Annotated in this window: 47 protein-coding genes and 2 pseudogenes (1 of these 49 cut by a window edge); 32 read left to right on the top strand and 17 right to left on the bottom strand. The window is 68.0% G+C overall.

Annotated elements, in window-relative coordinates:
* Positions 1-824: pseudogene (gene glcF, locus AC3WLY_RS03940) on the bottom strand (glycolate oxidase subunit GlcF) (its annotated part extends 79 nt beyond the left edge of the window); the annotation flags it as partial.
* Here glcF and AC3WLY_RS03945 point away from each other — a divergent pair.
* The 3 genes and pseudogenes from AC3WLY_RS03945 to AC3WLY_RS03955 all read left to right on the top strand — a co-directional run.
* Positions 811-1191: pseudogene (locus AC3WLY_RS03945) on the top strand (DUF6306 domain-containing protein); the annotation flags it as partial. The pseudogenes glcF and AC3WLY_RS03945 sit on opposite strands and share 14 nt — an antisense overlap.
* 354 nt (positions 1192-1545) lie before the next feature.
* Positions 1546-2307, top strand: a complete 762-nt coding sequence (locus AC3WLY_RS03950) for a hypothetical protein (protein WP_492309119.1) — start codon at positions 1546-1548, stop codon at positions 2305-2307.
* 61 nt (positions 2308-2368) lie between these two features.
* Positions 2369-2752 (top strand): ATP-dependent protease, encoded by a 384-nt coding sequence (locus tag AC3WLY_RS03955; RefSeq protein ID WP_492309152.1) that lies wholly within the window; start codon positions 2369-2371, stop codon positions 2750-2752.
* A 302-nt stretch (positions 2753-3054) separates the two neighbouring features.
* Here the strand turns inward: AC3WLY_RS03955 and AC3WLY_RS03960 are convergent, their stop codons facing one another.
* From AC3WLY_RS03960 to AC3WLY_RS03980, 5 genes are all read right to left on the bottom strand, one after another.
* On the bottom strand, positions 3055-3906 hold the full coding sequence (locus AC3WLY_RS03960) for a carbohydrate ABC transporter permease (RefSeq protein ID WP_072439912.1): 852 nt from the start codon (positions 3904-3906) through the stop codon (positions 3055-3057).
* A gap of 17 nt (positions 3907-3923) precedes the next feature.
* Positions 3924-4868 (bottom strand): carbohydrate ABC transporter permease, encoded by a 945-nt coding sequence (locus tag AC3WLY_RS03965; RefSeq protein ID WP_174419589.1) that lies wholly within the window; start codon positions 4866-4868, stop codon positions 3924-3926.
* Positions 4869-4922: 54 nt separating this feature from the next.
* Positions 4923-6182 carry an ABC transporter substrate-binding protein gene (locus AC3WLY_RS03970; protein WP_492309118.1) on the bottom strand — a complete coding sequence of 420 codons (1260 nt, stop codon included), beginning with the start codon at positions 6180-6182 and terminating at the stop codon, positions 4923-4925.
* Positions 6183-6245: 63 nt separating this feature from the next.
* Entirely contained in the window at positions 6246-8231 is a 1986-nt protein-coding gene (locus tag AC3WLY_RS03975; RefSeq protein WP_310136784.1) for a beta-galactosidase, read from the bottom strand.
* 9 nt (positions 8232-8240) lie between these two features.
* Entirely contained in the window at positions 8241-9389 is a 1149-nt protein-coding gene (locus tag AC3WLY_RS03980; protein ID WP_492309117.1) for an ABC transporter ATP-binding protein, read from the bottom strand.
* 189 nt (positions 9390-9578) lie between these two features.
* Here AC3WLY_RS03980 and AC3WLY_RS03985 point away from each other — a divergent pair, with 189 nt between their 5' ends.
* Positions 9579-10613 carry a LacI family DNA-binding transcriptional regulator gene (locus AC3WLY_RS03985; protein ID WP_492309116.1) on the top strand — a complete coding sequence of 345 codons (1035 nt, stop codon included), beginning with the start codon at positions 9579-9581 and terminating at the stop codon, positions 10611-10613.
* A gap of 105 nt (positions 10614-10718) precedes the next feature.
* Here AC3WLY_RS03985 and AC3WLY_RS03990 read toward each other — a convergent pair whose 3' ends face one another.
* Positions 10719-11360: a GntR family transcriptional regulator gene (locus AC3WLY_RS03990; RefSeq protein WP_492309115.1), complete on the bottom strand. Its 642-nt coding sequence runs from the start codon at positions 11358-11360 to the stop codon at positions 10719-10721.
* Between the two features lie 135 nt (positions 11361-11495).
* On the opposite strand from AC3WLY_RS03990, the gene AC3WLY_RS03995 reads away from it, so the two are divergent.
* Complete coding sequence (locus AC3WLY_RS03995) at positions 11496-11972, top strand: OsmC family protein (RefSeq protein WP_310136781.1); 477 nt, start codon at positions 11496-11498, stop codon at positions 11970-11972.
* A 117-nt stretch (positions 11973-12089) separates the two neighbouring features.
* On the opposite strand, the gene AC3WLY_RS04000 is transcribed toward AC3WLY_RS03995, so the two are convergent.
* Positions 12090-13040 (bottom strand): LysR substrate-binding domain-containing protein, encoded by a 951-nt coding sequence (locus AC3WLY_RS04000; protein ID WP_492309114.1) that lies wholly within the window; start codon positions 13038-13040, stop codon positions 12090-12092.
* A 114-nt stretch (positions 13041-13154) separates the two neighbouring features.
* Here AC3WLY_RS04000 and AC3WLY_RS04005 point away from each other — a divergent pair, with 114 nt between their 5' ends.
* From AC3WLY_RS04005 to AC3WLY_RS04040, 8 genes are all read left to right on the top strand, one after another.
* Entirely contained in the window at positions 13155-14906 is a 1752-nt protein-coding gene (locus AC3WLY_RS04005; protein ID WP_034181546.1) for an IlvD/Edd family dehydratase, read from the top strand.
* A gap of 79 nt (positions 14907-14985) precedes the next feature.
* A complete protein-coding gene (locus tag AC3WLY_RS04010) occupies positions 14986-16347 on the top strand; it encodes an MFS transporter (RefSeq protein WP_175959905.1) in 1362 nt (453 codons plus the stop codon).
* 50 nt (positions 16348-16397) lie between these two features.
* Positions 16398-17327 (top strand): dihydrodipicolinate synthase family protein, encoded by a 930-nt coding sequence (locus AC3WLY_RS04015; RefSeq protein WP_492309113.1) that lies wholly within the window; start codon positions 16398-16400, stop codon positions 17325-17327.
* A gap of 25 nt (positions 17328-17352) precedes the next feature.
* Positions 17353-18282, top strand: coding sequence for a Gfo/Idh/MocA family protein (locus tag AC3WLY_RS04020; protein WP_492309112.1), 930 nt, complete (start codon positions 17353-17355; stop codon positions 18280-18282).
* Positions 18283-18355: 73 nt separating this feature from the next.
* The gene (locus tag AC3WLY_RS04025) at positions 18356-19369 is read left to right on the top strand and encodes an arabinose ABC transporter substrate-binding protein (protein ID WP_175959908.1); all 1014 of its coding nucleotides are present in this window, start codon (positions 18356-18358) and stop codon (positions 19367-19369) included.
* Between the two features lie 20 nt (positions 19370-19389).
* The gene (gene araG, locus AC3WLY_RS04030) at positions 19390-20937 is read left to right on the top strand and encodes an L-arabinose ABC transporter ATP-binding protein AraG (RefSeq protein ID WP_310136775.1); all 1548 of its coding nucleotides are present in this window, start codon (positions 19390-19392) and stop codon (positions 20935-20937) included.
* Positions 20938-20968: 31 nt separating this feature from the next.
* On the top strand, positions 20969-21988 hold the full coding sequence (gene araH / locus AC3WLY_RS04035; RefSeq protein WP_175959910.1) for an L-arabinose ABC transporter permease AraH: 1020 nt from the start codon (positions 20969-20971) through the stop codon (positions 21986-21988).
* 45 nt (positions 21989-22033) lie between these two features.
* Positions 22034-22936 carry an SMP-30/gluconolactonase/LRE family protein gene (locus AC3WLY_RS04040; protein ID WP_425133139.1) on the top strand — a complete coding sequence of 301 codons (903 nt, stop codon included), beginning with the start codon at positions 22034-22036 and terminating at the stop codon, positions 22934-22936.
* Between the two features lie 94 nt (positions 22937-23030).
* Here the strand turns inward: AC3WLY_RS04040 and AC3WLY_RS04045 are convergent, their stop codons facing one another.
* Positions 23031-23924: an amidohydrolase family protein gene (locus tag AC3WLY_RS04045; RefSeq protein ID WP_492309111.1), complete on the bottom strand. Its 894-nt coding sequence runs from the start codon at positions 23922-23924 to the stop codon at positions 23031-23033.
* Positions 23925-24094: 170 nt separating this feature from the next.
* On the opposite strand from AC3WLY_RS04045, the gene AC3WLY_RS04050 reads away from it, so the two are divergent.
* From AC3WLY_RS04050 to AC3WLY_RS04080, 7 genes are all read left to right on the top strand, one after another.
* Positions 24095-24922, top strand: coding sequence for a p-hydroxycinnamoyl CoA hydratase/lyase (locus AC3WLY_RS04050; protein WP_072439949.1), 828 nt, complete (start codon positions 24095-24097; stop codon positions 24920-24922).
* Positions 24923-24964: 42 nt separating this feature from the next.
* On the top strand, positions 24965-26416 hold the full coding sequence (locus AC3WLY_RS04055; protein WP_492309110.1) for an aldehyde dehydrogenase: 1452 nt from the start codon (positions 24965-24967) through the stop codon (positions 26414-26416).
* Between the two features lie 91 nt (positions 26417-26507).
* On the top strand, positions 26508-28406 hold the full coding sequence (locus tag AC3WLY_RS04060; RefSeq protein ID WP_492309109.1) for a feruloyl-CoA synthase: 1899 nt from the start codon (positions 26508-26510) through the stop codon (positions 28404-28406).
* A gap of 229 nt (positions 28407-28635) precedes the next feature.
* Positions 28636-29130, top strand: a complete 495-nt coding sequence (locus AC3WLY_RS04065) for a MarR family winged helix-turn-helix transcriptional regulator (protein ID WP_175959915.1) — start codon at positions 28636-28638, stop codon at positions 29128-29130.
* A 286-nt stretch (positions 29131-29416) separates the two neighbouring features.
* A complete protein-coding gene (gene mhpT / locus AC3WLY_RS04070; RefSeq protein ID WP_175959916.1) occupies positions 29417-30622 on the top strand; it encodes a 3-(3-hydroxy-phenyl)propionate transporter MhpT in 1206 nt (401 codons plus the stop codon).
* Positions 30623-30689: 67 nt separating this feature from the next.
* Positions 30690-31829 (top strand): porin, encoded by a 1140-nt coding sequence (locus tag AC3WLY_RS04075; RefSeq protein WP_492309108.1) that lies wholly within the window; start codon positions 30690-30692, stop codon positions 31827-31829.
* 28 nt (positions 31830-31857) lie between these two features.
* A complete protein-coding gene (locus AC3WLY_RS04080; RefSeq protein WP_492309107.1) occupies positions 31858-33579 on the top strand; it encodes a tannase/feruloyl esterase family alpha/beta hydrolase in 1722 nt (573 codons plus the stop codon).
* A gap of 63 nt (positions 33580-33642) precedes the next feature.
* On the opposite strand, the gene AC3WLY_RS04085 is transcribed toward AC3WLY_RS04080, so the two are convergent.
* Entirely contained in the window at positions 33643-34119 is a 477-nt protein-coding gene (locus AC3WLY_RS04085) for an Lrp/AsnC family transcriptional regulator (RefSeq protein ID WP_492309106.1), read from the bottom strand.
* Between the two features lie 180 nt (positions 34120-34299).
* On the opposite strand from AC3WLY_RS04085, the gene AC3WLY_RS04090 reads away from it, so the two are divergent.
* Positions 34300-35532 carry a diaminopropionate ammonia-lyase gene (locus AC3WLY_RS04090; RefSeq protein WP_492309105.1) on the top strand — a complete coding sequence of 411 codons (1233 nt, stop codon included), beginning with the start codon at positions 34300-34302 and terminating at the stop codon, positions 35530-35532.
* A 29-nt stretch (positions 35533-35561) separates the two neighbouring features.
* Complete coding sequence (locus AC3WLY_RS04095; RefSeq protein WP_492309104.1) at positions 35562-36746, top strand: M20 aminoacylase family protein; 1185 nt, start codon at positions 35562-35564, stop codon at positions 36744-36746.
* A 58-nt stretch (positions 36747-36804) separates the two neighbouring features.
* On the opposite strand, the gene AC3WLY_RS04100 is transcribed toward AC3WLY_RS04095, so the two are convergent.
* Positions 36805-38163, bottom strand: coding sequence for an aspartate aminotransferase family protein (locus AC3WLY_RS04100; protein ID WP_492332640.1), 1359 nt, complete (start codon positions 38161-38163; stop codon positions 36805-36807).
* Positions 38164-38675: 512 nt separating this feature from the next.
* Here AC3WLY_RS04100 and AC3WLY_RS04105 point away from each other — a divergent pair.
* Together AC3WLY_RS04105 and AC3WLY_RS04110 are read left to right on the top strand one after the other, a co-directional pair.
* Positions 38676-39254: a CS1 type fimbrial major subunit gene (locus AC3WLY_RS04105; protein ID WP_492309103.1), complete on the top strand. Its 579-nt coding sequence runs from the start codon at positions 38676-38678 to the stop codon at positions 39252-39254.
* A gap of 252 nt (positions 39255-39506) precedes the next feature.
* Positions 39507-41507: a glycoside hydrolase family 28 protein gene (locus AC3WLY_RS04110; RefSeq protein ID WP_492309102.1), complete on the top strand. Its 2001-nt coding sequence runs from the start codon at positions 39507-39509 to the stop codon at positions 41505-41507.
* A 72-nt stretch (positions 41508-41579) separates the two neighbouring features.
* Here the strand turns inward: AC3WLY_RS04110 and AC3WLY_RS04115 are convergent, their stop codons facing one another.
* Together AC3WLY_RS04115 and AC3WLY_RS04120 are read right to left on the bottom strand one after the other, a co-directional pair.
* A complete protein-coding gene (locus AC3WLY_RS04115; RefSeq protein ID WP_175959925.1) occupies positions 41580-42089 on the bottom strand; it encodes a GNAT family N-acetyltransferase in 510 nt (169 codons plus the stop codon).
* Positions 42090-42514: 425 nt separating this feature from the next.
* Positions 42515-43144, bottom strand: coding sequence for an outer membrane lipoprotein (locus AC3WLY_RS04120; RefSeq protein ID WP_310136752.1), 630 nt, complete (start codon positions 43142-43144; stop codon positions 42515-42517).
* A gap of 536 nt (positions 43145-43680) precedes the next feature.
* Here AC3WLY_RS04120 and AC3WLY_RS04125 point away from each other — a divergent pair.
* The 3 genes from AC3WLY_RS04125 (at position 43681) to AC3WLY_RS04135 (ending at position 46675) form a co-directional block, all read left to right on the top strand.
* Positions 43681-44880 carry an amidohydrolase family protein gene (locus tag AC3WLY_RS04125; protein ID WP_492309101.1) on the top strand — a complete coding sequence of 400 codons (1200 nt, stop codon included), beginning with the start codon at positions 43681-43683 and terminating at the stop codon, positions 44878-44880.
* An 80-nt stretch (positions 44881-44960) separates the two neighbouring features.
* The gene (locus AC3WLY_RS04130; RefSeq protein WP_492309100.1) at positions 44961-46145 is read left to right on the top strand and encodes an amidohydrolase family protein; all 1185 of its coding nucleotides are present in this window, start codon (positions 44961-44963) and stop codon (positions 46143-46145) included.
* A 56-nt stretch (positions 46146-46201) separates the two neighbouring features.
* Positions 46202-46675, top strand: coding sequence for a nuclear transport factor 2 family protein (locus tag AC3WLY_RS04135; RefSeq protein WP_492309099.1), 474 nt, complete (start codon positions 46202-46204; stop codon positions 46673-46675).
* 54 nt (positions 46676-46729) lie between these two features.
* Here AC3WLY_RS04135 and AC3WLY_RS04140 read toward each other — a convergent pair whose 3' ends face one another.
* Entirely contained in the window at positions 46730-47590 is an 861-nt protein-coding gene (locus AC3WLY_RS04140; RefSeq protein ID WP_492309098.1) for a LysR family transcriptional regulator, read from the bottom strand.
* A 655-nt stretch (positions 47591-48245) separates the two neighbouring features.
* Here AC3WLY_RS04140 and AC3WLY_RS04145 point away from each other — a divergent pair.
* On the top strand, positions 48246-49031 hold the full coding sequence (locus AC3WLY_RS04145) for an ABC transporter substrate-binding protein (RefSeq protein WP_425132299.1): 786 nt from the start codon (positions 48246-48248) through the stop codon (positions 49029-49031).
* A gap of 45 nt (positions 49032-49076) precedes the next feature.
* On the top strand, positions 49077-49925 hold the full coding sequence (locus AC3WLY_RS04150; protein WP_492310899.1) for a phytanoyl-CoA dioxygenase family protein: 849 nt from the start codon (positions 49077-49079) through the stop codon (positions 49923-49925).
* A 92-nt stretch (positions 49926-50017) separates the two neighbouring features.
* Here AC3WLY_RS04150 and hutC read toward each other — a convergent pair whose 3' ends face one another.
* Together hutC and AC3WLY_RS04160 are read right to left on the bottom strand one after the other, a co-directional pair.
* Entirely contained in the window at positions 50018-50755 is a 738-nt protein-coding gene (gene hutC, locus AC3WLY_RS04155) for a histidine utilization transcriptional repressor HutC (protein WP_034181575.1), read from the bottom strand.
* Between the two features lie 31 nt (positions 50756-50786).
* On the bottom strand, positions 50787-51329 hold the full coding sequence (locus tag AC3WLY_RS04160; RefSeq protein WP_021158662.1) for a helix-turn-helix domain-containing protein: 543 nt from the start codon (positions 51327-51329) through the stop codon (positions 50787-50789).
* Between the two features lie 133 nt (positions 51330-51462).
* Here AC3WLY_RS04160 and AC3WLY_RS04165 point away from each other — a divergent pair, with 133 nt between their 5' ends.
* From AC3WLY_RS04165 to AC3WLY_RS04175, 3 genes are read left to right on the top strand one after another with little or no spacing between them, the layout of a single operon-like run.
* Entirely contained in the window at positions 51463-52245 is a 783-nt protein-coding gene (locus AC3WLY_RS04165; protein WP_492310891.1) for an aldolase, read from the top strand.
* A 50-nt stretch (positions 52246-52295) separates the two neighbouring features.
* Positions 52296-53192 (top strand): dihydrodipicolinate synthase family protein, encoded by an 897-nt coding sequence (locus AC3WLY_RS04170; RefSeq protein WP_492310892.1) that lies wholly within the window; start codon positions 52296-52298, stop codon positions 53190-53192.
* Entirely contained in the window at positions 53189-53893 is a 705-nt protein-coding gene (locus AC3WLY_RS04175) for an MOSC domain-containing protein (RefSeq protein ID WP_492310893.1), read from the top strand. Before AC3WLY_RS04170 ends, AC3WLY_RS04175 begins: the two co-directional genes overlap by 4 nt.
* Before the next feature lie 25 nt (positions 53894-53918).
* Here the strand turns inward: AC3WLY_RS04175 and AC3WLY_RS04180 are convergent, their stop codons facing one another.
* Positions 53919-54683 (bottom strand): SDR family oxidoreductase, encoded by a 765-nt coding sequence (locus AC3WLY_RS04180; RefSeq protein WP_492310894.1) that lies wholly within the window; start codon positions 54681-54683, stop codon positions 53919-53921.
* Positions 54684-55106 lie beyond the last annotated feature (423 nt).

Raw genomic sequence — 55106 nt, forward strand, 5'->3', positions numbered from 1 at the left:
CAGCCGACGTTGGCCGTGACAATCAGGTCCGGCCGCACGGCTTCCAGCGCGTCGAGCTTGTTGTCGCGCAGTTGCGTCGCGAGTGCGGGCTGCGTCAGCGAATACGTGCCGGCCGAGCCGCAGCACAGGTGGCCGTCGGCGACATTCGTCAGATCGAAGCCGAGCCGCGTCAGGATGCTTTCGACCGCGCCGCCGAGGCACTGCGCGTGCTGCAGCGTGCACGGGCAGTGGATCGCGACGCGGCGTGGCGTCGCATCGGCCAGCGCGTCGAGCGGCTCGGCCGCGATCACCTCGGCGAGATCGCGCGCGAGCGCGCTGACGCGGCGCGCCTTCTCTGCATAGACGGGGTCGGAGCGCAGCAGGTCGCCGTATTCCTTGACGAACGCGCCGCAGCCGCTCGCCGTCAGCACGATCGCTTCCGCGCCGGCTTCGATCGCGGGCCACCATGCGTCGATGTTGCGGCGTGCGCGGGCGAGGCCCGCGTCCTGTGCGTTCAGGTGATATTCGGTCGCGCCGCAGCAGCCGGCCTCGCGCGCCGGGCTCACGCTGATGCCGAGCCGGTCGAGCACGCGCGCGGCGGCTGCATTGGTGTTCGGCGACAGCGCGGGCTGCACGCAGCCTTCGAGCATCAGCACGCGCCGCGCGTGACGCACGGCCGGGCGCGGCGCGGCCGCGGGCACGGCGGCCGGGATCTTGTCCTGCAGCGCGCCGGGCAGCAGCGGGCGCAGTGCGCGGCCGGCCTTCAATAACGCGGCGAACGTCGCCGGGCGCGGCACCACGTGACGCAGCCCCGCGCGCAGCAGGCGCTCGCGCGCGGGCGCGCGTGTCGCTTCCGAGACGGCGGCCGACATCGGCGACGACCCCGAGCTTCACCGGCTGATCGTGCATATCCGTCAGGACGAAGCGCACTGGTGCAGCGTGCTCGTCGACGCGATCCGGTCGCTCGATGCGGTCCCGACGCGCGCGACCGGCGCGTTCTACGAAAAGGCAATGGCGATCGACGATCTGGCGGCGCGCATGGCGTTCCTGAACCGCTGCCAGCGCTGGGTCGTCCGCAAGCTGCAGACACTGCTGCCGACGCTCGCGGATCCGGATATTCATCACGCGCTGTCGTTGATGCTGGTTGCGCACGAGAAGAACATCGGCGCTTTGGATGCGCGGTTGCGCGATGGAGGATCGGGCCGCGTGTAGTGGCAGCCGCACGAAGACAGGTGTTTCGCGGAATTGCGGGGAACGCGGGGCAAAGGGTCGGCGGCTGTCCGAGCTTTGGAATTCGAGTGCCCGCTTCGGAGGAGGCTGTGAGATGGTTCAGGGATGGCTATGGCCGATCGCGTCTTGAGGTAATCGGCCAGAAGCAGTCAGTGACTGTCGCCGGCCAGGCAATCGCGGAATCGCGGAGATCGGCTATTGGAGTAACGCCCTTACGCTTCTTCGTCCTCCTCGTACTTGGTCCGCTGGCCCCGTTCAAGCTTTTTCCCGAAGATCCGTTAACGAGTGCGTCTTGTAAATACTTAGCCAACGAACAGGCGTGGAGATTGGACGCACATGTTACTGAACAAGAGAAGCTTCGCCGCTTTGATGCTCCTGATTTCTATCTCGGGCCATGCAAGCGATACGACGTCCGAAGTCAATAGTGAACAACTGGGTGCGGTTAAAACCGTGACGGTGGTCTATCCGGGTAAGGCGGTTTACATCGCATTCGGACCGTCCGGCCCCATTCACATCCCGGTTCCCATTCCAGGTGCTGGCATAGTCGGAGCGCTCGCAACAGGAGCCGTCGCGGGCGCTGTCAACGCCGGGCTCAGCAAGAACGACAACGGCTCGCCGACATCACTCAATGACCTTGTCACGGCCAAATTGGGTGATACGGGGCTTAATCGGCACTTCACCGACAGTATCGAAACGGTCCTGCGAAACCATGGCTTCACCGTAAAAGAGGTTGATGCGTCATCGCCAGGCCTCCCCACGATCAAACCGGACGGCCACCTCGTCTTGCACGCAAGCGGCTCGCCCTATCAAGGGAGCGATGCGGTTTTGTTCATTCGCGTCGGAACAGGTTATGTAACGCCCGGCCGTTATCACGCGTATACACGCAGAGTGATCGGCGACATTGTCATGTTCAAGAGCGACACATACGATGCCATTCTCCGTCAACATGTCAGTTGGAAGCAGTCTGACGACCCATACAGCTATTCGTCGATCGACGCGCTGGAAGGCGATCTTCAACATGCAATCGATGGACTCAACGAAGGCCTGATGGCACAGGTTGATCCGTTCAACAAGTTGTTCGACCCGCTTCAGCGCTAAAGAACATCGACGCGTTCGCACAAGATAAAATTGATGTGCGATGACCAACTTGATGGATGGAATGACGACTACATTCGACGAGGCGACAACGGCGGCGATCGCCGCGTTTGCCCAATTGGATTTCTACACCGCTGTGCAAGCGATGCGAGCCGAGGCCGATTACGATCACGAACGAGACCAGTGGATTTCGCGCTATATCGATGAGCACGGCGGCGGCGAGGACGATGCAGCATACGACGCCTTGCACGCGCAGGCCCAGGCAACCCCGGAATACACTCAGTTCGTCGATGCGGTACGCCGGGACATCCTGGAATACTTTGGCGTGATCGACGATCAACTGGACTGCATGATCCTGCTGCGCAATGACGACAGCGATGAGCTTTGGGCGGAAGTCAACCGGCGGCGGAGCGCACTGGGAACCGGTGAAGTGCGCGGGGATCTCTGACCATTGCTTGCCTTTTGGGGACTCAAGCCGTGCTGGGTGCGGGGCTCGAGTCAGGTCAGTCACGCGGTGCGCCGGGCTCTCGGTTGTTGCAACCGATCCAATCAAGCGGGGACAAGCTTTCGGATCTTCGGAACGAGTGAGCGTTGTCCCTTGAAAGCCGCTTATATGTCGCGCTGGGTCGACCGGCCGCAACGGGTCGTTCAGCGTCACCCATCGAAATCCACGCTGCATGAAAAAAGCCCGCCGAAGCGGGCAACCTCACGATGCGGAGGAGGAGATGCGTGAGCGCGGGCGGCGCGCGTTCAGCCTTTCGTCGCGCCGAACGTGAGCCCTGCGACGAAATGCTTCTGCATCGCGAAGAACATCGCGACGGAAGGCAACGCGGCAAGAATCGAGCCGGCCGACACGAGGTTCCACGACGTCGTCCATTGCCCCTTCAGCGCGGCGACGCCCGCGGTGATCGGCGCGGCTTCGTCGCCTTGCGTGAGGCACAGCGCCCAGAAGTAGTCGTTCCACACGAACGTGAACACGAGGATCGCAAGCGCCGCGAGCGCGGGCCGGATCAGCGGCAGCACGATCCGCCAGAACACCGTCCATTCGCCCGCGCCCTCGATGCGCGCGGCCTCGATCAGCTCGAACGGCAACTGCTTGATGAAGTTGCGCAGGAACAGCGTGCAGAAGCCGGTCTGGAACGCGACGTGGAACAGGATCAGCGCTTCGACGGTGTTGAACACGCCGAGCCGGAGCGACAGGTCGCGCACCGGGATCATCAGCACCTGCACCGGCACGAAGTTGCCGGCGACGAACGTGCCGAACAGCGCGGTATTGCCGCGAAACCGGTAGGTCGCGAGCGCGAAGCCGGCCATCGCCGCGAGCGCGATCGAGCCGAGCACGGACGGCACGGTGATCTGCACGCTGTTCCAGAAGTAATGCAGCATCGGCGACGTCGTCAGCGCGTCGCGATAGTTCTCGACCATCGCGAAGTGCCGCGGCCAGCCCCAGTAGTGTCCTTCGACCAGTTCCTCGGTCGAGCGCACCGACGTGACGAACACCGCGATCATCGGCAGCAGCCAGATCAGCAGCGCGACGGGCAGCGACAGCTTGTACAGCCGGCGCGAGACGGGCTTCCATTGGGCAACGGGAGTCGGAAACATGATGGCCACCGGTCAGGTTATTGCTCGTTGCGCAGCATGCGGCGCAACTGGAACACGATGTAGACGAGCATGATCGCGAACAGCACGACCGCGATCGACGCGGAATAACCGAGCCGGTAGTACTTGATCGCCTGGTCGTACATGTAATACGCGAGCACGGTCGAACTCTCGAACGGGCCGCCGCTCGTCATCACCGAGATCAGGTCGAAGCTGCGCAACGCGCCGATCACCGTGACGACGATCGCCATGAAGGTGGTCGGCCGCAGTTGCGGCAGCACGACGTGCCACAGCAGCGCGAAGCCGCGCGCGCCTTCCATCCGCGCCGCTTCGATCTGTTCCGGGTTGACCGACGTGAGGCCGGTCAGGTACAGGATCATGCAGTACGCCGTTTGCGGCCACAGCGCGGCGAATACGATGCCGAGCGTCGCGTAGCGCGCGTCGCCGAGCACCGGGATGCCGTGCCCGGCGAGCAGCGCGAGCAGCCCGAAGGTCGGATCGTAGAACCACGAGAAGATCAGGCCGACGACCACGCCGGACAGCACGAACGGCGCGAAGAACAGCGACTTCACGAGCCGGATGCCGCCGACCGCCTGATTGAGATACAGCGCGAGCGCGAGGCCGAGCGGCGGCGCGAGCATGAACAGCGCGAGCCAGATCACGTTGTTGCGCAGCGCGGTGTAGAACGTCGGCGCGTGCAGCAGTTCGACGTAGTTCGCGAGCCCGACGAAGCTGCGCTCGGTCATCCCGTCCCAGTTGTACAGGCTCAGCCACAGCGTCGACAGGATCGGCCAGATCACATAGACGGCAACCATTGCGCAGGCCGGTGCGAGAAAGAGCCACGCGGCGCGCCGTTGCCGCCGCACGGCAGGCGACGGGCGGCGCGCGGGCAGCGCGGCGGCGGATGCTCCGCGCGGCGGCGGCGCGGCGCCGGCGGGCGGGGTGGACGTGATCGGACTGGACACGGCAAGCCTCCTGTACTGACGCGGCGGCACAGGGCCGCCGGCTGGGTCACGCGGTCACTTCTTGTAGATCCGCTTGCGGGTCTGTTCGAGCTGCGCGAGCACGGTATCGAGCTGCGCGGGATTGGCCAGGAACTGCTGCATGCCCTTCATTCCTTCGTCGGCCATTTCCTTCGTCATGTCGCGGTCGTAGAACTGCGCGACGCCGCCCTTCGTGTCGGCGAGGATCCGGAAGCCGATGCGCGAGATCGGATCGGCCGGCTCGGGCGACTTGCTGTTGGCCGACAGCGAGCCGAGGCCCTCCGCAAGCTTCGCGCCCATCTCGGGTGTTTCGACGAAGGCGAGGAACGTGTGCGCGTCGGCCTTGTTCTTCGCCTTCGTCGGGATGTGCAGCGATTCGACCGGGCCGTCTTCGGCGGTCGGCACCTTCGGGTCGATGATCGGGAAGCGGTAGTAGCCCATTTCCTGTTTCACGTTCGGCGGGAAACCGGCGGCGATGAAGGTGCCCATCAGCATCATCGCGGCCTTGCCCTGGAACAGGAACGGCTGCGCGCCGTCGAGATCGTAGGACAGCGCGTTGTCGATGAAGTAGCCGGCATCGATCAGCGATTTCCACGTCGTGTAGACCTTCTTCACGCGCGGGTCGGTGTACGGCACGTCGCCGGCCATCAGCTGCTGGTGGAATGCGTTGCCGTTCACGCGCAGGTCGAGATAGTCGAACCAGCCGGCGAGCGTCCACGCGTCGCGGCCGCCGACCGCGACCGGCGTGATGCCGGCTGCCTTCAGCTTCTTGCATGCGTCGAGAAACTGGTCCCAGGTCTTCGGCTCGTCGGCGATGCCGACCTTGCGGAACAGGTCCTTGCGGTAGAACAGCCCCCACGAGTAATAGACGGTCGGCGCCGCGTACTGCTTGCCGTTATACGACGATGCGTCGCGCGTCGACGCGTACATCGCACCCCAGCCGTTTTTCGTCCAGTCGCCGCTCAGGTCCTCGAACAACCCGCGCTTCGCGTAGTACGCCATCCGCTCGCCCGCGTGCCAGTTCACGACGTCCGGCGCGACGGTCGTGAGCCACGCGGGGAGCTGCACCTTGTACGCTTCCTCGTCGACGAAGGTCGCCTTCACGTCGATGTCGGGATGCGCCTTGCGGAACGCGTCGAGCGTCGCCTGCCAGACCGCGCGCTGGCTGGCGCCCTTGAACGCGATGTTGATGGCCAGCGTGCCGGCGTTCGCCGGCGCGGCGGCACCGAACGAAGCGAACGCGATGGCGGCGGCCGCGGCGAGCCGGGCGGCGGCGCGAAGGGGGCGATGTGTCATGGTTGTCTCCATTCCTGTGTGTCGTTGTGCGTGACCGGCGCGTCGCGGCGCCGGTGGCGGGTGCTACGAACGGCTTCGATACACGGCGACGCCTTGCGGCTCGACCTGCGCGGCGCCGAGCACGAACGCGGACGGCGGCACCGCGTCGATCGTGTGCGGCGTGCTTCCATAGTTGAATACGTAGGTCAGGCCGCCGCGCCGGCTCACGCGCACGCCGTCGCCGAGCGGCGCGGGCGCGAGGCCCGCTTCGGCCGCGACATCGGCGAACAGCCGCGCGGTGGTCGCGTCGTCGAACAGCGCGGCCCAGTAGTGCAGCGCGCCATGCGACACGCAGGCCGGATGACCGTCGGCGAAGCGCGCGCGCACGACGCTGCGCGTATCGTCGTGCAGCTCGACGAAGTCGCGCCAGTGGCGCGCATCGCCCGCGAGCGGCGAGCCGTCGCGCAGCGTGCCGTCGATCCGTTCGGTCAGGTTCGGTCGCAGCGATTCGACGCGCCACACGCGGATCGGCAGGATCGACGCGAGCGGGCCGGGCGGCAGCGCCGGCGGAATCTGCAGGTCGACGGTCTTCGAGCCGGTGCGCGGCCCGAACACGACTTGCGCACCCGAGGCGGCGAGCCGCGCCGCGAAGTCGTCCGGCACGATCGGCAGCGGCGGCACGACCACGAGCCGGTAGCCGTCGAGCGGCGCATGCGCGGAGACCACGTCGACGTCGAGGCCGAGCGAGCGCAGCGCCGAGTAGTACTCGAATGCGAAACGCGGGTAGTGGAAATCGGCGCCTTGCGGCTGCACTTCGAACAGCCACTTCGCTTCGTAGTCGTAGATCAGCGCGACCGACGCGCGCACCGGAGCGTCCGCATCCGCGCCGGCGTCGTGCACCGCCGCGATCTCGCGCGCGACGCGTTGCGCCTCGCGGCCGCCTTCGTCGAGCTGGTCGTCCGGCGTGTGCAGGCCCGCATGCATCTGCTCCTGCGCGAACGGCGCCTGCCGCCAGCGGAAGTACGACACGCAGCCGGCGCCATGCGCGAACGCCTCCCAGCTCCACAGGCGCACCATGCCCGGCAGCGGCGCGGGGTTCCAATGCGCCCAGTTCACGGGCCCCGGCTGCTGCTCCATCACCCAGAACGGCAGCTTCGACATGCCGCGATATACGTCGTGATTGAACGACGCGAAATCGGGATGGCCGGTGCGCAGCCAGCGCGCCTTCACGTCGGGCGCGAACCATTGCTCCTCGAGCGCGCCGAGCGGATAGCTGTCCCACGTCGCGATGTCGAGGTCGCGTGCCACCTCGTAGTGATCGAACTCGGTGAACAACTGCATGAAGTTGTGCGCGACGGGCCGCCCCGGCGAGTGCGCGCGGATCACGTCGACCTGCATCCGGTGATAGCGTGCGACTTCGTCGGACGCGAAGCGCCGGTAGTCGAGGCGATGCGTCGGATGGGCCTCGGTCACGGTGCCGACGGGCGCATCGACTTCGTCGAAGTTGCGATACTCCATGCTCCAGAACACGGTGCCCCACGCGCGGTTCAGCGCGCCGATCGTGCCGTAGCGTGCCTTCAGCCATTCGCGAAAACGCACGAGCGCGGCCGGCGAGTAGCTGACGACGGTCTGGTGGCAACCCAGCTCGTTGTCGGTCTGCCAGTAGCGCACGGCCGGATGGCGGCCGTAGCGTTCGGCGACCGCGGTGCAGATCTGGCGCGACGCTTCGAGATAGGTCGGCGACGAGAAGTCGTAGTGGCGGCGCGAACCGAACGCGCGCGGCCGGCCGTCCGCGCCGATCGCGAGGATGTCGGGATGACGGTCGACCAGCCATTTCGGCGGCGTCGCGGTCGGCGTGCACATCACGATCTCGAGGCCTGCCGCGCCGAGCACGTCGACCGCGCGATCGAGCCAGCCCCAGTCGTATTCGCCCGGCGACGGCTCGATGCGGCTCCATGCGAACTCGGCGATCCGCACCTGCTCGATGCCGAGCGCTTTCATCCGGCGGGCGTCGTTCGCCCACATCGATTCCGGCCAGTGTTCCGGGTAGTAGCAGACTCCGAGGCGCATACGCGATCCTTAAGCGTAGTGATGGACGTGGACGTCGGCGCACGCGGGCACCGCGCGGCCGTCTTCGGTGAAGAGATGGCAGGCCGCGGCCGGCGCATGCACGGGCACGCGTTCGCCGCTGTGCACCTGTGCGTCGCCGGGCACCTTCGCGATCAGCGGCGCGCCGCCGGGCTGGTCGAGGTGCACGTAGGTCTGTTCGCCCAGGCGTTCGACGAGCGCGACGTCGCGCACCAGCGTCGTCGCGTCGTGCGCGGCGCCGAGCGTCAGGTGCTCGGGGCGAATGCCGAGCGTCACGGTTGCGCCGGCATCGAGCGCGGAGCCGTCGCGCGGCAGCGTGAAGGTTTCGCCGGAAGGCGCGACGGTGACGGTCGTGCGGCGGGCATCGGACGCAGTGACGACGGCCGGCAGGAAGTTCATGCGCGGCGAACCGATGAAGCCGGCGACGAAGCGGCTGGCCGGATGGTGGTAGAGGTCGAGCGGCGCGCCGACCTGCGCGATGCTGCCGTGCCGCGCGGTATCCGCGCCGGCGTGCAGCAGCACGATCCTGTCGGCGAGCGTCATCGCCTCGGTCTGGTCGTGCGTCACGTAGACGACGCTCGCGCGTTCGAACTGCCGGTGCAGCCGCGCGATCTCGATGCGGGTCTGGCCGCGCAGCGCCGCGTCGAGATTCGACAGCGGTTCGTCGAACAGGAATACGCCCGGCTCGCGCACGATCGCGCGGCCGATCGCGACGCGCTGCCGCTGGCCGCCCGACAGCGCCTTCGGCTTGCGCTCGAGCAGCGTGTCGAGCTGCAGGATGCGTGCGGCATCGCGCACCTTCCGGTCGATCTCGGCTTTCGGCACGCGCGCGAGCTTCAGCCCGAACGCCATGTTTTCATAGACCGTCATGTGCGGAAACAGCGCGTAGCTCTGGAACACCATCGCGACGCCGCGCTCGGCGGCCGGCACGTCGTCGACGCGGCGGCCGTCGATCGACAGCTCGCCCGCGCTCAGGTCCTCGAGCCCGGCAATCATGCGCAGCAGCGTCGACTTGCCGCATCCGGACGGCCCGAGGAACACGCAGAACTCGTGCGCGCCGATCTCCAGATCGACGTCGCGAATGACCGGCGCGTGATCGCCATAGGCTTTCTGCACGCGTCGCATCGAGATGCTCGCCATTGTCTCCGCTCCATGTTCTAATGCGCCGTCATGATTGCTTAAGCGCTTAATCATCGCGATCAAAAAAAGAGGCGATCCGATCGCGGCCGAGTCGCGCCCGATGGTCGGGCGGCAAGGTGTCCGGCGATAGTGCGCCGCTTCGGTGAGCGAAGCAAATACTGGATCGACGTCTCATATAGTGAGCAAACGATGGCGACACTGGATGAAGTTGCACGCCGCGCCGGCGTGACGGCCGCGACGGTATCGAACGTGCTGCGCGACCGCGGCCGGGTGGGCGAGGCCACGCGTGCGCGGGTGCTGGAAGCCGTGCAGGCGCTCGGGTATCGGCCGCATCTCGCCGCGCGGGCGCTGGCGGAAGGGCGCGCGCCGACGGTCGCGCTGATGGTATCGAGCATCGCGAACCCGTTTTATCCGGAGTTCGCGCTGGCGGTCGAGCGCGCGGTGCGCCGCAACGGGCAGTTCCTGATCGTCTGCAATACGAACGAAGATCCGTTGCAGGGGCGCGCGTACCTCGACCAGATCGCCGGCACGATTTCCGAAGGCATTCTCGTGACCAACGCGAACCTGCATCTGCCGGATCTGCTCGACGTGGCGCGGCGCGGCGTGCCGGTCGTGCTGTGCCTGTGGGAGCGGCCCGACGCGCCGCCCGACGGATTGCCGTGCGTGGCCATCGATTTCCGCGAGGCGGGGCGGATTGCGACGCGGCATCTGCTCGAACTCGGGCACGAGCGCATCGGCGTGATCGTCGGCGGGGCGGCGAGCGGCGTGCAGGCGGCGCGTTACGACGGTTTCGTCGACGTGATGCGCGAAGCGGGGCTCGACGCGTCGATCGTCGCGGCCGAGCACGATTCGATCGAAGGCGGCGTGCGCGCGGCGGGCCGGCTGCTCGACGCGCATCCACGGCTGACCGCGCTGGTCGCCACCAACGACCTGCCGGCGATCGGCGCAATGCATGCGGCGGCCGATCGCGGCAGGCGCGTGCCCGACGACCTGTCGATCGTCGGCATGACCGACATCCATCTGGCAAGCGACACGCGCCCCACGCTGACGACCGTCGCGATCCCGACCGCCGAGGCTGCCGGCCTCGCGGTCGAATTGCTCAACGCGCTGCGCGAGGCGGGCGGCCGCAGCGACGATGCGTCGCGCGTGCGGACCGCGTCGCTGCCGCGGCTGGTGGTGCGCGGTACGACTGGCCGCGTGCCGAGTGAGAGTGCGCCGCGGTAAATATCGCGCGTGGCGGCGCCGAGCGCTTTGGGTTTGCCGACGCAATCGGCGCGACCCGGCGCGCAGCCGCGTGCGGTGCGGAAAACGGCAAACGCGGCGCCGGCCTCAACCGCCTTCGACGAGCCGCATCACGATGCTTCTGGCCGATTCGAGATGCGCGACCGTCATCGAACGGGCGGCGCGCGCATTGCGCTCGCGGCACGCCTTCAGGATTTCGTCGTGCTCGACCTGGAACGACGGCGTATCCGCGAGCAGCGTTGCCTGCAGGCGCTCGTAGCGTTCGACCTGGCTGCGCAGCTCCCCGATCGTCTTCAACTGCCGCGCGTTGCCGCAGCACGAATACAGCAACGCGTGGAATTCGCGGTTCAGTTCCCCTTGCCGGCGCGGCACGGTCGCGTCGCCGAGCAGGCGATGAACGAGTTCGGCGCGCGCGAGCGTTTCGTCGTCGAGCCGCTTCACGCTCCGGTAGATCGCATCGCCTTCGAGCAGCGCGCGCAGATCGTAGATTTCCTGCACGTCCGACGCGCTCAGCATGCGCACGACGGCGCCGCGATTCCTGAAGATGTCCAGCAATCCTTCGCGTTCCAGACGCTGGATGGCCTCGCGCATCGGAATCCGGCTGATGCCGAACCGCTCGGCCAGGTCGCGCTCGACGAGCCGCTCGCCGGCTTCCAGCTCGCCGTTGACGATCATGTCCCGCAGCGATGCGGCCACCGCGTCCGCCGTGGAGTCGAGTTTGGCTTCCATGCCTGCGTGTTCCTCACTTCATTTTGGAATAATGGTATACCAAACGGAATTCCGGTGCCAAAATGGCGGCCATTGGCGGGCTTCATGAAATGAAGTCGAGCCCGGTGGAAGCAACCGACCTCAATGGAGAGCGAGATGGCATCTGGCGAACACAAGTACCGCGTCGCAGTGCAGTGGACGGGCAACCGCGGCACCGGCACGTCGGGGTATCGCGAGTATGGCCGCGATCATGTGATCCGTGCCGGTTCGAAGCCGGACATTCCCGGTTCGTCGGATGCGGCCTTCCGCGGCGACGCGTCGCGCTGGAACCCGGAAGACCTGCTGCTGGCGTCGGCATCGGCGTGCCACAAGCTCTGGTACCTGCATCTGTGCGCCGAGGCCGGTATCCGCGTGCTCGCGTATGTCGACAACGCGGAAGGGACGATGCTCGACAGCCCCGAGCACGGGCGCTTCACCGAAATCGTGCTGCGCCCGCACGTGACCATCCAGGCCGGCGACGATCGCGAGCGGGCGGAACGCCTGCATCACGATGCGCACGCGAAGTGCTATATCGCGAATTCGGTCAACTTCCCGATCCGCTGCGAACCGGCGATCGAGTTTGCAGCCGCGTGACGCGTCGGCAATGGAAATCCCGACGAAGCCTTGCCACGCCCCCGGCGACGCAAGCAGGGCGCCGCACTTCGTGCTCGAAGAAATCACCGTGAGCGGGCAACACACCTCGCCGCCGCGTCACAGCGCGACGCCGTAAACCTCGCGCGCAGCCGCGCGGATCGCGTCGGCCATCACCGTGACGGCCGGCGAATGCAGCCGGTCGGTGCGCGTGATGATCCCGAAATCGTCCATCCGGCAATCCATCTCCAGCGGCAGCACCGTGACGATCCCGTGCCGCGCGTAGTAGCGCGCGACGTCTTCGGCCAGCACCGCGATCATGTCGCTCTGTTCGAGCAGCTGCGTGATGAACAGCAGCGCGGACGTCTCGACCAGGTTCGCCGGCGGCGCGAGGCTCGCGCGCTGGAACACGAGTTCGAAGCGATGGCGCAGCACGCTGCCGGCCGGCGGCACGACCCACGCGGCGCGCTGCACGTCCGCGAGCGACAGCGGCGCCTGCGCGAGCAGCGGATGGCCGGGCCGCACGACCGCCGCCACCGTTTCGCCGATCAGCGGCTCGTAGCGCAGCCGCAGCTTGTCGTGTTCGGCGGAGAGCCGGCCGAGCACGATGTCGATCTTGTCCTGCGCGAGATGTTCGAGCAGCACGTTGCTGGTGTCGATCCCGACCGACACGTGCAGGCCCGCATGCGTGCCCTTCACGGCGGCGACGGCCGGCGGCACGAGCCGCAGGCCCGGCGACGTGATCGCGCCCACCGCCACGTGCCCGAGATGGCCGGCCTTCAGCGCGGCCAGTTCCTCGCGCGCCTGGTCGAGGCTGCCGAGCGCCGCGCGCGCGTGGCGGATCAGCGCGTCGCCGTACAGCGTCGGCCGCATCCCGCGCGGCAGGCGCTCGAACAGCACCGCGCCGATCGATTCCTCGAGTTCGCGCAGCAGCTTCGACGCGGCCGGCTGCGTCATGTTCAGCGCGGCCGCCGCGCGATGAATGCTGCCTTCGTCGGCGAGCGCGACGACCAGCAGGAGCTGGCGGGTTTTCAGGCGGCTGCGGTTTCCCCACGGGCTGGCGTCAGTCATCGTACGGGTTTATATCGATATCGGAATCGATATCGTAATCGCCTAAAACGTCATTAGCGAGTTATCAAAATTCTGCCTAGACTGCGCCGGTATCCCGTCACCACAGGACTGACGATGTCGGCAACAAAACCCAGGCTGCGCTCCACCCAATGGTTCGGCACGAATGACAAGAACGGCTTCATGTACCGGAGCTGGATGAAGAACCAGGGCATCCCCGATCACGAGTTCGACGGCCGGCCGGTCATCGGCATCTGCAACACGTGGTCCGAACTGACGCCGTGCAACGCGCACTTCCGCAAGCTCGCCGAGCACGTGAAGCGCGGGATCTCCGAAGCGGGCGGTTTCCCGGTCGAGTTCCCGGTGTTCTCGAACGGCGAATCGAACCTGCGGCCGTCGGCGATGCTCACGCGCAACCTCGCGTCGATGGACGTCGAGGAGGCTATTCGCGGCAACCCGATCGACGCGGTCGTGCTGCTCGCCGGCTGCGACAAGACGACGCCCGCGCTGCTGATGGGCGCGGCGAGCTGCGACGTGCCGGCGATCGTCGTGTCGGGCGGGCCGATGCTGAACGGCAAGCTGGAAGGCAAGAACATCGGTTCGGGCACGGCCGTGTGGCAGTTGCACGAGGCGCTGAAGGCCGGCGAGATCGACCTGCATCACTTCCTGTCGGCCGAAGCCGGCATGTCGCGCTCGGCCGGCACCTGCAACACGATGGGCACCGCATCGACGATGGCGTGCATGGCCGAGGCGCTTGGCGTCACGCTGCCGCACAACGCGGCGATTCCGGCCGTCGATTCGCGCCGCTATGTGCTCGCACACATGTCGGGCATCCGCATCGTCGAGATGGCGCTCGAAGGGCTCGTGCTGTCGAAGGTGCTGACGCGCGCCGCGTTCGAGAACGCGATCCGCGCGAACGCGGCGATCGGCGGCTCGACCAATGCGGTGATTCACCTGAAGGCGATCGCGGGCCGCATCGGCGTGCCGCTCGAACTCGAGGACTGGATGCGCATCGGCCGCGACACGCCGACGATCGTCGACCTGATGCCGTCGGGCCGCTTCCTGATGGAGGAGTTCTATTACGCGGGCGGGCTGCCGGCCGTGCTGCGCCGGCTCGGCGAAGGCGGGCTGCTGCCGAACCCGGACGCATTGACGGTGAACGGCAAGTCGCTGTGGGACAACGTGCGCGAAGCGCCGAACTACGACGACGAAGTGATCCGCCCGCTCGACCGGCCGCTGATCGCGGACGGCAGCATCCGCATCCTGCGCGGCAATCTCGCGCCGCGCGGCGCGGTGCTGAAGCCGTCGGCGGCGAGCCCCGAGCTGCTCAAGCATCGCGGCCGCGCGGTCGTGTTCGAGAACCTCGAACACTACAAGGCCACGATCAACGACGAAGCGCTCGACGTCGACGCGAGCTCCGTGCTCGTGCTGAAGAACTGCGGGCCGCGCGGTTATCCGGGCATGGCCGAGGTCGGCAACATGGGGCTGCCGCCGAAGCTGCTGCGCCAGGGCGTGAAGGACATGGTGCGGATTTCCGACGCGCGGATGAGCGGCACCGCGTACGGCACGGTCGTGCTGCACGTCGCGCCGGAGGCCGCCGCCGGCGGGCCGCTCGCGGCCGTGCGCAACGGCGACTGGATCGAGCTCGACTGCGAGGCCGGCACGCTGCATCTCGACATCACGGATGACGAACTGCAGCGCCGCCTGTCGGACGTCGATCCGACCGCGGCGCCGGGCGTGGCCGGCCAGCTCGGCAAGGGCGGCTACGCGCGGCTGTATATCGATCACGTGCTGCAGGCCGACGAGGGGTGCGACCTCGATTTCCTGGTCGGCACGCGCGGCGCGGACGTGCCGAGCCACTCGCATTGAGCGGCAGGCGCGAAACGAGGCACAGGTGAAGCAGGACAGACCGGCGACGACACCGGCGCAGCCCACCCATGGAGACACGATGACGACGACGCAGCACCCGTCCGCGACACCGGCCGCGGCTCAATCCGGCCCGTCGGCCGCCGTCGACGAACGGCAGTTGATGCGCACGCTCACGCGCAGGCTGGTGCCGTTTCTCGCGTTGATCTACGTGGTGGCCTATGTCGACCGCACGGTCGTCGGCTTCGCGAAGCTGCACATGAACGCGGCCGTGGGCCTCAGCGACGCGGCGTACGGGCTCGGCGCGGGCCTGTTCTTCATCGGCTATTTCCTGTGCGAGGTGCCGAGCAATCTCGCGCTCGGCCGCTTCGGCGCGCGCGTGTGGTTCGCGCGCATTCTCGCGACGTGGGGCGTGATCACGATGGCGATGGCGCTCGTGCAGGGGCCGGCCAGCTTCTATGCGTTGCGCTTCCTGCTCGGCGCGGCCGAAGCCGGCCTGTATCCGGGCATCCTGTATTTCCTCACGCAGTGGTTTCCGATGCGCGGCCGCGCGCGCGTGATCGGTCTGCTCGTGCTCGCGCAGCCGATCGCCGGCATCGTGACGGGGCCGCTCGCGGGTTGGCTGCTGTCGACGCACGGGCTGTTCGGGCTGTCGAACTGGCAGACGCTGTTCGTCGTCAGCGGCCTGCCGGCCGTGCTGCTCGTGTGGCCGACGCTGCGGCTGCTGCCCGAAGCGCCGGACCGCGCGCGCTGGCTGAACGATGACGAGCGGCGCTGGATCGCGCGCCAGCTCGCCGCCGATCGCGACACGTACCGCCCCGACGCGCACCGCAATCCGCTCGCCACGCTGGCCGACCGGCGCGTGCTGCTGCTCGCGGCGCTGTTCCTGCCGTTCCCGCTGTGCATCTACGGGCTGTCGCTGTGGCTGCCGACGATCATTCACGCGTTCGGCGCGGGCGACGCGGCCACCGGCCTGCTGTCCGCCGTGCCGTACCTGTTCGCGGTGATCGGGCTGCTGGTCGTGCCGCGTCATTCGGATCGCACGCGCGAACGCTACTGGCACATCGTCGTCGTGTCGGCCGCCGCGGCGCTGACGATGGCCGCGAGCGCATGGGTGCGGCAGCCCGCACTGCAGTTCCTGTTCATCTGCCTCACGGCGTTCTCGCTTTACTCGATCCAGGCCGTCGTATGGGCGCTGCCCGGCGAATTCCTGACCGGGACGAGCGCGGCGGTGGGCATCGCCGCGATCAATTCGCTCGCGAATCTCGGCGGTTATGTCGGGCCGTACGGCATCGGCCTGATCAAGCAGGCGACCGGCAGCCTCGCGGCCGGCCTGTATTTCCTCGCGGCGACGCTGCTGTTCGCGGTGCTGATCACGTTCGTGGTCCGCGCGACGCTGCGCGCGCCGCAGCCGGCCGCGGGCGCGCTCGCCCGCGAATCCTGAACGCCTTGTTTTCCGGCTGAACGCCGCTTCGACCGACGCAGGACCAGAACATGACATCGAGCAGCACGCCGCGCTATCGCGGCATCTTCCCCGTCGTCCCGACGACGTTTTCCGACACCGGCGAGCTCGACCTCGCGAGCCAGAAGCGCGCGGTCGATTTCATGATCGACGCGGGCTCGGACGGGCTGTGCATCCTCGCGAACTTCTCCGAGCAGTTCGCGATCACCGACGACGAGCGCGACGTGCTCACGCGCACGATCCTCGAACACGTGGCGGGCCGCGTGCCGGTGATCGTCACGACGTCGCACTACAGCACGCAGGTGTGCGCGGCGCGCAGCCTGCGCGCGCAGCAGCTCGGCGCGGCGATGGTGATGGCGATGCCGCCGTATCACGGCGCGACGTTCCGCGTGCCCGAGGCGCAGATCTTCGATTTCTATGCACGCGTGTCCGACGCGATCGAGATCCCGATCATGATCCAGGACGCGCCCGCGAGCGGCACCGCGCTGTCGGCGCCGTTCCTCGCGCGGATGGCGCGGGAGATCGAGCAGGTCGCGTACTTCAAGATCGAGACGCCCGGTGCGGCGAACAAGCTGCGCGAGCTGATCCGGCTCGGCGGCGATGCGGTCGAAGGGCCGTGGGACGGCGAGGAGGCGATCACGCTGCTCGCCGATCTCCATGCGGGCGCGACCGGCGCGATGACGGGCGGCGCGTATCCGGACGGCATCCGGCCGATCCTCGAAGCATGGCGCGAAGGGCGCCACGACGACGCGTACGCGCGCTACCAGGCGTGGCTGCCGCTGATCAATCACGAGAACCGCCAGTCCGGGATCCTCACCGCGAAGGCGCTGATGCGCGAAGGCGGCGTGATCGCGTGCGAGCGGCCGCGGCATCCGATGCCGGAACTGCATCCGGACACGCGCGCGGAACTGCTCGCGATCGCGCGCCGGCTCGATCCGCTCGTGCTGCGCTGGGCCCACTGAGCGATATGCGAAGGAGGAATGCACGATGAGCAAGCAGGTTTCGCTGGGCGTCGTCGGGATCGGCAAGATCGCGCGCGACCAGCATCTTCCGGCGATCGCCGCCGAACCGGGCTTCGCGCTGACCGCGTGCGCGAGCCGCCACGCGGAAGTTGCGGGCGTGCGCAACTATCAGGATCTCCGCGCGTTGCTGGCCGCCGAGCCTGAGCTCGACGCCGTGTCGCTGTGCGCGCCGCCGCAGGTGCGCTACGCGCAGGCGCGCGCGGCGCTCGAAGCCGGCAAGCACGTGATGCTCGAGAAGCCTCCGGGCGCGACGCTCGGCGAAGTGGCCGCGCTGGAGGCGCTCGCGCGCGAGCGCGGCCTCACGCTGTTCGCGACCTGGCATTCGCGCTGCGCGAGCGCGGTGGAACCCGCGCGCGCGTGGCTCGCGACGCGCACGATCCGCGCGGTGCAGGTGCGCTGGAAGGAGGACGTGCGGCGCTGGCATCCGGGGCAGCAGTGGATCTGGGAGCCCGGCGGCCTCGGCGTGTTCGATCCCGGCATCAACGCGCTGTCGATCGTCACGCGGATCCTGCCGCGCGAACTCGTGCTGCGCGAGGCGACGCTGTTCGTGCCGAGCGACGTGCAGACGCCGATCGCGGCCGAACTCGATTGCGCGGATACCGACGGCGTGCCCGTGCGCGCGGAATTCGACTGGCGGCACGGCCCGGTCGAGCAATGGGAGATCGCGGTCGATACGGCCGACGGCGTGCTCGCGATCAGCCGCGGCGGCGCGCAATTGTCGATCGACGGCGAGCCGGTCGAGATCGGCCCCGAGCGCGAGTATCCTGCGCTCTACGCGCAGTTCCGCGCGCTGATCGCGCGTGGCGAAAGCGACGTCGACGTGCGGCCGCTGCGGCTCGTCGCCGACGCGTTTCTGTTCGGCCGGCGCGTCCAGACCGACGCGTTCGGCCGCTGAACGTGCCGGCGCGCTTCGCCGCGACCGCGCACGACAAATGATGAAGACCCAAATCGATACCAGGAGACACCACATGACCCGCACGACTCACACGATTCGCCGACACACCCTGCGCGCGCTGCTGGCCGCGCTTTGCATCGCGCCGCTCGGCATGCAGGGCGCCGCGCGCGCCGACGCGCCGCTGAAGATCGGCTTCCTGGTGAAGATGCCCGAGCAGGCATGGTTCATCAACGAGCAGAACGCGGCGTCCGCGCTCGGCCAGAAGGAGAATTTCTCGGTCGTGAAGATCGGCACGCCCGACGGCGAGAAGGTGCTGGCCGCGATCGACAACCTCGGCTCGCAGGGCGCGCAGGGCTTCGTGATCTGCGCACCCGACGTGCGCCTCGGCCCGGCGATTGCCTCGCGCGCGAAACGCTACAACATGAAGTTCGTGACCGTCGACGACCAGCTCGTCGATTCGAGCGGCAAGCCGCTCGCGAACGTGCCGCACCTCGGGATGTCGGCGACCAAGATCGGCAACCAGGTCGGCCAGGCGATCGCCGACGAGATGAAGCGGCGCGGCTGGAAGCCCGAGGAAGTCGGCGCGCTGCGGGTCACGAACTACGAGCTGCCGACCGCGAAGCTGCGCACCGACGGCGCGACGCAGGCGCTGCTCGCGAACGGCTTCCGCAAGGAGAACATCTTCGACGCGCCGCAGAAGACGACCGACGACGAAGGCGGCTTCAGCGCGGCCGCGCCGGTGCTCGCGCGGCATCCGAACGTGAAGAAATGGGTGATCTACGCGTTGAACGAGGAAACCGTGCTCGGCGCGGTGCGCGCGACCGAGCAGCTGCACATCCCGGCGGCCGACGTGATCGGCGTCGGCATCAACGGCGCGGGCGAAGCGTTCGCCGAGTTCCAGAAGAAGGAGCCGACCGGCTTCTACGGGACGATCGCGGTCAGCTCGACGAACCACGGCAAGGACAGCACGCAGAACCTCGTCGACTGGATCCGCAACGGCAAGACGCCGGCGGCCGACACGCAGACGAGCGGCAAGCTGATGACGCGCGCGAACTGGCAGGCCGTGCGCGCCGAGCTCGGCATCTGAGCGCGCGGGGCGAAAACGCAATGACGATGCAGACGATGACGGCCGTGTCCCGCCACGACGACGCTGAAGCCGGCGCGGCCGCCGGCCCGCTGCTCGCGCTCGACGGCATCACGGTGACGTTCCCGGGCGTGCGCGCGCTCGACGCCGTGTCGCTGTCGGTACGCGCGGGCGAAGTGCACGGGCTGATGGGCGAGAACGGCGCGGGGAAATCGACGCTGCTGAAAGTGCTGTCCGGCGTGAACCAGCCGCAGGCCGGCACGCTGACGCTGAACGGCACGGTGCAGCGCTTCGCGTCGACGCGTGCCGCGCTCGAAGCCGGCATCGCGATCATCTACCAGGAGCTGCATCTGGTGCCCGAGCTGACGGTCGCCGAGAACCTGATGCTCGGGCAGTTGCCGAGCCGGCTCGGCGTGGTCGACGAGCGCGCGCTCGCCGCGCGTGCGCTCGATGCGCTGGAGCGGCTCGGCGAGCATATCGATCCGGGCATTCCGGTGAAGTATCTGTCGATCGGCCAGCGCCAGATGATCGAGATCGGCAAGGCACTGATGCGCGACGCGCGCGTGATCGCGTTCGACGAACCGACGAGCTCGCTGTCCGCGCGCGAGACCACGCAACTGTTCCGGATCATCCGCGCGCTGCGCGCGGAAGGCCGCGCGATCATCTACGTCACGCACCGGATGGAGGAAGTCTACGAACTGTGCGACCGCGTGACCGTGTTTCGCGACGGCCGCCGGATCGACACGTTCGATTCGGTCGCCGATCTCGATCGCGACCGGCTGATCGGCTGCATGGTCGGCCGCTCGATCGAGGACGTGTACGGCTACCGGCCGCGCGCGGCCGGCGACGTGCTGATCGAGGCAAAGGGGCTGGCGGGCCCCGGGCTGTCCGAGCCCGTGTCGTTCACCGCGCGACGCGGCGAGATCGTCGGCTTTTTCGGGCTCGTCGGCGCGGGCCGTTCGGAGCTGATGAAGCTGCTGTACGGCGCGGTGCGCCCGAGTGCCGGGCACGTCGAGCTGGGCGGGCGGCGCGTCGCGTTTGCCAGCCCGCGCGACGCGGTGCGCGCCGGCATCGCGCTGTGCCCGGAAGACCGCAAGCAGGAAGGCATCGTCGCGATCGCGTCGGTGGCCGACAACCTGAACATCAGCGCGCGCCGGCATTTCAGCCCGGCGCGCATGCTGCTCGACGCGCGGCGCGAGCGCGAGCTCGCGCAACGCTACATCGAGCGGCTCGCGATCAAGACCCGCGACGGCGACACGCCGATCGGCGCGCTGTCCGGCGGCAACCAGCAGAAGGTCGTGCTGGCACGCTGGCTGGCCGAGCGCATCGACGTGTTTTTGATGGACGAGCCGACGCGCGGCATCGACGTCGGCGCGCGCGCGGAAATCTACAACCTGTTCTACGAACTCGCGGAAGCGGGCCGCACGGTGATCCTCGTGTCGAGCGATCTGGCCGAAGTGATCGGCGTGTCGGACCGGATCATCGTGATGAAGGAAGGACGGATCGCGGGCGAAGTGGAGAAGGCGCAGGCGACGCCCGATGCGCTGATCAAGCTCGCGCTGCCGCGCTAGCGGCTTGCTGTTCAACCGGAATGCAAAAGATATGAGCCAGGCAATGCAACCCCAACGTACTTCCCCGTCCCCCGATGCCGCTGCCGCGCCCACGAGGGCGCGCGGCGGCGTGTGGCAGCTGATCAACCGCTCCGGCATCGTGATGGTGTTTCTCGTGCTGTTCGCGACGCTGTCGCTGACGGTGCCGGACTTCCTCACGCCGCGCAACATCCAGGGCCTGCTGCTGTCGGTCACGCTGATCGGCTCGATCGCGGTGACGATGATGTTCGTGCTCGCGCTCGGCGAGGTCGACCTGTCGGTCGCGTCGATCGTCGCGTTCTCGGGCGTCGTCGCGTCGACGCTGATCACCGCGACGCACAGCGTGCTGTTCGGCATCGTGGCCGGCGTGCTCGCGGGCGGCGCGGTCGGGCTCGTGAACGGCGTGCTGATCGCGCGCTACCGGATCAATTCGCTGATCGTCACGCTCGCGATGATGGAAGTCGTGCGCGGGCTCGCGTTCATCACGTCGAACGGCGACGCGGTGATGATCTCCGAGGAACGTTTCTTCGAACTCGGGTCCGGCTCGTTCCTCGGCATTTCGTATCCGATCTGGAGCAACATCATCGGCTTCGTCGTGTTCGGCTTCCTGCTGCGCAAGACGGTGTTCGGCAAGAACGTGCTCGCCGTCGGCGGCAACGGCGAGGCCGCGCTGCTCGCGGGGCTGCCGGTGATGCGCATCAAGATCACCGTGTTCGTGCTGCAGGGGCTCGTGACGGGCTTTGCCGGCGTGATGCTCGCGTCGCGGATGAGCCTCGGCGATCCGAAGACGTCGGTCGGCCTCGAACTCGGCGTGATCTCCGCGTGCGTGCTCGGCGGCGTGTCGCTGACGGGCGGCGTCGCGACGATTTCCGGCGTGCTGGTGGGCGTGCTGATCATGGGCTCCGTGCAGGATGCGATGAGCCTGCTGAACGTGCCGACGTTTTACCAATATCTGATACGCGGCGGAATTCTGTTGCTCGCGGTGCTGTTCGACCAGTATCGTCGCAACCAGCGGCGCGCGATGAAGATCTGACGAAAGCGCGGCCGCCCGCGAACACGACAGATATCGGGAGACGGCATGCAACAGACTCATCCGGCCGCGTCGGCGACGCTGCTGGCCGACAGCCGCAACACGCTCGGCGAAGGCGCGACGTGGTGCGATGCGACGCACGCGCTGTACTGGACGGACATCGAAGGCGCGCGGTTGTGGCGATGCCGCGCGGACGGTTCCGACCTCGCGCACTGGCCGATGCCCGAGCGGCTCGCGTGTTTCGCGCTGACCGACGATCCGGACGTGCTGCTCGTCGGGCTCGCGACGCATCTCGCGTTCTTCGACCTGCGCAGCGGTGCGTTCACGCGGATCGTCGACGTCGAATCCGACCTGCCGACGCGGCTGAACGATGGCCGCTGCGATCCTTTCGGCGCGTTCGTGTTCGGGATGAAGGACGAAGGTGGCGAGCCGCCGCGTGCGGTTGGTGGCTTCTACCGGCTCAATGCCGACCTCACGCTCGAACGGCTCGCGTTGCCGGCGGCGGCGATCGCGAACAGCATCGCGTTCTCGCCGGACGGTTCGAAGATGTATTTCTGCGATTCGCTGGTGCGCGAGATTTTCGTCTGCGATTACCGCGCGGGCGGCGACGTCGCGAACGTGCAGCCGTTCGCGCGCCTGACCGATGCGGACGGCGACCCGGACGGTTCGACGATCGATCGCGACGGCGGCCTGTGGAACGCGCAGTGGGGCGGCAGGCGGGTGGTGCGCTACGGGCCCGATGGCGTCGAGACGGAGCGCGTCGACGTGCCGACCGCGCAGCCGAGCTGCGCGGCGCTCGACGGCGAAGGCCGCCTGTACGTGACGAGCGCGCGCGCCGGGTTGAGCGACGACGCGCTGGCCAGCGACGCGCATGCGGGCGGCGTGTTCGTCGCGCAGACGCGGCATGCGGGGCTGCCGACCGCGCGGTTCATGCCGACGCGCGCAACCTGAGCGCCACGGTGCGGCCGGCGGCCGGCGGGCGCGGCATCGGCGCGTGACCGCGCCGGCCGCCGCGCCGCGATCGGCGCATTCACCACTCGGCGCGTCACTCGCGCGGCGCGTCGAGCCCCAACCCCAGCAACGCGACCGCGTTGCCCTTCAGGATCAGCGGGTGCACGTCGGGCCGGAACCCGGCGCCGTGGAAATCCTCCAGCCATCTATCCGGCCGTATCAGCGGAAAATCCGACGCGAACAGCACCTTGTGCCTGAGCAGCGTGTTCGCATACTTGACCAGCTCCGGCGAGAAATACTTCGGCGACCATCCCGACAGATCGATGTAGACGTTCGGCTTGTGCAGCGCGATCGACAGCGCCTGCTCCTGCCACGGCCACGACGGGTGCGCGATCACGATCTTCATGTCCGGAAAATCGGCCGCGACGTCGTCGAGGTGAATCGGTTCGGAGTACTTCAGACGCAGCCCGCCGCCGCCGCGCATGCCCGATCCCATCCCCGAATGACCGCTGTGGAACACGGCCGGCAGCCCGTGCTCGGCGATTACCTCGTAGATCGGATACGCGAGCCGGTCGTTCGGAAAGCATCCCTGCATCGTCGGGTGGAACTTGAAGCCCTTCACGCCGTGTTCTTCGATCAGTCGGCGTGCCTCGCGTGCGCCGAAGCGGCCCTTGTGCGGATCGATGCTCGCGAACGCGATCATGACGTCGGCATTGTCCTGCGCGAACTGCGCGATCTCCTCGTTCGGAATGCGGCGCCGGCCGATGTTCGTCTCGCAGTCGACGGTGAACATCACGAAGCCGATGCGGCGCTCGCGGTAATACGCGATCGTCTCCGGAATCGTCGGCCGGCGGCCCTGCTTCAGCACCGTGCCGAAGTACTTGTCGGCCGCGTCGTCGAATGCCTTCGCGAACAGGTCGGGCGGCTGGCAGCACGACACTTCGGCATGCACGTGCGTGTCGATGGCGATCAGGTTGCGGATGTCCAAGCGTGTCTCCTCATGTCGTGAAGCGCAGGCGCCGCGCGGCACGAAACCGTGTGTTCGCGCCCGTTTAGGGGTTTGTCCCGAGCCGCTTCCATTCTACTTTACATATCAGGCTACCTGATAGTAAATTGGCGTCGAGTCGCGCAGGGCGGCACTGTCATTGGAGAACGAAGATGAGTTACGAAGGTCGCTGGAAAACGGTGAAGGTCGCGGTCGAGGGCGGGATCGCGTGGGTCACGCTGAACCGTCCGGACAAGCGCAACGCGATGAGCCCGACGCTGAACATGGAGATGATCGACGTGCTGGAAGCGGTCGAGCTCGACGCCGAAGCGCAGGTGCTCGTGCTGACCGGCGAGGGCGACGCATGGACGGCCGGGATGGACCTGAAGGAGTATTTCCGTGAAGTGGACGCAGGCCCGGAGATCCTGCAGGAAAAGATCCGCCGCGACGCGAGCCGCTGGCAGTGGCAACTGCTGCGCATGTATTCGAAGCCGACGATCGCGATGGTCAACGGCTGGTGCTTCGGCGGCGGTTTCTCGCCGCTCGTCGCGTGCGATCTCGCGATCGCGGCCGACGAAGCCGTGTTCGGCCTGTCGGAGATCAACTGGGGCATCCCGCCGGGCAACCTCGTCAGCAAGGCGATGGCGGACACGGTCGGGCATCGCGAGGCGCTGTACTACATCATGACCGGCGATACCTTCACCGGGCCGCAGGCCGCGAAGATGGGGCTCGTCAACAAGAGCGTGCCGCGTGCGCAACTGCGCGACGAAGTGCTTGCACTCGCCGCGAAGCTGCTGGACAAGAATCCGGTCGTGATCCGCAATGCGAAGCACGGCTTCAAGCGCTGCCGCGAACTGACGTGGGAGCAGAACGAGGACTACCTGTACGCGAAGCTCGACCAGGCGAACTACCGCGATCCGGAAGGCGGCCGCGAGCAGGGCCTCAAGCAGTTCCTCGACGACAAGAGCATCAAGCCGGGCCTGCAGGCGTACAAGCGCTGACGCGCGACGCGGCACGCAACCGGACTGAGCGGAGACAGCGAAATGCACGAAGTGAGTTTGTTGATCGACGGCGTGTCGCGCGGCGCGTCGGATGGCGGCACGTTCGACCGGATCGATCCGGCGACCGGACAGGTGGCGTCGCGCGCCGCCGCGGCGACGCTCGCCGATGCGGATGCCGCGGTTGCGGCGGCCGCGCGCGCGTTTCCCGCGTGGGCGGCGCTCGCGCCGACCGAGCGCCGCCGGCGGCTGCTCGCGGCGGCCGACCGGATGGACGCGCGCGCCGGCGAATTCATCGAGACCGGCCGCGCGGAAACCGGCGCGATGGCGAACTGGTACGGCTTCAACGTGATGCTCGCGGCGAACATGCTGCGCGAGGCCGCCGCGATGACGACGCAGATCGACGGCGCGGTCATTCCGTCCGACGTGCCGGGCAACCTCGCGATGGCCGTGCGCCAGCCGTGCGGCGTCGTGCTCGGCATCGCGCCGTGGAACGCGCCGGTGATCCTCGCGACCCGCGCGCTCGCGATGCCGCTCGCGTGCGGCAACACGGTCGTGCTGAAGGCGTCCGAAGGCTGCCCGGGCGTGCACCGGCTGATCGGCAGCGTGCTGCACGACGCGGGGCTCGGCGATGGCGTCGTCAACGTGATCACGCATGCGCCGCAGGATGCACCGGCGATCGTCGAACGGCTGATCGCGAACCCGGCGGTGCGGCGCGTCAACTTTACCGGGTCGACGCGCGTCGGCCGGATCGTCGCGACGCTCGCCGCGCAGCACCTGAAGCCGGCGCTGCTCGAACTCGGCGGCAAGGCGCCGGTGCTCGTGCTCGACGACGCGGATCTCGATGCGGCGGTCGACGCGGTCGCGTTCGGCGCATTCTTCAACCAGGGCCAGATCTGCATGTCGACCGAGCGCGTGATCGTCGACCGGAACGTCGCCGATGCGTTCGTCGAGCGGCTCGTCGCGAAGGCGCGTACGCTGAAGGCCGGCAACCCGGCCGCACCGGGCGTCGTGCTCGGCACGCTGGAAAGCGCGGCGGCCGCGCAGCGCATCGCGGCGCTGGTCGCCGACGCGCGCGCACACGGCGCGGCGTTGCCGCTCGGCTGCGAAGTCGACGGCGCGGTGATGCAGCCGACGATCGTCGACGGCGTCACGCGCGACATGAAGCTCTATGCGGACGAATCGTTCGGGCCGGTCGTGACCGTGCAGCGCGTCGATGGCGACGAAGCGGCGCTGGCGGCCGCGAACGACAGCGAATACGGGCTGTCGGCCGCGGTGTTCAGCCGCGACATCGCGCGCGCGATGCAGGTCGCGAAACGGATCGAGTCGGGCATCTGCCATATCAACGGCCCGACCGTGCACGACGAGGCGCAGATGCCGTTCGGCGGCGTGAAGGCGAGCGGCTACGGCCGGTTCGGCAGCAAGGCGTCGATCGCCGAATTCACCGACCTGCGCTGGATCACCGTGCAGACCGCGCCGCGCCACTACCCGATCTGAGCGGGCCGCCGCGTCGCGGCAACGACAACGACACAATGAAGTTCCCGCCGCGCGCCGCCAGCGCGCCGGCGGAACCGACTGGAGACAGACCTTGGATGCGGATCCGACCCAACTGCACGGCATCGCCGCCGCGCAGCCGGCCCCCGCCGGCTACCGCCCCGTCGCGATCGGCGCGGCGCCGCCCGACATCGCGCAACGCGACGGTTGCTGGACCCTGCGTGCATCGACCGCGCTCGGCGCATATCCGCGCCGGCTGACCGACCGGCTCGTCAGCGGCGCGCAAGCGCACCCCGACCGCTGGCTCATCGCGCGGCGCGGTCCCGACGGCGCGTGGATCGGCATCAGCTATGCGCAGATGCTCGAACGCGCACGCGCGATCGGCCAGGCGCTGCTCGATCGCGGGCTGTCGGCCGAGCGGCCGGTCGCGATCCTGTCCGGCAACGATCTCGAACACCTGCAGGTCGCGTTCGGCGCGCTGTGGGCCGGCATTCCGTATGCGCCGCTGTCGCCCGCGTATTCGCTCGTGTCGAGCGACTACGGCAAGCTCCGTCACGCGCTGGCGCTGCTGACGCCGGGGCTCGTGTTTGCCGCCGACGGCGATGCGTTCCGCGCCGCGCTCGATGCGACGGTGCCGCCCGACGTCGAGCGAGTAGTCGTGTCGGCGGCGGACGGGATGCGCGGCGTCACGCGCCTCGCGTCGCTGCTCGACACCGCGCCGGGCAGCGTCGACGCCGCGCACGAGGCGATCACGGGCGATACGATCGCCAAGTTTCTCTTCACGTCCGGTTCGACGCGGCTGCCGAAGGCGGTGCCGACCACGCACCGGATGCTGTGCAGCAACCAGCAGATGCTGCTCGAAACGTTTCCGCAATTCGGCATCGAGCCGCCGGTGCTGGTCGACTGGCTGCCGTGGAATCACACGTTCGGCGGCAGCCACAACGTGGGGATCGCGCTGTACAACGGCGGCACGCTGTATATCGACGACGGCAAGCCGGTCGCCGGCAAGTTCGACGAGACGCTGCGCAACCTGCGCGAGATCGCGCCGACGGTGTACTTCAACGTGCCGAAAGGCTGGGAGGAACTGACCGCCGCGCTCGAAACGGACGCGGCGCTGCGCGCGACCTTCTTCTCGCGTGTGAAGATGTATTTCTTCGCGGGCGCGGGGCTGTCGCAGGCCGCGTGGGACCGGCTCGAACGCGTGACGCTCGCGCACTGCGGCGAGCGCATCCGGATCATGGCCGGCCTCGGGATGACCGAGGCCGCACCGTCGTGCATGTTCACCACCGGGCCGATGTCGGGCGCCGGCTACATCGGCCTGCCCGCGCCCGGCTGCGACGCGAAGCTGGTGCCGGTCGACGGCAAGCTCGAGGCGCGCTTTCGCGGGCCGAACGTGATGGCCGGCTACTGGCGCGCGGGCAGCGACGACGCGCGCGAGGTGTTCGACGAAGAAGGCTATTACCGCAGCGGCGATGCGGTGCGCTTCGTCGACCCGCAGCGTCCGGAGATCGGGCTGATGTTCGACGGCCGGATCGCCGAGGATTTCAAGCTGTCGTCGGGGACCTTCGTGAGCGTCGGGCCGATGCGCGCGCGGATCGTGTCGAACGGCGCGCCGTATGTGCAGGACGCGGTCGTGACCGGAATGAACCGCGACGGCGTCGGCGCGATGATCTTTCCGCGCATCGACGATTGCCGCCGCCTCGCGGGCGCGGGGCCGGACGCCGACGTGCGCGCCGTGCTGCAGGCGCCGGCCGTGCGCGCGTTTTTTGCGGACCTGCTGCAGCGGTTGAACCGCGACGCGACCGGCAGCGCGACGTTCATCACGCGGCTGTGCCTGCTCGACACGCCGCCGTCGCTCGATCTCGGCGAAATCACCGACAAGGGTTCGATCAACCAGCGTGCGGTGCTGACGCAGCGCGCGGCGCTGATCGAAGCGATGTATGCGCGCGACGCGGCCGATGCGGGCGTGATCGTTGCCGGCGCGGCGCGCTGATGTCGAGCGTCGTGCCGCACCGCCATGCGGCGGCGGTGCGGCACGCGGTCAGCACGACAGCGCGGCGGCGCGTTCCTGGTCGATCAGCGGGTAAACCCCGATCGAAACCGCCGAATCGGGTCCGTGTTGTATACAGTGCACCGGACGCCGCGATGCGGGCGATGCGAGCGTGCCCGCCATGCGGGCCGCGTGAGGTAAGATGGCCCGCGATCTTCCTCCCGACACCTTCATGAGTTCGACACCCGTCAAACCGGCCGGCGCGAAACGCGCTGCCCGTGCCACCGAGGCCAGGCCGCCCGTGCGTGCCCAGCAGCGGCTGACCTACCTGATCGGCAATCTCGATCGGCTGCTGCGCCGCCAGATGAGCGATGCGCTCGCACCGCTCGGCGTGACGCTCGCGCAATACACGGCGCTGTCGGTGCTCGAGGCGCGCGGCGCGCTGTCCAATGCGCAACTCGCGGTGCGCTCGTTCATCACGCCGCAATCCGCGAACGAGGTGATGGTCGCGATGGCGGCCCGCGGCTTCGTCACGCGCGAGGCCGATCCGAATCATGGCCGCGTGATCCTGCTGCGCCTGACCGACGAAGGTTCGGCGATCCTGCGCGAATGCGAGCGGGTGCTGCGGCCGCTCGAGCGCCGGATGCTCGGCGACGATCTCACCGCCGCCGACGCCGCGCAGGTCCAGCGCACGCTCGAACTGTTCGTGCGCAACCTGCGCGACTGAACCACACTTTCGTTTCATTCGCCGTTCCGCACGGCCTTGCCCGGCCGGCTTCCGCGCGCGTTGCGGGTTAACACCGGCACACCGCACACTTGAAATATCAGGTTACCTGTTATTAAATCATTCCGTCCTTCGATGGGATGACGGTCCGCACGACCGGCTGGTCGCGCGGATTTTATTTCGGACAATGAATCAGGCTACCTGATAATGTCTGACGCATGGTCCGATCACGACAAAGACACCGCGCATGCGTCCTGGCATGACGCGCAGTACAAGGTTTGGAGACGACATGGACACTTCCGTTGCCGAGAGGCCGGCCGTCGCGACGACGCTCGGTCTGTGTTTCGCGATCGCGCTGCTCGAGGGGCTCGACCTGCAGTCGGTCGGCGTCGCCGCGCCGCGCATGGCTCACGAGTTCGGGCTCACGGTTTCGCAGATGGGGCTCGCGTTCAGCGCCGGCACGTTCGGCCTGCTGCCGGGCGCGATGCTCGGCGGGTGGCTCGCCGACCGGATCGGCCGCAAGCACGTGCTGATCGCGTCGGTCTGCCTGTTCGGGCTGCTGTCGATCGCGACCGCGCACGTGTCGAGCTTCGCGATGCTGGTCGTCGTGCGTGCGCTGACCGGCCTCGGCCTCGGCGGCGCGATGCCGAACCTGATCGCGCTGTCGTCCGAAGCGGCCGACGCGCGCTCGCGCAGCAGCGCGGTCGCCGTGATGTACTGCGGCATTCCGTTCGGCGGCGTGATCGCGTCGTTGATCGGCGTGCTGCTGGCCGGCGACACCGAGTGGCGGCACATCTTCTACGTCGGCGGCATCGGGCCGCTGCTGCTCGCTCCGCTGCTGCTCGCGCTGCTGCCGGAATCGCGCGCGTTCCTCGACGTCAGCGCATCGGGCGCTGCGCGCCCGAGCGTCGCGCACACGCTGTTCGGCGGCGCACGCACGGGCACCACGCTCGCGCTCTGGCTCAGCTATTTCTGCACGCTGATCGTGCTGTATTTCCTGCTGAACTGGCTGCCGTCGCTGATGGCGGCGAAGGGGCTCGCGCGCAGCCAGGCCGGGATCGTGCAGATCTTCTTCAACATCGGCAGCGGCCTCGGCGTGCTCGGCATCGGCATGTCGATGGACCGGATGCGGCCGTCGCGGGTCGTCGGCGGCATGTACGCGGGGATCGTGCTGTCGCTTGCCGCGCTCGCGATCGCGCCCGGGCTCGTATGGCTGTCCGCCGCGGCGTTCGCGGCCGGGATGTTCGTCGTCGGCGGCCAGTCGGTGCTGTATGCGCTGGCCGCGATGTACTACCCGACCGCGATGCGCGGCACCGGTGTCGGCTCCGCGGTCGCGGTGGGCCGGCTCGGCTCCGTGGTCGGCCCGCTCGCGGCGGCCGAGCTGCTCGCGATGGGCCGCAGCGCGTCGGTCGTGATCGGCGCGAGCATCCCCGTCACGCTGGTCGCCGCCGTCGCGGCGCTGGTGCTGATCCGCAGGCCGCAGGCACACGACTGAGTTTGCTTACTTTCACCCACGAGCGCCGGCAGAGCGCGATATCGACGCAGGTCTGGAGACACCAACCATGAAGCACACCAAAGCCTTGCTGGCGGCCGGCGCATGCGCGCTGGCCTCGACCGGCGCGCACGCGCAATCGAGCGTGACGCTGTACGGGATCATCGACACCGGCGTCGAATACGTGTCGCACGCGAACGCGGCCGGCGACCACGTGGTGCGGATGCCGGGCGTGACCGGCGAGATGCCGTCGCGCTGGGGCCTGCGCGGCAGCGAGGATCTCGGCGGCGGCTACCAGGCCGTGTTCGTGCTCGAAAGCGGCTTCAACGTGCGCGGCGGCGATCTCGGTCAGGGCGGGCGGCTGTTCGGCCGGCAGGCGTTCGTCGGGCTGAAGGGCGGCTTCGGCACGCTCGCGTTCGGCCGCCAGTACACGATGACCTACCTCGCGCTGCAGGGCGCGGACATCATCGGTCCCGACATCTACGGGCTCGGCTCGTTCGACGCCTACGTGCCGAACGGCCGCGCCGACAACGCGGTGACCTACCTCGGCACGTATCGCGGCGTGACGCTCGGCGCCGCCTATTCGTTCGGCCGCGACGGCGCCGGCACCGGCAACTCGCCGGGGCAGGGCACGTGCGCGGGGCAGGTGCCGGGCCACGCGGTCGAGTGCCGCAACTGGTCGGCGATGCTCAAGTACGACAGCGCGTATTTCGGCGCGGCGGTGTCGTACGAGGAGCAGCGCGGCGGTACGGGCGCGGCCGCGAACTTCTTCGACGGCGTCGCGCCGGTCGCCTTCACGAGCAGCGCGGGCAAGGACGCGCGCGTGCACGTGAGCGCGTATGCGCAGGCGGCGGGCGCGCGGATCGGCGCGGGCTGGATCGGGCGGCGCATGTCGACCGGTTCGCCGGCCGCGCCCGGCGCGCATTCCGACCTGTTCTTCGTCGGTGCGTCGTATGCGGTCAAGCCGGACTTCATCGTCGACGGCGAAGGCTACCGGATCGTCAACAGCGCGCACGACACGCGCGCGACGATGGCGACGCTGCGCGCGACCTATCTGCTGACGAAGCGCACGTCGGTCTACGCGCAATCCTCGTATCTGTGGAACAGCGCGCACGCGCGCTACGCGGTCAGCGGCGGCGGCCCCGGCACGACGCCCGGCGCGGGGATGGGGCAACTCGGCGCGATGGTCGGCGTCAAGCACTTGTTCTGAACCGGCAACCTGACGAACGGGAGATATCTTGAACAGAAAATCTGCATTCCTCTGCATTGCACCGATCTCCGCGGCGATGCTTGCCGGTTGCGGCGCCGACGATTCGGTCAGCTCCGCGCCCACGCACCTGAGCGCCGCGACGCCGGCCGCGATGGCGCAGACCTGCGACGCGCTCGCCGCGAAGCTCGCGTATGCGAGCACGTCGTTCACGTCGGTTGCGACCGCGGCTGCCGGCGCGCTGACGGTGGCCGGCAAGCCGATCGCCGAGCACTGCGTGATCGAAGGCAAGATGAACGAGCGCGTGAGCACGGTCGACGGCAACACCTATGCGATCGGCTTCGAGATGCGCTTGCCGAAGGCGTGGAACGGCCGCTTCTTCTACCAGGCGAATGGCGGCCTCGACGGCAACGTCGTGACCGCGACCGGCGAGATCGGCGGCGGCGGGCCGCTGACCGATGCGCTGAACCAGGGCTTCGCGGTGATCAGCTCGGATTCCGGGCACAGCGGCGCGCAGAATCCGCTGTTCGGCCTCGATCCGCAGGCGCGGATCGACTACGGCTATGGCGCCGTCGATGCGCTGACGCCGATGGCCAAGCAGGTGATCCGTCTCGCCTACGGGAAGGCGCCCGACCGCAGCTACTTCGGCGGCTGCTCGAACGGCGGCCGTCACGCGATGGTCACGGCGGTGCGCAACCCGGCCGACTACGACGGCATCATCGCGGGCGATCCGGGCTTCCACTTGCCGAAGGCGGCGATCGGCGAGATGTACGGCGCGCAGCAGTTCGCGAAGATCGCGTCGGCGACCGGGGCGAACGGGCTACCGGATATCCGCAGCGGCTTCACCGACACGGAGCGCCGGTTCGTCGGCGCGAAGATCCTCGACAAATGCGATGCGCTCGACGGCGTAACCGACGGGATGGTGCAGGACGTCGCCGCGTGCCAGGCGCACTTCAGCGTCGAGACGGACGTCCCGACCTGCGCGAACGGCACGCGCACCGGCGCATGCCTGACGACCGCACAGAAAACCGCGCTCGAGAACGTATTCGCGGGTGCGCGCAACAGCGCGGGCACGGCGCTCTATGCGAGCTTTCCGTACGATCCGGGCGTGGCCGGCGGCGGCTGGGCCGCGTGGAAGCAATCAAATTCCATCACGCTCGATCCGGTCGCGATGGCGTTCACGTTCATGTCGCCGCCGAAAAGCGCCGCGACGCTTGCGAACCTGCCCGGTTTCGCGCTCGGCTTCGACATGGACAACGACGCGCCGGCGATCTTCGCGACCAGCGGCGTGTACGCGCAATCCGCGTGGTCGTTCATGACGCCGCCCGACGAGACGAACCTGTCCGCGCTGAAGTCGCGCGGCGCGAAGCTGCTCGTCTATCACGGCACGGGCGACCCGGTGTTCTCGTCCAACGACACGAGCGACTGGTACCAGCGGGTCGCGCAGGCGAACGGCGGCGATGCGTCGAGCTTCGCGCGCTACTATCCGGTGCCCGGGATGAACCACTGTGCAGGCGGGCCGGCGGCCGACCAGTTCGACATGCTGACGCCGCTCGTCGCGTGGGTCGAGCAGGGGCAGGCGCCGGCCGCGATCGTGGCTGCCGCGCGCGATGCGACGAACGCGGTGCCGAATGCGGATGTGCCCGCGTCGTGGGGCGCGGGACGCACGCGGCCGCTGTGCGCATATCCGCAGGTGGCGCGCTACAACGGCTCGGGTGACGTGAATTCGGCGGCGAGCTTCAGTTGCCGTTGACGTAGCCGTGGATGGGATGCGGCCGGCGCATGCAGTCGTGCGCCGGCCGTTTCGTTAGCGTACTCATTCGCCGGGTTCGACCGGCACCTCCAACCCCACCTTCACGCGGCTCATGCTCACCAGTGTCTTGAACCGCTTCACGTTGTTGTTCGCGAAGAACAGCTCGCGCGTGAGCGCGTTGTACTGATCCATGTTGCGCACGGCGAGGATCAGCACGAAATCCCATTCCCCCGTCACGTAGTAGCACTGCTGGATCTGCGGGCAGCGCTCGAAGGTCCGCTTCATCGCGTCGAGCAGGTCGATCTGCTCGCTTTCGACCTCGACGTTCACGATGATCGTCAGCGGATGATCGACCTTCTCCGGCGCGACGACGGCCGTATAGCGCGCGATCACGCCGTCTTCCGCGAGACGCTTCAAACGCCGGTTCACCGCCGCCGTCGACAGATTCACGCGTGCGCCGAGTTCGCTTTGCGGCGTCTGCGCGTCGCGCTGGATTTCCATCAGCAGCTTGCGATCGAACGCATCGAGTGGGGTCGTCATGATGGTGCGTGAAACCTCGAAAGAATGAGAAATTTTTGCGTTCAGGCGGCCAATTCGGCGATTTTATTGACCGGCATGCGCAATATTATTTTTCGGACCGACGGCGAACGCAACCCGCGCTTGCCCGATCCGAACCACCCGACGGACCGCCGGCGCGGTCCTGCTCCAGAGCCTTTCGCCATGCTGATCGCCAACCCCCGCGCATCGCGCGCCGCCTATCCCGACGCGCTGCGCCGCGTGATGAACATCGCGTCGGCCGACGAAAGCGGCGCGTGGCTGTCGCACTGGCCGCTCGTCGGCAACGCGCGTACGCCGCTGCGCGCGTTGCCGGACCTTGCCGCGCGGCTCGGCGTCGCGAGCGTCAGCGTGAAGGACGAGTCGTGCCGCTCGCCGCTCGGCAGCTTCAAGGCGCTCGGCGCGCCGATCGCGCTGGTGCGGCTCGTGAGGCGCCTGCGGCGCACCCGAGATCTCGATCCGCAAGGGCTGATCACCGGCCGCTACGCAGCGCAGCTGGCCGACCTGACGGTGATCAGCGCGACCGACGGCAATCACGGCCGTGCGCTGGCCGCCGCCGCGCGCGCGATCGGCTGCGGCTGCGTGATCGTGCTGCACGCGAATGTCGACGCCGAGCGCGAACGCGCGATCTCGGCATACGGCGCGCGGATCGTGCGCATCGCGGGGAACTACGACGAGTCGGTCGTATGCGCGGCGCAGCTTGCGCAGGCGAACGGCTGGTATGTCGTGTCGGATACGTCGTACGACGGCTACGAAGCGATTCCCCGCGACGTGATGCAGGGTTACGGCGTGATCGCCGCCGAGGCCGCCGCGCAGGCGGCGCAACACGACGGGCGGCCGTTCACGCACGTGTTGCTGCAGGGCGGTGTGGGCGGCCTTGCCGCGGGCGTGGCGAGCTACCTGTGGGAGCGCGATGGCGCGCGGCGGCCGCATTTCATCGTCGTCGAGCCGCGCGAGGCCGACTGCCTGTACCAGAGCGCGCTCGCGGGGCGCGCGGCGAAGGCGACCGGCAGCGTCGATTCGGTGATGGCCGGGCTCGCGTGCGGCGAGGCGTCGCCGCTCGCATGGGATTTCCTCGAGCTGTGCATCGACCATTTCATGCTGATCGACGATGAAGATGCCGTGCGCGCGATGCGCGGCCTCGCGGCCGGCAGCGAACGCGACGTGCCGCTCGTCGCCGGCGAATCGGGCGCGGCCGGCATTGCGGGGCTGGAAGCGCTGATGCGCGACCCTGCGCTCGCGCGGCAGGCGGGGCTCGACGCGAGCTCGCGCGTGCTGGCGATCAATACGGAAGGCGCGACGGCGCCGTCCGTGTACCGGCGCTGCGTCGGCGACACGGCCGACGCCGTGCTCGCGCGGCAGCGCGCCTGGCTGAACCGCGCGGCGGTAGCGGCCTGAACGACCAAACGACCGACGAGGCAAGCGCAATGGACACAATCGACGCAATGGAAGAAAGCACGCTGCAGGGGCGACTGAAGACCTGGCGCCGGCATCTGCACCAGCATCCGGAGACGGGTTTCGAAGAGGTGAACACGTCCGACTACGTCGCGCGCATCCTGACGACGCTCGGGCTCGACGTGCATCGCGGCATCGGCGGCACGGGGCTCGTCGCGAACCTGACGGTCGGCACCGGCACGCACGCGATCGGCATCCGCGCGGACATGGACGCGCTGAACATCGCCGAGCACGCGCCGGGACGCGAACACGCGTCGCGCACGCCCGGCAAGATGCATGCGTGCGGGCACGACGGCCACATGTCGATGGTGCTCGGCGCCGCGCAGTTGCTGGCCGAGCGCAAGGACTTCGACGGCACGGTGCGCTTCATCTTCCAGCCGGCCGAGGAGCATGGCCGCGGCGCGAAGGCGATGATGGCCGACGGGCTGTTCGAGCGCTTTCCGGTCGACGCGATCTTCGGCGCGCACAACATGCCGGGCATGCGCGCGGGCACGTTCTCGACGCGCGCGGGCGGCATCATGGCGAGCGAGGATAATTTCATGATCCGGATCGACGGGCGCGGCACGCATGCGGCGCGCCCGCACATGGGCATCGATCCGATCGTGATCGGCGCGCAGATCGTGCTCGCGCTGCAGACGATCGTGTCGCGCAATCTCGATCCGGGCCAGCAGGCCGTGATCTCGTGCACGGAGTTCATCACCGACGGGCTGCGCAACGTGCTGCCGTCGACCGTGACGATCAAGGGCGACACGCGCAGCTATTCGCGCGACGTGCAGGCGCTGCTCGAAACGAGAATGCGCGAGATCAGCGAAGGGATCTGCCGCACGCACGGCGCGACCTGCACGTTCGACTACACGCACGAGTTCGCGCCGACGGTGAATTCCCCGGAGTGGGTCGACACGGCCGTGCAGGCCGCCGCGCATATCGCAGGCGCCGGCGCGGTGAATGCCGACGTGCAGCCGATGATGATCTCCGAGGATTTCGGCGCGTTCCTGCAGGCCGTGCCCGGCAACTTCGTGTTCATCGGCAACGGCGACGCGGCCGATCGAGGCGGCGTGCCGCTGCATAACGCGACGTACGATTTCAACGACGAGATCCTGCCGGTCGGCGCGCGTTATTTCGCGGAGGTGGCGCGGCGGGCGTTGCGGGCTGCGTAGCGCACGGCGCGGTGGGTGCGCCGGCCGTGGCCGCTGCGCCGCACCGCGCGTCAGCCCATCACACCAGCTCGCCCAGGCACGCGTCGAACTGCGCGACGAGTGTGTCGACATCGTCGCGCGTCGTCTGCGGGCACACGAGCATCATGTTGTGGAACGGCGTGATCAGCACGCCGCGATTCAGCAGGTACAAGTGCACGATGTGTTCGAGCTCGCTGTCGAGTTGCGCGCCGGCAAGCGTGCCGTTGCGCGGCGGCACGGGCGCGAACTGGAATTCGGTACGTGCGCCGATGCGCGTCACGCACCACGGCAGCCCGTGTTTCGCGATCGCCTGTTCGAGCCCGGCGGCCAGCCGCGCGGCGAGTTCGAACATGTGCGCATACGCGGCGTCGGTCGCGACTTCGGCCAGCGTCGCGCGCATCGCATGCATCGCGAGCATGTTCGCGCTGAGCGTCGTGCCGATGCCCGAATGGCCGGGTGGCGCGTTCAGCTTCGCCTGCTTCGCGCGTTCCGCGAATTCGGCGCTGAAACCGTACACCGCGCACGGCACGCCGCCCGCGATCGGCTTGCCGACCACCAGCATGTCCGGTTCGAGATCGTGCGCGACCGCGTAGCCGCCCGGGCCGCTGCTGATCGTGTGCGTCTCGTCGATCACGAGCAGCGTGCCGTAGCGGCGCGTCAGTTCGCGCGCCGCATCCCAGAAGCCCGGATCGGGCAGCACCATGCCGATGTTCGTCATCGCGGGCTCGGCGAGCACGCATGCGACGTCGCCGTCCTTCAGCGCCGCTTCGAGCGCGTCCAGATCGTTGAATTCGACGACGCGCGTGTTCGCGAGCAGGTCGTACGACTGCCCGAGCAGGCTGTCGCGCTGCACGGGGCGGCCGTCGACGAGATCGACGAACACATCGTCGACCGTGCCGTGATAACAGCCATTGAATACAACAATCGTGTTGCGGCCGGTGGCCGCGCGCGCCCAGCGCAGCACGAAGCGGTTCGCGTCGCTCGCGCTCAGCGCGAACTGCCAGACCGGCAGCCGGAAGCGGCGCGCGAGCTCGCGCGCGACCCACGCGGCGTCCTCGCTCGGCAGCATCGTCGTGTAGCCGCGCGTGGCCTGCTCGACGAGCGCGCGTGCGACGGGTTCGGGCGCATGGCCGAACATCGCGCCTGTATCGCCGAGGCAGAAATCCACATAGCGATGGCCGTCGACGTCGGTGAAGGTCGCGCCGCGCGCTTCCTTCACGTACAGCGAGAACGGCGTCGACCAGTCCTGCATCCAGTGCAACGGCACGCCGAACAGCAGGTGCTCGGACGCTTCCGCGGACAGTGCGCGGGACGCCGGCATGGCTTCGGTGAACGCACGGCGCTCGCGATCGAACAGCGCGCGGGCGCGGATGAGGTCGACTCCGTGGCGGGAAGGCAAGTGGGGCTCCGGGGCAGTAAAGATGAGGAAACGATAGCGCGGGCGGCGGGGGGCTGAACAGGGGCGGAATTACCGAGGCGAACGGAAGCGCGACTATCCGTTGCGACTGACGATGACATTGCCGCGCCTGAAAGCAGGCGTTTTGCGCACGAGTGTTATTTGATTTGGAGATGGCGCTGGTGAATGGAAGTTGAAAAGAACCGTGAAGGTTTCCATGGATATTTATCCGGACTTTCGTGGCCTATCGTTATTGCACGCCGTGGCGCGAGGTGTTCGTCAGAGTCGGTCGTTGCTGGCTGACGGGGGAATCTGATACGCGGTTGAGAATGCATCCGGTCGACTCGATCGGTCGCGCATGCGGCTGGGCATTTCGAATTCCGCGGGGATTTGCTTGTTAATTTCGAGATAAGTGAATATCGGATTTTCCTGCAATGGCGGGATCGTGAGCTCGAAGCAGGCCGGTTTTTCGGCGATCGGATTTCAACCATCCATCCAGAATGCGGAGCAACATAATGAAGATCGGAAAACATCTTGCCGTACTCGCTGCGTGCGGCGCATTGACCGGCATTGCTCACGCAGGCCCTGTGTCGCCGCAAGCGGTCGTCAAGAAGATCACGCTGACTGCGCATATCGGCGACAGCCTGTTCGTGTCGAAGCCGGACAATTCCGCGTGGTACGACGTGGTCGAACTGAACGCGACGGACCGTGCGCGGCAGAACTTCGCCACGATGCTGCCAATCCGCGTGCGCACGACGAACCCCGATATCAACGTCACGCTGCTGCAGCCGCTGCGGCTGTCGAACGGTCGCGACGAGATGGCCAACGCGAAGGTCGTGCTGACGGGCAAGGCAGGCGACGCGGAAATCGCGTCCGGCGCGGTTCGCACGCTCACGCTGGTCAAGCCCGGTCACGACGGCTTTGACGGCTACGACGAAACGCGCAACCTGAAAGTCAGCGCCCATATGCCGGCCGTCAGTGGGGCAGCTTCGACCAACGGGAGTTACCACGGCGATCTGGTGCTGATGTTCGAACCGGCCGCTTCGGCCGGGCGTGAGCCGGCAACTGGTGGGGTAGCGGCGACTGGCGAGTAGGTCGTTGCCCCGGCGGCCGGGGCGTTTCAGTTGAAGTTTTTGCGCATAAACATACGACAACAGATCTCTAGCGACGCATTCTCTGATGTGAGTGGGCGCACACATCAAGGGCATTGGCTCGGTAAAAACAGGGTAAACGACAGATACGTGTGCGGCTTCGATCGCATTTAGACTGCGCGTTGTAGTACGACGACGTATAAATAGCGATCCGCCGTCCGGCGCGTCGATACCCCATACACTGAAGGAGTGCCCATGGCCGCAAACAGCCGCCGTTCGTCTTCGTCTGCCCGATCGCCGTCGTCGAAGCCGGTGTCGCGCCGCGCATTCATCGGCTGGAGCGGCGCGCTCGCCGGCGGCGCCGTGCTCGGCGGACCGCTCGCGGCGACCCGGGCGTTTGCGGGAGGCCACATGCCCACTGTGTCGGCGGTCGACCTCGTCTGGGGCGAGCATGGCGCGGCGGCGCGCATCGCCGCGTCGCTCGCGCACGTGTCGCGGCTCGCGCTGCGCGGGCGCGACTTCGACGTGACGCACTACGGCGCGCGCCCGTGCGCGACGGTCGCGCAAACGTCGCCGTACACGAACGTCGCGAAATCGCCGGTGAGCCCGGGTTCCGAACTGACGACCGCGCCCGGCGCGTTCGATTCGCGCCCGGCGTTTCTCGCGGCGATCGACGCGTGCCGTCGCGAAGGCGGCGGGCGCGTGGTCGTGCCGTCCGGCAACTGGTACTGCGCGGGGCCGATCGTGCTGCAGAGCAACGTCACGTTCCACCTGAGCGCGAACTGCACGATCTACTTCAGCCCGAACCCGGCCGACTACGCGAAGGACGGCCCGGTCGATTGCGGCGCGAACGGCCGGCTGTACTACAGCCGCTGGCAGGCGAACGATTGCCTGAACTACGGCGCGCCCGTCTACGCGCGCAACGCGACGAACATCGCGCTGACGGGCGAAGGCTCGACGTCGGTGCTCAACGGGCAGGCGATGACGCCGTTCTCCGGCAGCGGGGCCGGCAGCGTCTGCTGGTGGACCTACAAGGGCTCGTCGGGCGCGTACGGTGCAGGCGCGTCGGTGCCGAGCCAGGCCTATGCGAATCCGAACAACGTCGATCTGCGGATCGTCGCGCCCGCGATCCCCGACGCGCTCTACGCGCTGCTCACGTCGCCGGTCACGCCGTGGCGGCAGGACCAGAACTACCTGCCGGCGCTGTCCGAGGCCGGCGTGCCGGTCGAGAAGCGCATCTTCGGCCTCGGCCACTACCTGCGGCCGTGCGTGGTCGAATTCATCGGCTGCACGAACGTGCTGATGGCGAACTACCAGACGCAGAACACGCCGTTCTGGCAGCACCATCCGACCGCGAGCCGCAATGTCGTGATTCGCGGCGTGACGACCAATAGCATCGGCCCGAACAACGACGGTTTCGATCCGGACGCGTGCGCCGACGTGCTGTGCGAGGACTGCACGTTCAACACCGGCGACGACTGCATCGCGATCAAGTCCGGCAAGGATCGCGACACCGAATACGGGCCCGCGAAGCGGCACCTGATCCGCAACTGCACGATGAACAGCGGGCACGGCGGCATCACGCTCGGCAGCGAGATGGGCGGCGGCGTCGAGCAGATCTATGCGACCAACCTGTCGATGCTGAACGCGAACTGGCAGATCAACCCGCTGAACATCGCGATTCGCGTGAAGACCAACATGAATCGCGGCGGCTACGTGAAGGACTTCCACGTGAAGGGCGTCACGCTGCCGAACGGCGTGACGCTGAAGGGCGGCGGCTACGGCAGCGCACTGCTCGCGGGCAGCCCGGTCAACGCGAGCGTGCCGCTCGGCGTCGTCACGCCGTCGGCCGGCAACCCGTCGGCCGCGCAGGGCGGCATCGTCACGTTCGATTGCGATTACCAGCCCGCGAACGATGCGGTGCGCACGCGCGCGCCGGTCGTGCAGAACGTGACGATCTCGGACGTGAAGGCGAGCAACGTGACGCTGAACGGCGTGACCGCGTCGTGTTTCCAGGCGATCGTCGCGCAGGGGCCCGTTGCGTTCGACTACAACGGCACGCCGCTCGCGCCGGCCGTGCAGCCGATCTCCGGCGTGACGATCAGCAATTGCGACTTCGGCACGCCGGTCGCGTCGGGCATGCCGACGGTCACGTCGCCGGGGCCGATCTATGCGTTCAACGTGAGCGCGCTGACGCTGACGGACGTGACGATCGCCGGGCAGATCGTCAACACGACGATTACCGACAAGCGGTGACGTGGTGACGTGAGGTGAAGGGCGTTCGCGTGCGGCGGTCGATGCACGCGAACGCAAGCTTGACTGAACGCGTCAAGCCAGCGTCTTGACCATGTGATGTTCGTCGTAGAAACGGCCGTCGACGAACAGCGAGCGCGGTTCCGTGCCGAACCGGACGAACCCATGCGACGCATACAACCGCTCCGCGGTGCCGTTGACCTCGTTCACGCACAGCATCAGCTGCTTGCACTGCCACGCTTGCGCCGCATGCGCGGTCGCGCTTTCGAGCAGCGCTTGCGCGATGCCGCGCCCGCGATACGCGGGATCGACGAACACGCCCCAGATCGTTGCCTTGTGCGCGACCTTCGCGCGCGCATCGCGGCGCACGCCCGTGATGCCGACGAGCGTGTCGCCGTCGAACGCGCCGAACACGGCCTGCGCGTGCGTCGGCGTGATGCGCGCTGCGAATTCGCCGACCGGCACTTGCGATTCTTCGTCGAGCGTGGGCAGGAAAGACGTAGGCGCGGTGTCGACCGCGCGCAGGCGAAGGGTCTGGAAACGGGCGGCATCGGCCGCGTCGAGCAGGCGGGTCGTGATCGTCATCGAGAGGATTCCGGTGGCGGGGGCTGTGCATGCCGGCGCGGGTTGCCGCGGCCGCGCGATGCATCGTGCCTATGCTAATCGGAATCCGGATGACGTGTGGCGGCGTTCGATGCGTCGTGCATCCCGGCCGCGCCTTGGTCTCCAGATCGCGTCGCGCGGTTAACGCGCATCGCGTTCAGTGCGGAGCGCATATGATTGCGACGCGATTGAACCGTGCCGGCGAGCGGTGAAACTGCCGTGCGACGTGCCCCGGAGGCGGACGCGAATGTGGACGGACTGCGAAAGTACCGGCGGCGCGTCATGCGCGCCGCGTCGACACGAGAAGGATGAGGATGACGTAAAACAGGCGCGCCGTCGCGCCGCACCGGCACACGACATCGAGCGCACCGGATGCGCCCGCTCAGGTCAGGCGCACCGAATCGGCATCAATACCGCGACAACTGATTGCCGTTGATCTGCACGCGATCGCCCGGCCGCAGGTTGCCCGGCGACTGCACGTCGAACGAGCGCGTCGAGCCGTCGCTGACCTGCACGTCGATCCGGTAGCTGCTCGGCGGTTGCGCCGCGCCCATCTGCTGGCCGATCTGGTTGCCCGCGACCGCGCCGCCGAGCGCGCCGATCACGGTGGCCGCCTCGCGGCCGTGACCGCGGCCGACCTGGTTGCCGAGCACGCCGCCGATCAGCGCGCCGACGACGGTGCCGGCGACGCCCGACGGGCCGACCGAGCCGCTGACCGGCCGGATGTTCGCGACCGTGCCGTACTGCGTGCCGTAGCCGTTGCCATACTGATTGCCGTATTGCTGCTGATTGCCGTATTGATCATACGGCTGCGACCCGTATTGCGGCTGGTTGCCGTACTGGTCGTACGGCTGCTGCTGCACGTAGCCGGGTTGCGAATACGCGGGCTGCGCATAGCCAGGCGTTGCGTATTGCTGCTGCGGATAACCCGGCTGCGCGCCGTAATAGCCGGGCGCGACGCAGGCGGTCAGCGGAAGCGCCGCCACGGCGACGAGCGAGGCGAACAGAACGGTCTTCGTGGAAGGTATGCGCATCATGATGGTTCCTGCATCGGCAACGTGTTCGCCGACGGATTCCGGGACGGGTGGCGAACTCGGCGTGAGTATAAGGAATGGCCGGATGCGCGTCCGGTGCGGCCGGGTAACAACGTGTAAAGTCTGTTGCCGCGTAAATCGCGGCTTGTTCGGGGCGGTCTCGCAATGGCCGGCAAGGGCGGCGGCGCTCGTTCGGCAGCTTCGACGACGCGCATCGGTAGCGGTCCGGCGGAGTGTCTTTCGACGCAGTCGGCGCTTCGATGCAGGCGCCCGAAACCTCGGCTTCCGCGACGTCGCCTGACGGGCCAATGCAGGTCGTCTCCGACGAGATCGGACCCCGCCGCCGCACCTTGCCGGCGTGGCGTCTGCGCCGCCCATCGCGAAATCGAATGCGCGGCATCGCGACATTTAATTGGCCTCGGGCGGTGGCATCCGATATCGTGGCCGCATTCCCTGCCAACGGTCGCGCCGCGCCGGCTGCGGTGCCTTCCCCTGTCCGCGCCGGTGTCGCGCAGCGACCGCCCCACAGACTCCGAGCCATGACCGATCGTATCTTCATCAACGCCGTCGACGCCGGCGGACAGCCCATCAACCTCGTCGTCCGCGATGGCCGCTTTACCGCGATCGGTGCCGATTGCGCGGCCGCGCCCGGCGCACAGACGATCGACCTCGACGGCCGCGTCGTGCTGCCCGGCTTCGTCGATGGCCACATCCACCTCGACAAGAGCTTCGTCGGCGATCGCTGGGTACCGCACGAATCGGCCGGCTCGCTGCGCGAGCGGCTCGCGGTCGAAAAGCGCCAGCTCGCGGCCGCGCCGCCGATCGTCGAGCGCGCGAACGCGCTGATCGCGCAGGCCGCCGCGTTCGGCACGGTCGCGATGCGCAGCCACGTCGACGTCGACGCGACGACCGGCCTGTCGAACCTGCAGGCCGTGATGGCCGCGCGCGAGCAATGGCGCGGGATCGTCGACATCGAACTCGTCGCGTTTCCGCAGGCCGGCGTCGTGTCGTGCCCGGGCACCGCCGACATCCTCGACGCGGCCGTGCGCGAAGGTGCGGACGTGGTCGGCGGGATCGACCCGACGACGCTCGACGGCGACGCGGACGGCCAGCTCGACATCGTGTTCGGCATCGCCGAGAAGCGCGGCGCGAAGATCGACATCCACCTGCACGAGCCGGGCGAGACGGGCATCGCGCAACTGCTGCGGATCGCGGCGCGCACGCGCGCGGCGGGGCTCGGCGGGCGCGTGAACGTGAGCCATGCGTATGCGCTCGGCGAAGTAGGCTACGACGATGTTCAACGCACGGCGGCGGCCCTCGCCGAAGCCGGCGTGTCGATCCTGACGAATGCGCCGGGCGACTGCGCGTTTCCGCCGGTGTGGCAGTTGCGCGACGAGGGCGTGCACGTGTTCGCGGGCAACGACAACATCCGCGACGCGTGGTGGCCGTACGGCAACGGCGACATGCTGCAGCGCGCGATGATGGTCGGCTATCGGTCGGGCTTCTACACCGACGAAGCGCTCGGCATCGCGCTCGACATGGCGACGCACGCCGGCGCGCGCGTGATCGGCAAGGAGAACTACGGAATCGCGGTCGGCTGCGACGCGACGTTCGTCGCGGTGCGTGCGCCGAATGCGGCGGCGGCCGTCGCGGGCGTGCCGGCCGAGCGCTGGGTGTTCCGCCGCGGCGAAAGCGATACGGGCGCACCGTTCGCCCCCGCGCTGCGCTTCACGCGCTGACCGACCCGACCGCGGGAAGCGTGCACGTGCCGTGCCCGCTTCCCGCCCGCCTCGCACTGACCGACCACACCGGAACCGACATGACGAACCTGCTGATCCGCAATGTCCGCACGAGCGCCGACGCTGCGCTCGACATCCTGATCGAAGGCGATCGCATCGCGCGCGTCGGCCCGTCGCTCGACGCGCCTGCCGGCTGCGCGATCGAGGACGGCGCGGGCGCGCTCGCGCTGCCTGGCCTCGTCGAAGGCCACACGCACCTCGACAAGACGCACTGGGGGATGCCGTGGTATCGCAACCAGGTCGGGCCGCGCCTCGTCGACCGCATCGAGAACGAACGGCACTATCGCGCGACGAGCGGCCATGACGCGGGCGCCGCATCGCTCGCGCTGGCGCGCGCGTTCCTCGCGGCCGGCACGACGCGCATCCGCACGCACGTCGACGTCGATACCGAAGCCGGGCTGCGGCACCTGCACGGCGTGCTCGCGACGCGCGAGACGCTGCGCGGGCAGGTCGACATCCAGATCGTCGCGTTTCCGCAATCGGGCGTGCTCGAGCGGCCGGGCACCGACGCACTGCTGTCCGACGCGCTCGGCGCGGGCGCCGATCTGCTCGGCGGGCTCGACCCGTGCGCGATCGAAGGCGATCCGGTCGAGGCGGTGGGCGTGCTGTTCGCGATCGCCGAGCGCCACGGCCGCGGGCTCGATATCCACCTGCACGAGCGTGCGTCGATGGGCGCGTACTCGCTCGACCTGATCCTGCAGCGCACGGCCGCGCACGGCATGCACGGGAAGGTCGCGATCAGCCACGGGTTCTGTCTCGGCGATATCGCCGAACGCGAGCGCGATGCGTTGCTCGCGCGGATGGCCGAACTCGGCGTCGCGATCGTCACGACCGCGCCCGCGGCGGTGCCGGTGCCGCTGGTGGCCGCGTGCCGCGCGGCGGGCGTGACCGTCATCGGCGGCAACGACGGCGTGCGCGACACGTGGACGCCGTACGGCTCGCCCGACATGCTCGAGCGCGCGATGCTGATCGGCATGCGCAACGATTTCCGCCGCGACGACGCGCTCGAAGTCGCGCTCGACTGCGTGACGCACAGCGCCGCGCGCGGTTGCGGTTTCGCCGACTACGGGCTGCAGCCGGGCAGCCGTGCGGACGTCGTGCTCGTCGATGCGCTGACGTTCGCCGAGGCGGTCGTCGCGCGGCCGGTGCGGCGTCTCGTCGTGTCGTCGGGGAAGATCGTCGCGCGCAACGGCGCGCTGGTCTGAGCGTAGCGTCGCGCCGGTATGATCCGGTTTTCAGCCGGATTTCCCGGGAGACGACGATGCGACGCACGACAGCGGCACGGGCCGCACGATGGATGGCGGCGGCCCTGTTCGCCGTGACCGCCGCGCATGCGGTGGCGGCCGGCCCGAACGACGCGCAGCAGGAAGCCAATCGGCGGACGGTGCTCGCGTTCTACGAAAAAGGCCTGAACGAGAAAGACGCGGATGCCGCGCTCGCATATATCGGCGAGCGCTACGTGCAGCACAACCCGAACGCGGCCGACGGCCGCGACGGTTTCCGCAAGTTCGTCGCATTCCTGCGCGACAAATATCCGCAATCGCGTAGCGAGATCAAACGCTCGTTCGTCGACGGCGACTACGTGATCCTGCACGTGCACGCGGTGCGCGAACCCGGCACGCGCGGCAGCGCGATCATGGACATCTTCCGGTTGGAGAACGGCAAGATCGTCGAGCACTGGGACGTCAACCAGCCGGTGCCAGAACAGGGCGCGAACGGGAACACGATGTTCTGAGTTGTCCGGAGCGTGCAGCCCCTTCCTCGTTCCTGAACGAACCCCGCCGCGCGACTATTCCTCGTGCTCCAGCATCGCCGCGAGCGTCTTCGTCAGCTCGCTGACCATCGGGTCGGCTGTCGGCCGATGCAGGATGGCGATGTCCATGTGCTCGATCGGCGCGAAGCCCTGCTTCGCGGTCAGCACGGTGTGCTCGTCGGTCACCACGCGCGCCGGCAGCACGCTGATGCCGAGCCCGTCCGCGACGGCGGCCTGGATGCCGCTCAGGCTCGACGTCGTGAAGCTGATCCGCCAGCGGCGGCCGCGCTCCTCGATCGCCTTGATCATGTCGTCGCGATAGAGCCCGCGCGGCGGAAACACGACGACCGGCACCGGGTCGAGATCGATCGACGGATGCTTCGCGCTGTCGATCCAGCGCAGCTTCTCGGGCCAGCGCACGACGGCCTCGCGGCTGTCGCGCCGCTGCTTGATCAGTACGAGATCGAGCTCGCCGCGGTCGTATGCCGCGCTGACGTCGCGGCTCAGCCCGCACGTCACTTCGAGCTTGACCTGCGGATGCGTGCGATTGAACGCGGCGAGCGCATGGGTCGTGCGGCCCGCCGCGAAATCGTCGGGCACGCCCAGCCGGATCGTCAGCGCGACCGTCGCGCCCGACAGCGCTTCCTGCATCTCGTCGTTCAGCGCGAGCATGCGCCGCGCGTAGCTGAGCGCCGTCACGCCCGCATCGGTCGGCCGCACGTCGCGCGTGGCGCGGTCGAGCAGGCGGTGCCCGGCGATTTCCTCGAGCCGGCGCACCTTCTGGCTGACCGTCGACTGCGTCGAGTGCAGGCGCGCGGAGGCGGTCGTGAAGCTGCCGCAGTCGGCGACCATCACGAGCGCGCGCAGCAGGTCGAGGTCGAACAGGGGTCTATTCATTTATGCACTTTTGCGGATCCGAATATTTCATTTCCTAATGCGTGCGACGACTTTTAACATGGCCGGCCGCCGCGGACAATCGCGGTTTCGCCGGACCCCGCGGGGCGCCGCGTGGACGACTGACGCATCGCATCGGCCGCGCATCGGCGAGCGCGGCGGCGCGGGTATGGGGAGATCGAGCGGGTGCTGGTGGGGGCGGGGGCGCGGTAGGTTTTAGTGCGAGATGGCGTCGCGGCCGAGTTGTGGATTCATTGGCACCGATGCGGTATAGGACGCGTCGCCAATACTGGTCAAGCAGTGCCGGACAAGGCTTTGCTTCGCTTACCTGTATAGACATTGCCATCTCGTAGATATCCATAAAAACACACTCTGTGGCAGGCGTGCGTCGCGCAGGGTAAACACCAAAAAAACGCGAAAACCCCGCCAGTAAGCCGTATTTCAAGCGCCATCCCCTCCTTTTCGCCCCCGCCCGGCCTCACCCCGCCTCGTCCCCGCGTGTTCCCGCTTGCGCTCGAAAATTGAGCAGTCTAGACTGCATCGCAGTTTCAACGAAGTCCCCGTCTTTCGCGCACCGCACCGCGCCGGCATCCCGGCGCGGTGCCATCCACCGGACGCCGGCGGTCGCCTGCCGCGTCGAGACCTTCAAGGACACGTCATGAACCGCACTGCAAAGCTCCTCGTTACCGCGCTGGCGTTCGCGCCGCTCGTGTCGTTCGCGCAGGACACGTCGACGATCCGCTGGGGCATCGATCCCACGTATCCGCCGTTCGAGGCGAAGCAGCCCGACGGGTCGCTCGCCGGCTTCGACATCGACCTGCGCAATGCGATCTGCGAGGAACTGCGTGCGAAGTGCGTGTGGGTCGAGCAGGGCTTCGACGGGATGATTCCGGCGCTGCGCGCGCGCAAGTTCGACGTGATCATGTCCGCGATGACGGCCACCGACGAGCGGCTCAAGCAGATCGACTTCTCGAACAAGCTGTATGCGTCGCCGGCCGCGCTCGTCGCGCCGGTCGGCTCGAAACTGCTGCCGACCGCGGCGTCGCTCGCGGGCAAGCGCATCGGGATCGACCAGGGCACGACGCAGGAGGCGTACGCGAAGGCCGAATGGGCGACCAAGGGCGTGACGATCGTCTCGTACCAGAACCAGGACCAGGTGTACCAGGATCTCGTCAACGGCCGCCTCGACGCGACCTTCCAGGACAAGACGCAGGCCGGCTACTCGTTCCTGAAGACGCCGCGCGGCAAGGGCTACGCGTTCGCGGGCCCCGACGTGACCGACGCGCGCATCACCGGCTACGGCGTCGCGATGGGGCTGCGCAAGGGCGACGCCGACATGAAGAAGCGGCTGAACGACGCGATCGTTGCGATCCGCGCGAACGGCACATACCAGAAGATCGCCGCGAAATACTTCGACTTCGACATCTACGGCGCGAAGCCGTGAGCGCCGCACCGTGACCCCGTGATTCATTCAATCGACAGGCAAACCATGACGAGTATCCAGGACCGCGTCGCGCAAGCCGTGACGCCCGAACTGATCGCCGCGTTCCGCGAGGAAGGCGCGGTCTGCATCAAGGGCATCTTTTCGCCCGACGAAGTGGCCGCGCTCCGGGCCGGCATCGACGCGAATCTCGCGCAGCCGAGCGAGCGCGCGAAAGTCGCGAGCCGGCCCGACGATCCGGGCTGGTTCTTCGAGGATTTCTGCAACTGGCAGCGCAACGACGCATACCGCGACTTCATCGTGCGCTCGCCGGCGCCGTCGGTGGCTGCCGCGCTGATGGGCACGGAGCACGTGCGGCTGCATCACGACCACCTGCTCGTGAAGGAACCCGGCACGCGGCAGCGCACGCCGTGGCACCAGGACCAGCCGTACTACAACATCGAAGGCGACGACAACGTCAGCATGTGGATTCCGGTCGATCCGGTGCCGCTCGAATCGACGCTGGAATTCGTCGCGGGCTCGCATCGCGGGCCGTGGCTGATGCCGCGCACGTTCATGGACAAGGAGGCGAAGTGGTTCCCGGAAGGCAGCCTCGCGGACCTGCCCGACATCGAAGCCGATCGCGCGGCGTTCCCGATCCGCCACTGGGCGCTCGAGCCCGGAGACATGGTGTGTTTCCGGATGCTCACGCTGCATGCGTCGGGCGGCACGCAGAACCGCCGGCGAGCGTTCTCGATCCGCTTCGTCGGCGACGACATCCGTCACGCGCCGCGCCGCTGGAAAACGTCGCCCGATTTCCCCGGGCTCGCGGCGCAACTGCCCGACGGCGCGCCGCTCGAACACCCGCTGTTTCCGGTCGTGTGGTCGCGCGGCGCGGGGCAAGTCGGCGCGATCTGACCGGCGCATGCAACGAGCGCGGCGGCCGTTTCCTGACGAAACGGCCGCCGCGCGTTTTTGTGCGTGTCGGCGTGTCTGCGTGTGACGAAGGTTCAGGTCGGGTGGCGCCCGGCGCCCGGCTTGAAGCGCGAGCCGAGCCGGTAGCGGTTGCCCGGGTGCAGGAAGTGCACGAACGTGACGGGCAGCCCGTCCGTCCAGGTGCGGCGCGTGAGCGTGAGGCACGGCTCGTCGGCGCGCATGTCGAGCAGTCGTGCTTGTTCGCCGGTCGGCAACGATGCGTCGACGACGTGCTCGATTTCCAGTTCGTAGTGCGACACGTTGTTGTACAGGTACTCGGACGGCGGCTCGACCTGGAAATCCTGGTCGATGAAACCGGGCGCGGCGGCCGGGTTCACGTAGCGATCCTCGAGCTGGATCGGGCGGCCGTTTTCCTCGTGCACGCACACCACATGAAAGACCGGCGTGTTGACCGGCAGGCCGAACGCGGCCGCGACGTCGAACGACGCGGGCTCGCTCGACCGGCTCAGCACGCGGCAGCGGTATTCGTGCCCGCGCGCGCGGATTTCGTCGCGGATATGCGCAATCATCAACAGGTTCGACTGCGGCTTCGCCTCGGCGACGAAGGTGCCGACGCCCGCGATGCGCTTCAGCACGCCTTCCTCGGTCAGTTCGCGCAGCGCGCGGTTGACCGTCATGCGCGCGACGCCGAACTGCGCGGCGAGATCGAGCTCGGACGGAATGCGGTCCCCGGGGCGCCAGTCGCCCGACTCGACGTTCTGGCGAACGAGCGTCTTGATCTGCTGGAACGGTGCGGTGGCCTTTGTGACCATCGGAAGATCCTTGCGCGGAAAAGTGACGAGTCTAGTCGTCGTGGCTGACGATGACCAGGATCTCCGCCTGCGCGGCGCCGAGGCTGCGCGTGCGGTGCGGGATGAGTGCGTTGAAATAGACTGAATCGCCGGTCTTGAGTTGCACCGTCTCGTTCGGAAACTCGATTTCGACGCGCCCCTTGTGCACGAACAGGAATTCCTCGCCTTCGTGCTCGCGGAACGTCGACGCGACGAACTCGTGCGGCGGATGCACGACGAACGGCAGCATCTTCTTCGGCGCGACGCCGGCCGCGATGCTTTCGAAGCGGTGCGCGTGGCTGTCGGCCGCAGCGCCCATCGCCGTGCGCTCGCCGGCGCGCGTGACGGTGATCAGCTCGCGATTGCGGCTTTCCGAGAACAACTGCTCGACGTCGACATTCAGCGCCTTCGACAGCTTCAGCGCGACCGCGATCGACGGCACGCTCAGGCCGCGCTCGACTTTCGACAGATAGCTCTTGGTGAGGCCGGTCTCGTCGGCCAGCACATCGAGCGTCCAGCCCTTCTGTTTTCTGAGCAGCTTCAGGCGAATCGTCATGGGGCGCCAGGTGTCCTTCGAAAAACCGATTGTAACGCATGACACAATGTGTCATATAATGGATCGAGTGTCATGAGTCCGGCGGAAACGGCTGCGGACGACGCGACACATCCGACCCATTCAGGAGGCGAACATGGCGGAAACGCTGAATTTGACGAAAGAGGCGCTGGTCGCGCTGGCGGAGCGGCGTCTTGAAAACGAGGTGGGCGACAGCGGCTGGTCCGCGCGGCAGAAGCTCGCACTCACGTGCCGGATCCTGTTCGACGCGGGCCACGATTCCGGCCTGGCCGGGCAGATCACCTGCCGTGCGGGCGACGCCGGCACGTACTACACGCAGCGGCTCGGGCTCGGTTTCGACGAGATCTCGGCCGCGAACCTGCTGCGCGTCAACGAGGATCTCGACGTCGTCGACGGCGCAGGCATTCCGAACCCGGCCAACCGGTTCCATACGTGGATCTATCGCGAGCGCCCGGACGCGAACTGCATCATCCACACGCATCCGGCGCATGTCGCGGCGCTGTCGATGCTCGAGCAGCCGCTCGTCGTGTCGCACATGGATACCTGCCCGCTGTACGACGATTGCGCGTTCCTGAAGGACTGGCCCGGCGTGCCGGTCGGCAACGAGGAAGGCGAAATCATCTCGAAGGCGCTCGGCAGCAAGCGCGCGATCCTGCTGTCGCATCACGGCCAGCTCGTGGTCGGCAAGACGATCGAGGAAGCGTGCATCCTCGCGCTGCTGATCGAGCGGGCCGCGAAGCTGCAACTGCTCGCGATGTCGGCCGGCGAGATCAAGCCGGTGCCGCCGGCGCTGGCGCGGGAAGCGCACGACTGGATTTCGAAACCGAAGCGCGATGCGGTGACGTTCGACTATTACGCGCGCCGCGCATTGCGCATGCATCGCGACTGCATCGCTTGAACGAGCGCATCGTTTTCGTCGCGTTCACTCATCATTGAGGAATACACATCATGTCTATCCTGCTGCAAGGCATCATTGCCTACCCGGTCACGCCGTTCTCCGTCGACGGCGGCGTCGACCTGAAAACGCTCGATGCGCTGATCGAGCGCCTGATCGCCGACGGCGTTCATGCGATTGCCCCGCTGGGCAGTACCGGCGAGAGCGCATACCTGTCCGACGCCGAATGGGAGGCGGTTGCCACCGGGGCGATTCGCGCGGTGCGCCGGCGCGTGCCGACCGTCGTCGGCATCTCCGATCTCACCACGGCGGGCGCGGTGCGCCGCGCGCGCTTCGCCGAACAGGCCGGCGCCGATGCGGTGATGGTGCTGCCGGTGTCGTACTGGAAGCTCGGCAACGACGAGATCGTCGCGCACTACCGCGCGATCGGCGACGCGATCGGCATTCCGATCATGCTGTACAACAACCCTGCGACGAGTGGCGTCGACATGTCGCCCGACCTGATCGCGACGATCTGCCGGACCGTCGACAACGTCACGATGGTCAAGGAGAGCACCGGCGACATCGGCCGGATGCACCGGCTCGCGCAGTTGAGCGACGGCACGATCCCGTTCTACAACGGCAGCAATCCGATGGCGCTCGCCGCGCTGGCCGCGGGCGCGGCCGGATGGTGCACGGCCGCGCCGAACCTGAACGCCGCGTTGCCGCTCGCGCTGGTCGACGCGATGCGCGCGGGCGACCTGACGCGCGCCAGGTCGGCCTTTCATGCGCAGTTGCCGTTGCTGCAGTTCATCGTCAACGGCGGGCTGCCGGTGACCGTGAAGGCAGGATTGCGCCTGCGCGGCTTCGACGCCGGCGAACCGAGGAAGCCGCTGCTGCCGCTTGGCGAAACGCGCACGCGCGAGCTCGAACGCCTGCTGGCGGCACTGCCGGATGGTGTGCCGGCATGAGCGATGAAGCACGGCCGGCGATCGCAGTTGCCGTCGGCGCGGTGCGGATCGGCACGAGCCGGCCGCTGGCCGGCACGCCGCACGCGAGCGCGATCGACAAGCGGCCGGTCGATTCGCGTCTGTGGCTGGGCGCGCTCGGCTTTGCCGGCGACGAGCAGGCCGATGCGCGGCATCACGGCGGGCCGGACAAGGCGGTCCACCACTATGCGCACGATCACTATGCGTGGTGGTCCGCGCAGATCGGCGCGCGCGACGTGCTCGCTCGACCGGGCGCGTTCGGCGAGAACCTGTCGACGCATGGCGTGACCGAGCACGACGTGTGCATTGGCGACGTGTTCGCGCTGGGCGGCGCCGTGCTTCAGGTGACGCAATCGCGGCAGCCGTGCTGGAAGCTCAACGCGCGCTTCGATCATCCGCGGATGGCCGCGCTCGTGCAGCAAAGCGGCCGGACCGGCTGGTACTACCGCGTGCTGCACGAAGGCTGGGTGGCGCCTGGCGACGTGCTGGCGCTGCATGAGCGCAGCTTTCCGCAATGGCCGCTGTCGGCGGTGCTCGATGTGCTGTACCGACGCACGCTCGACATGACCGCGCTCGATGCGCTGTGTGACGTCCCGGTGCTGCCGCCCGGCTGGCGCAAGATGCTTGAAAAGCGCCGGACGGAGCGGCAGGTCGAAGACTGGACGAAACGGCTCGAGGGATGACGGGCCGCGGCCCGTGGCTCACGGCTTATCTGGCCGGCAATTCCCGCACGTCGGCCGTCGGCGTGGAGCCGAACGCATCGCTCAGCGCATAGCCGATCAGTTGACGTGCAGCTGCTTCGGGCGTCGCGAGCGCGCCGCTCGACTTCAACTGGTCGAACTTCTCGCGCATCGGGAAGTTGTCTTCGCTGGTCGAGCGGATCGTCGCCTGCATGCCGGTATCGACGACACCTGGCGCGACGCTGCAGATCCGCAGCGCTCGGTTCGCATCGAGCGCGACCGCGCGCGCATGGTGATCGAGTGCGGCCTTGGTCGCGCAGTAGATGCTCCAGCCCGCGTACGCGTTGCGCGCCGCACCGCTCGACAGGTGCAGGATCCGGCATTCGGTCGTGGCGGATGTCGCCTGCGCGAGCGCGGCCGACAGCATCAGCGGCGCCGCGACGTTCAGGCCGACCGCGCGCGCGACGATCGCCGGGTCCTGCGCGGCGAGCGGGCCGATCGGATCGACAATGCCCGCGTTGTTGAACAGCAGCACGATCGACGCGCCGTCGACGAAGCTGCGCAGCGTGTCGCCGGCCAGCCAGGTCGCGACGGCCGACGTGTCCGACAAGTCGAGTTCGACTTCGGCGAAGCGGCCGCCGGCTTGCGACGTGAGCGATGGATGGCGGCTGCGCGACACGCCGAGCACGGCGATGCCTTCCTGCAGCAGTTGTTCGGCGAGCGATGCGCCGAGACCGCGCGTGTGTCCGGTGACGATGGCGCGCACGTGCGGCGAGGTTGAGGATGCAGTCATGGTGGCGAACGGGTGATTGGGTGAAAAGGTGAACGGTGTCGACGAGCGGCGCGCAGGCGTGGCGGCAGTGTGTGTTGGGTGGGTGATGCGTGGTATTGATGCGCAGAGGTGTGCAGAGGCGGTTGCGCGCGGCGCCGCGGATGTCCGCATGAACGCATATCGTAGCGTCGGCATGCGTGCCGCGCAAACGCGGGCATGATTCCGCCGTGCATGCGCCGCAGGGTGCAGCGTGTGTGAAGTGCGAATTCGCGAGTGCCGTGCGCGTGCATCGCCGCGCGGCATCGGGCGGCAGATACGTTGGACGAAAGGCAACTGCGGCAAGTGCGCGCCCCGGCACGGCGAGTAGGAACCTGTCCGCATTTTTGTGGGCGAGGCGGTTGAACAGCGCGTTATCCGCGTGCCTGCATAAATCGCTCGCCGAAC

The organism is Burkholderia sp. FW306-1C-G01B (assembly GCF_058781685.1).

Excerpts from the sequence above, each read along its gene's own strand:
- AC3WLY_RS03950 (WP_492309119.1), top strand. The coding sequence starts at position 1,546 with ATGTTACTGAACAAGAGAAGCTTCGCCGCTTTGATGCTCCTGATTTCT.
- AC3WLY_RS03955 (WP_492309152.1), top strand. The coding sequence starts at position 2,369 with ATGACGACTACATTCGACGAGGCGACAACGGCGGCGATCGCCGCGTTT.
- AC3WLY_RS03960 (WP_072439912.1), bottom strand. The coding sequence starts at position 3,906 with ATGTTTCCGACTCCCGTTGCCCAATGGAAGCCCGTCTCGCGCCGGCTG.
- AC3WLY_RS03970 (WP_492309118.1), bottom strand. The coding sequence starts at position 6,182 with ATGACACATCGCCCCCTTCGCGCCGCCGCCCGGCTCGCCGCGGCCGCC.
- AC3WLY_RS03975 (WP_310136784.1), bottom strand. The coding sequence starts at position 8,231 with ATGCGCCTCGGAGTCTGCTACTACCCGGAACACTGGCCGGAATCGATG.
- AC3WLY_RS03980 (WP_492309117.1), bottom strand. The coding sequence starts at position 9,389 with ATGGCGAGCATCTCGATGCGACGCGTGCAGAAAGCCTATGGCGATCAC.
- AC3WLY_RS03985 (WP_492309116.1), top strand. The coding sequence starts at position 9,579 with ATGGCGACACTGGATGAAGTTGCACGCCGCGCCGGCGTGACGGCCGCG.
- AC3WLY_RS03990 (WP_492309115.1), bottom strand. The coding sequence starts at position 11,360 with ATGGAAGCCAAACTCGACTCCACGGCGGACGCGGTGGCCGCATCGCTG.
- AC3WLY_RS03995 (WP_310136781.1), top strand. The coding sequence starts at position 11,496 with ATGGCATCTGGCGAACACAAGTACCGCGTCGCAGTGCAGTGGACGGGC.
- AC3WLY_RS04000 (WP_492309114.1), bottom strand. The coding sequence starts at position 13,040 with ATGACTGACGCCAGCCCGTGGGGAAACCGCAGCCGCCTGAAAACCCGC.
- AC3WLY_RS04005 (WP_034181546.1), top strand. The coding sequence starts at position 13,155 with ATGTCGGCAACAAAACCCAGGCTGCGCTCCACCCAATGGTTCGGCACG.
- AC3WLY_RS04010 (WP_175959905.1), top strand. The coding sequence starts at position 14,986 with ATGACGACGACGCAGCACCCGTCCGCGACACCGGCCGCGGCTCAATCC.
- AC3WLY_RS04015 (WP_492309113.1), top strand. The coding sequence starts at position 16,398 with ATGACATCGAGCAGCACGCCGCGCTATCGCGGCATCTTCCCCGTCGTC.
- AC3WLY_RS04020 (WP_492309112.1), top strand. The coding sequence starts at position 17,353 with ATGAGCAAGCAGGTTTCGCTGGGCGTCGTCGGGATCGGCAAGATCGCG.
- AC3WLY_RS04025 (WP_175959908.1), top strand. The coding sequence starts at position 18,356 with ATGACCCGCACGACTCACACGATTCGCCGACACACCCTGCGCGCGCTG.
- araG (WP_310136775.1), top strand. The coding sequence starts at position 19,390 with ATGACGATGCAGACGATGACGGCCGTGTCCCGCCACGACGACGCTGAA.
- araH (WP_175959910.1), top strand. The coding sequence starts at position 20,969 with ATGAGCCAGGCAATGCAACCCCAACGTACTTCCCCGTCCCCCGATGCC.
- AC3WLY_RS04040 (WP_425133139.1), top strand. The coding sequence starts at position 22,034 with ATGCAACAGACTCATCCGGCCGCGTCGGCGACGCTGCTGGCCGACAGC.
- AC3WLY_RS04050 (WP_072439949.1), top strand. The coding sequence starts at position 24,095 with ATGAGTTACGAAGGTCGCTGGAAAACGGTGAAGGTCGCGGTCGAGGGC.
- AC3WLY_RS04055 (WP_492309110.1), top strand. The coding sequence starts at position 24,965 with ATGCACGAAGTGAGTTTGTTGATCGACGGCGTGTCGCGCGGCGCGTCG.
- AC3WLY_RS04065 (WP_175959915.1), top strand. The coding sequence starts at position 28,636 with ATGAGTTCGACACCCGTCAAACCGGCCGGCGCGAAACGCGCTGCCCGT.
- mhpT (WP_175959916.1), top strand. The coding sequence starts at position 29,417 with ATGGACACTTCCGTTGCCGAGAGGCCGGCCGTCGCGACGACGCTCGGT.
- AC3WLY_RS04075 (WP_492309108.1), top strand. The coding sequence starts at position 30,690 with ATGAAGCACACCAAAGCCTTGCTGGCGGCCGGCGCATGCGCGCTGGCC.
- AC3WLY_RS04085 (WP_492309106.1), bottom strand. The coding sequence starts at position 34,119 with ATGACGACCCCACTCGATGCGTTCGATCGCAAGCTGCTGATGGAAATC.
- AC3WLY_RS04090 (WP_492309105.1), top strand. The coding sequence starts at position 34,300 with ATGCTGATCGCCAACCCCCGCGCATCGCGCGCCGCCTATCCCGACGCG.
- AC3WLY_RS04095 (WP_492309104.1), top strand. The coding sequence starts at position 35,562 with ATGGACACAATCGACGCAATGGAAGAAAGCACGCTGCAGGGGCGACTG.
- AC3WLY_RS04105 (WP_492309103.1), top strand. The coding sequence starts at position 38,676 with ATGAAGATCGGAAAACATCTTGCCGTACTCGCTGCGTGCGGCGCATTG.
- AC3WLY_RS04110 (WP_492309102.1), top strand. The coding sequence starts at position 39,507 with ATGGCCGCAAACAGCCGCCGTTCGTCTTCGTCTGCCCGATCGCCGTCG.
- AC3WLY_RS04115 (WP_175959925.1), bottom strand. The coding sequence starts at position 42,089 with ATGACGATCACGACCCGCCTGCTCGACGCGGCCGATGCCGCCCGTTTC.
- AC3WLY_RS04120 (WP_310136752.1), bottom strand. The coding sequence starts at position 43,144 with ATGATGCGCATACCTTCCACGAAGACCGTTCTGTTCGCCTCGCTCGTC.
- AC3WLY_RS04125 (WP_492309101.1), top strand. The coding sequence starts at position 43,681 with ATGACCGATCGTATCTTCATCAACGCCGTCGACGCCGGCGGACAGCCC.
- AC3WLY_RS04130 (WP_492309100.1), top strand. The coding sequence starts at position 44,961 with ATGACGAACCTGCTGATCCGCAATGTCCGCACGAGCGCCGACGCTGCG.
- AC3WLY_RS04135 (WP_492309099.1), top strand. The coding sequence starts at position 46,202 with ATGCGACGCACGACAGCGGCACGGGCCGCACGATGGATGGCGGCGGCC.
- AC3WLY_RS04140 (WP_492309098.1), bottom strand. The coding sequence starts at position 47,590 with ATGAATAGACCCCTGTTCGACCTCGACCTGCTGCGCGCGCTCGTGATG.
- AC3WLY_RS04145 (WP_425132299.1), top strand. The coding sequence starts at position 48,246 with ATGAACCGCACTGCAAAGCTCCTCGTTACCGCGCTGGCGTTCGCGCCG.
- AC3WLY_RS04150 (WP_492310899.1), top strand. The coding sequence starts at position 49,077 with ATGACGAGTATCCAGGACCGCGTCGCGCAAGCCGTGACGCCCGAACTG.
- hutC (WP_034181575.1), bottom strand. The coding sequence starts at position 50,755 with ATGGTCACAAAGGCCACCGCACCGTTCCAGCAGATCAAGACGCTCGTT.
- AC3WLY_RS04160 (WP_021158662.1), bottom strand. The coding sequence starts at position 51,329 with ATGACGATTCGCCTGAAGCTGCTCAGAAAACAGAAGGGCTGGACGCTC.
- AC3WLY_RS04165 (WP_492310891.1), top strand. The coding sequence starts at position 51,463 with ATGGCGGAAACGCTGAATTTGACGAAAGAGGCGCTGGTCGCGCTGGCG.
- AC3WLY_RS04170 (WP_492310892.1), top strand. The coding sequence starts at position 52,296 with ATGTCTATCCTGCTGCAAGGCATCATTGCCTACCCGGTCACGCCGTTC.
- AC3WLY_RS04175 (WP_492310893.1), top strand. The coding sequence starts at position 53,189 with ATGAGCGATGAAGCACGGCCGGCGATCGCAGTTGCCGTCGGCGCGGTG.
- AC3WLY_RS04180 (WP_492310894.1), bottom strand. The coding sequence starts at position 54,683 with ATGACTGCATCCTCAACCTCGCCGCACGTGCGCGCCATCGTCACCGGA.